Annotated in this window: 50 protein-coding genes and 1 pseudogene (2 of these 51 only partly in view); 31 read left to right on the forward strand and 20 right to left on the reverse strand. The window is 43.7% G+C overall.

What is annotated here, in order from left to right; translation table 11 throughout:
* From IPL34_RS05945 to IPL34_RS05985, 9 genes are all read left to right on the forward strand, one after another.
* Window positions 1-656 carry the final stretch of a sigma-54 dependent transcriptional regulator gene (locus IPL34_RS05945; RefSeq protein ID WP_296839131.1) on the forward strand. The gene continues 724 nt to the left of window position 1, outside the view, so 656 of the gene's 1,380 nt are visible here — the last part of the coding sequence; the start codon falls outside the window, past its left edge; its stop codon occupies window positions 654-656.
* 18 nt (window positions 657-674) lie between these two features.
* On the forward strand, window positions 675-2,045 hold the full coding sequence (trkA, locus tag IPL34_RS05950; protein WP_296839133.1) for a Trk system potassium transporter TrkA: 1,371 nt from the start codon (window positions 675-677) through the stop codon (window positions 2,043-2,045).
* Between the two features lie 47 nt (window positions 2,046-2,092).
* Entirely contained in the window at window positions 2,093-2,701 is a 609-nt protein-coding gene (locus IPL34_RS05955; protein ID WP_296839138.1) for a GspH/FimT family pseudopilin, read from the forward strand.
* Window positions 2,702-2,805: 104 nt separating this feature from the next.
* On the forward strand, window positions 2,806-4,521 hold the full coding sequence (locus IPL34_RS05960; protein ID WP_296843041.1) for a glycoside hydrolase family 57 protein: 1,716 nt from the start codon (window positions 2,806-2,808) through the stop codon (window positions 4,519-4,521).
* A 15-nt stretch (window positions 4,522-4,536) separates the two neighbouring features.
* A complete protein-coding gene (gene malQ, locus IPL34_RS05965) occupies window positions 4,537-5,880 on the forward strand; it encodes a 4-alpha-glucanotransferase (protein ID WP_296839143.1) in 1,344 nt (447 codons plus the stop codon).
* A gap of 31 nt (window positions 5,881-5,911) precedes the next feature.
* Window positions 5,912-8,071, forward strand: a complete 2,160-nt coding sequence (gene glgB, locus IPL34_RS05970) for a 1,4-alpha-glucan branching protein GlgB (protein ID WP_296839148.1) — start codon at window positions 5,912-5,914, stop codon at window positions 8,069-8,071.
* Window positions 8,068-9,519, forward strand: coding sequence for a glycogen synthase GlgA (gene glgA, locus IPL34_RS05975; RefSeq protein WP_296839152.1), 1,452 nt, complete (start codon window positions 8,068-8,070; stop codon window positions 9,517-9,519). Before glgB ends, glgA begins: the two co-directional genes overlap by 4 nt.
* A 21-nt stretch (window positions 9,520-9,540) precedes the next feature.
* On the forward strand, window positions 9,541-12,045 hold the full coding sequence (locus IPL34_RS05980; protein ID WP_296839157.1) for a glycogen/starch/alpha-glucan phosphorylase: 2,505 nt from the start codon (window positions 9,541-9,543) through the stop codon (window positions 12,043-12,045).
* Window positions 12,046-12,310: 265 nt separating this feature from the next.
* Window positions 12,311-14,035: a hypothetical protein gene (locus tag IPL34_RS05985; protein ID WP_296839161.1), complete on the forward strand. Its 1,725-nt coding sequence runs from the start codon at window positions 12,311-12,313 to the stop codon at window positions 14,033-14,035.
* 21 nt (window positions 14,036-14,056) lie between these two features.
* Here IPL34_RS05985 and IPL34_RS05990 read toward each other — a convergent pair whose 3' ends face one another.
* Window positions 14,057-15,046 carry a DNA cytosine methyltransferase gene (locus IPL34_RS05990; RefSeq protein WP_296839164.1) on the reverse strand — a complete coding sequence of 330 codons (990 nt, stop codon included), beginning with the start codon at window positions 15,044-15,046 and terminating at the stop codon, window positions 14,057-14,059.
* 5 nt (window positions 15,047-15,051) lie between these two features.
* Entirely contained in the window at window positions 15,052-15,894 is an 843-nt protein-coding gene (locus IPL34_RS05995; protein ID WP_296839167.1) for an NgoPII family restriction endonuclease, read from the reverse strand.
* Window positions 15,895-16,249: 355 nt separating this feature from the next.
* Between IPL34_RS05995 and IPL34_RS06000 the strand changes: the two genes are divergently transcribed.
* Window positions 16,250-16,444 carry a type II toxin-antitoxin system VapB family antitoxin gene (locus tag IPL34_RS06000; RefSeq protein WP_296839171.1) on the forward strand — a complete coding sequence of 65 codons (195 nt, stop codon included), beginning with the start codon at window positions 16,250-16,252 and terminating at the stop codon, window positions 16,442-16,444.
* Complete coding sequence (locus IPL34_RS06005) at window positions 16,441-16,842, forward strand: PIN domain nuclease (RefSeq protein ID WP_296839174.1); 402 nt, start codon at window positions 16,441-16,443, stop codon at window positions 16,840-16,842. The genes IPL34_RS06000 and IPL34_RS06005 overlap by 4 nt, the downstream gene beginning before the upstream one ends.
* Window positions 16,843-16,875: 33 nt before the next feature.
* On the opposite strand, the gene ispH is transcribed toward IPL34_RS06005, so the two are convergent.
* Both ispH and IPL34_RS06015 read right to left on the reverse strand, forming a co-directional pair.
* Window positions 16,876-17,817 (reverse strand): 4-hydroxy-3-methylbut-2-enyl diphosphate reductase, encoded by a 942-nt coding sequence (ispH, locus tag IPL34_RS06010; RefSeq protein ID WP_296839177.1) that lies wholly within the window; start codon window positions 17,815-17,817, stop codon window positions 16,876-16,878.
* A 75-nt stretch (window positions 17,818-17,892) separates the two neighbouring features.
* Entirely contained in the window at window positions 17,893-18,228 is a 336-nt protein-coding gene (locus IPL34_RS06015) for a hypothetical protein (RefSeq protein ID WP_296839180.1), read from the reverse strand.
* A 281-nt stretch (window positions 18,229-18,509) separates the two neighbouring features.
* On the opposite strand from IPL34_RS06015, the pseudogene purD reads away from it, so the two are divergent.
* A pseudogene (purD, locus tag IPL34_RS06020) lies at window positions 18,510-19,803 on the forward strand (phosphoribosylamine--glycine ligase).
* Window positions 19,804-19,995: 192 nt separating this feature from the next.
* The gene (locus IPL34_RS06025; protein WP_296839183.1) at window positions 19,996-20,571 is read left to right on the forward strand and encodes a hypothetical protein; all 576 of its coding nucleotides are present in this window, start codon (window positions 19,996-19,998) and stop codon (window positions 20,569-20,571) included.
* Between the two features lie 71 nt (window positions 20,572-20,642).
* Here IPL34_RS06025 and typA read toward each other — a convergent pair whose 3' ends face one another.
* Window positions 20,643-22,484 (reverse strand): translational GTPase TypA, encoded by a 1,842-nt coding sequence (gene typA, locus IPL34_RS06030; protein WP_296839185.1) that lies wholly within the window; start codon window positions 22,482-22,484, stop codon window positions 20,643-20,645.
* Window positions 22,485-22,974: 490 nt separating this feature from the next.
* On the opposite strand from typA, the gene IPL34_RS06035 reads away from it, so the two are divergent.
* From IPL34_RS06035 to IPL34_RS06045, 3 genes are all read left to right on the forward strand, one after another.
* Window positions 22,975-26,076 carry a 6-bladed beta-propeller gene (locus IPL34_RS06035; RefSeq protein WP_296839188.1) on the forward strand — a complete coding sequence of 1,034 codons (3,102 nt, stop codon included), beginning with the start codon at window positions 22,975-22,977 and terminating at the stop codon, window positions 26,074-26,076.
* A 138-nt stretch (window positions 26,077-26,214) separates the two neighbouring features.
* The gene (locus IPL34_RS06040; RefSeq protein ID WP_296839190.1) at window positions 26,215-26,604 is read left to right on the forward strand and encodes a group II truncated hemoglobin; all 390 of its coding nucleotides are present in this window, start codon (window positions 26,215-26,217) and stop codon (window positions 26,602-26,604) included.
* Window positions 26,605-26,630: 26 nt separating this feature from the next.
* Window positions 26,631-27,518: an AEC family transporter gene (locus tag IPL34_RS06045; protein ID WP_296839191.1), complete on the forward strand. Its 888-nt coding sequence runs from the start codon at window positions 26,631-26,633 to the stop codon at window positions 27,516-27,518.
* Between the two features lies 1 nt (window position 27,519).
* On the opposite strand, the gene IPL34_RS06050 is transcribed toward IPL34_RS06045, so the two are convergent.
* From IPL34_RS06050 to IPL34_RS06060, 3 genes are all read right to left on the reverse strand, one after another.
* Complete coding sequence (locus IPL34_RS06050; RefSeq protein ID WP_296839194.1) at window positions 27,520-28,053, reverse strand: hypothetical protein; 534 nt, start codon at window positions 28,051-28,053, stop codon at window positions 27,520-27,522.
* A gap of 119 nt (window positions 28,054-28,172) precedes the next feature.
* Window positions 28,173-28,976, reverse strand: coding sequence for a methyltransferase domain-containing protein (locus IPL34_RS06055; protein WP_296839197.1), 804 nt, complete (start codon window positions 28,974-28,976; stop codon window positions 28,173-28,175).
* 115 nt (window positions 28,977-29,091) lie between these two features.
* Window positions 29,092-30,264, reverse strand: a complete 1,173-nt coding sequence (locus tag IPL34_RS06060; RefSeq protein ID WP_296839199.1) for an Ig-like domain-containing protein — start codon at window positions 30,262-30,264, stop codon at window positions 29,092-29,094.
* Between the two features lie 298 nt (window positions 30,265-30,562).
* Between IPL34_RS06060 and IPL34_RS06065 the strand changes: the two genes are divergently transcribed.
* Entirely contained in the window at window positions 30,563-30,883 is a 321-nt protein-coding gene (locus IPL34_RS06065; RefSeq protein WP_296839201.1) for a hypothetical protein, read from the forward strand.
* On the opposite strand, the gene IPL34_RS06070 is transcribed toward IPL34_RS06065, so the two are convergent.
* Both IPL34_RS06070 and creD read right to left on the reverse strand, forming a co-directional pair.
* Complete coding sequence (locus IPL34_RS06070; protein ID WP_296839203.1) at window positions 30,840-31,367, reverse strand: M23 family metallopeptidase; 528 nt, start codon at window positions 31,365-31,367, stop codon at window positions 30,840-30,842. The two genes, IPL34_RS06065 and IPL34_RS06070, sit on opposite strands and share 44 nt — an antisense overlap.
* Window positions 31,360-32,772 (reverse strand): cell envelope integrity protein CreD, encoded by a 1,413-nt coding sequence (gene creD, locus IPL34_RS06075; protein WP_296839204.1) that lies wholly within the window; start codon window positions 32,770-32,772, stop codon window positions 31,360-31,362. The genes IPL34_RS06070 and creD overlap by 8 nt, the downstream gene beginning before the upstream one ends.
* Window positions 32,773-32,943: 171 nt before the next feature.
* Between creD and nadA the strand changes: the two genes are divergently transcribed.
* Together nadA and IPL34_RS06085 are read left to right on the forward strand one after the other, a co-directional pair.
* Window positions 32,944-33,996, forward strand: a complete 1,053-nt coding sequence (gene nadA / locus IPL34_RS06080; protein WP_296839205.1) for a quinolinate synthase NadA — start codon at window positions 32,944-32,946, stop codon at window positions 33,994-33,996.
* 172 nt (window positions 33,997-34,168) lie between these two features.
* Window positions 34,169-35,446 (forward strand): transposase, encoded by a 1,278-nt coding sequence (locus IPL34_RS06085; protein WP_296835870.1) that lies wholly within the window; start codon window positions 34,169-34,171, stop codon window positions 35,444-35,446.
* 33 nt (window positions 35,447-35,479) lie between these two features.
* On the opposite strand, the gene IPL34_RS06090 is transcribed toward IPL34_RS06085, so the two are convergent.
* The gene (locus IPL34_RS06090) at window positions 35,480-35,830 is read right to left on the reverse strand and encodes an FUN14 domain-containing protein (RefSeq protein WP_296839206.1); all 351 of its coding nucleotides are present in this window, start codon (window positions 35,828-35,830) and stop codon (window positions 35,480-35,482) included.
* Window positions 35,831-36,331: 501 nt separating this feature from the next.
* On the opposite strand from IPL34_RS06090, the gene IPL34_RS06095 reads away from it, so the two are divergent.
* From IPL34_RS06095 to IPL34_RS06110, 4 genes are all read left to right on the forward strand, one after another.
* On the forward strand, window positions 36,332-36,931 hold the full coding sequence (locus tag IPL34_RS06095) for an ankyrin repeat domain-containing protein (RefSeq protein WP_296839208.1): 600 nt from the start codon (window positions 36,332-36,334) through the stop codon (window positions 36,929-36,931).
* A 160-nt stretch (window positions 36,932-37,091) separates the two neighbouring features.
* Window positions 37,092-38,027 carry a MoxR family ATPase gene (locus IPL34_RS06100; RefSeq protein ID WP_296839210.1) on the forward strand — a complete coding sequence of 312 codons (936 nt, stop codon included), beginning with the start codon at window positions 37,092-37,094 and terminating at the stop codon, window positions 38,025-38,027.
* Complete coding sequence (locus tag IPL34_RS06105) at window positions 38,017-38,988, forward strand: DUF58 domain-containing protein (RefSeq protein WP_296839214.1); 972 nt, start codon at window positions 38,017-38,019, stop codon at window positions 38,986-38,988. The genes IPL34_RS06100 and IPL34_RS06105 overlap by 11 nt, the downstream gene beginning before the upstream one ends.
* Window positions 38,981-41,059, forward strand: coding sequence for a DUF3488 and transglutaminase-like domain-containing protein (locus IPL34_RS06110; RefSeq protein WP_296839216.1), 2,079 nt, complete (start codon window positions 38,981-38,983; stop codon window positions 41,057-41,059). The genes IPL34_RS06105 and IPL34_RS06110 overlap by 8 nt, the downstream gene beginning before the upstream one ends.
* Here IPL34_RS06110 and IPL34_RS06115 read toward each other — a convergent pair.
* Together IPL34_RS06115 and IPL34_RS06120 are read right to left on the reverse strand one after the other, a co-directional pair.
* The gene (locus tag IPL34_RS06115; RefSeq protein ID WP_296839219.1) at window positions 41,005-41,568 is read right to left on the reverse strand and encodes a Sua5/YciO/YrdC/YwlC family protein; all 564 of its coding nucleotides are present in this window, start codon (window positions 41,566-41,568) and stop codon (window positions 41,005-41,007) included. The genes IPL34_RS06110 and IPL34_RS06115 overlap by 55 nt on opposite strands.
* A 3-nt stretch (window positions 41,569-41,571) precedes the next feature.
* The gene (locus tag IPL34_RS06120; protein ID WP_296839221.1) at window positions 41,572-44,163 is read right to left on the reverse strand and encodes a DNA topoisomerase I; all 2,592 of its coding nucleotides are present in this window, start codon (window positions 44,161-44,163) and stop codon (window positions 41,572-41,574) included.
* A gap of 192 nt (window positions 44,164-44,355) precedes the next feature.
* Between IPL34_RS06120 and hslV the strand changes: the two genes are divergently transcribed.
* Both hslV and hslU read left to right on the forward strand, forming a co-directional pair.
* Window positions 44,356-44,895 carry an ATP-dependent protease subunit HslV gene (gene hslV / locus IPL34_RS06125; RefSeq protein ID WP_296839224.1) on the forward strand — a complete coding sequence of 180 codons (540 nt, stop codon included), beginning with the start codon at window positions 44,356-44,358 and terminating at the stop codon, window positions 44,893-44,895.
* On the forward strand, window positions 44,892-46,253 hold the full coding sequence (hslU, locus tag IPL34_RS06130; protein ID WP_296839227.1) for an ATP-dependent protease ATPase subunit HslU: 1,362 nt from the start codon (window positions 44,892-44,894) through the stop codon (window positions 46,251-46,253). Before hslV ends, hslU begins: the two co-directional genes overlap by 4 nt.
* Before the next feature lie 131 nt (window positions 46,254-46,384).
* Here the strand turns inward: hslU and IPL34_RS06135 are convergent, their stop codons facing one another.
* Window positions 46,385-47,215 carry an SGNH hydrolase domain-containing protein gene (locus IPL34_RS06135; RefSeq protein WP_296839230.1) on the reverse strand — a complete coding sequence of 277 codons (831 nt, stop codon included), beginning with the start codon at window positions 47,213-47,215 and terminating at the stop codon, window positions 46,385-46,387.
* Between the two features lie 153 nt (window positions 47,216-47,368).
* On the reverse strand, window positions 47,369-48,805 hold the full coding sequence (locus IPL34_RS06140; RefSeq protein ID WP_296839233.1) for a PLP-dependent aminotransferase family protein: 1,437 nt from the start codon (window positions 48,803-48,805) through the stop codon (window positions 47,369-47,371).
* A gap of 179 nt (window positions 48,806-48,984) precedes the next feature.
* On the opposite strand from IPL34_RS06140, the gene ilvE reads away from it, so the two are divergent.
* Window positions 48,985-49,857: a branched-chain-amino-acid transaminase gene (gene ilvE, locus IPL34_RS06145; RefSeq protein WP_296839236.1), complete on the forward strand. Its 873-nt coding sequence runs from the start codon at window positions 48,985-48,987 to the stop codon at window positions 49,855-49,857.
* A gap of 60 nt (window positions 49,858-49,917) precedes the next feature.
* On the opposite strand, the gene IPL34_RS06150 is transcribed toward ilvE, so the two are convergent.
* Complete coding sequence (locus tag IPL34_RS06150; RefSeq protein WP_296839239.1) at window positions 49,918-50,271, reverse strand: hypothetical protein; 354 nt, start codon at window positions 50,269-50,271, stop codon at window positions 49,918-49,920.
* Window positions 50,272-50,401: 130 nt separating this feature from the next.
* On the opposite strand from IPL34_RS06150, the gene IPL34_RS06155 reads away from it, so the two are divergent.
* The 3 genes from IPL34_RS06155 (at window position 50,402) to IPL34_RS06165 (ending at window position 51,634) form a co-directional block, all read left to right on the forward strand.
* Window positions 50,402-50,644: a type II toxin-antitoxin system ParD family antitoxin gene (locus tag IPL34_RS06155; protein ID WP_296839242.1), complete on the forward strand. Its 243-nt coding sequence runs from the start codon at window positions 50,402-50,404 to the stop codon at window positions 50,642-50,644.
* On the forward strand, window positions 50,645-50,971 hold the full coding sequence (locus tag IPL34_RS06160; protein WP_296839245.1) for a type II toxin-antitoxin system RelE/ParE family toxin: 327 nt from the start codon (window positions 50,645-50,647) through the stop codon (window positions 50,969-50,971).
* Window positions 50,972-51,043: 72 nt separating this feature from the next.
* Window positions 51,044-51,634, forward strand: coding sequence for a HupE/UreJ family protein (locus IPL34_RS06165; RefSeq protein WP_296839248.1), 591 nt, complete (start codon window positions 51,044-51,046; stop codon window positions 51,632-51,634).
* Between the two features lie 106 nt (window positions 51,635-51,740).
* Here the strand turns inward: IPL34_RS06165 and IPL34_RS06170 are convergent, their stop codons facing one another.
* On the reverse strand, window positions 51,741-52,343 hold the full coding sequence (locus tag IPL34_RS06170; protein WP_296839250.1) for a hypothetical protein: 603 nt from the start codon (window positions 52,341-52,343) through the stop codon (window positions 51,741-51,743).
* Window positions 52,344-52,557: 214 nt separating this feature from the next.
* Here IPL34_RS06170 and IPL34_RS06175 point away from each other — a divergent pair, with 214 nt between their 5' ends.
* Window positions 52,558-54,069, forward strand: coding sequence for a YifB family Mg chelatase-like AAA ATPase (locus IPL34_RS06175; RefSeq protein ID WP_296839252.1), 1,512 nt, complete (start codon window positions 52,558-52,560; stop codon window positions 54,067-54,069).
* Between the two features lie 28 nt (window positions 54,070-54,097).
* Here the strand turns inward: IPL34_RS06175 and IPL34_RS06180 are convergent, their stop codons facing one another.
* The 3 genes from IPL34_RS06180 to IPL34_RS06190 form a co-directional block, all read right to left on the reverse strand.
* Complete coding sequence (locus IPL34_RS06180; protein WP_296839255.1) at window positions 54,098-55,213, reverse strand: Fic family protein; 1,116 nt, start codon at window positions 55,211-55,213, stop codon at window positions 54,098-54,100.
* A gap of 93 nt (window positions 55,214-55,306) precedes the next feature.
* Window positions 55,307-56,461: an 8-amino-7-oxononanoate synthase gene (gene bioF, locus IPL34_RS06185; protein ID WP_296839257.1), complete on the reverse strand. Its 1,155-nt coding sequence runs from the start codon at window positions 56,459-56,461 to the stop codon at window positions 55,307-55,309.
* Between the two features lie 60 nt (window positions 56,462-56,521).
* On the reverse strand, window positions 56,522-56,752 hold the full coding sequence (locus tag IPL34_RS06190; RefSeq protein WP_296839260.1) for a sulfurtransferase TusA family protein: 231 nt from the start codon (window positions 56,750-56,752) through the stop codon (window positions 56,522-56,524).
* A 125-nt stretch (window positions 56,753-56,877) separates the two neighbouring features.
* On the opposite strand from IPL34_RS06190, the gene dapF reads away from it, so the two are divergent.
* On the forward strand, window positions 56,878-57,671 hold the 5' portion of the coding sequence (gene dapF / locus IPL34_RS06195; protein WP_296839263.1) for a diaminopimelate epimerase. The gene runs 46 nt beyond the window's last position; only the first 794 of its 840 coding nucleotides appear in the window; the start codon lies at window positions 56,878-56,880; the stop codon falls past the right edge of the window.

The raw sequence follows: 57,671 nt of genomic DNA on the forward strand, positions 1-57,671 counted from the left end.
CCCTCAGTTGTCAACAGCGCTTATTGAGTGCGTTGCAAGAAAATCGCTTTTTACGCATGGGTAGTACCACTGATTGGGTGGAACTAGATATTAATCTCATTGTTTCCTCCTCTTATGACCTTGCTGACGATATACAAGCAGGCTTGTTGAGTAGTGATTTATATTATTTACTCAATGCCTTACCGCTAGTGATTCCGCCGCTCCGTGAGCATGCCGAAGATGTACCTGAGCTACTAAATTACTATGTGAATTTATTAACCGCTCAGGATGGTTTGCCCTATCGCCATTTCACCTTGTCGGCTCAGAACTTCCTGCGCAATCATCGTTGGCCGGGCAATATCCGTGAGCTACGTAATTTAGTACAACGCTTATTAATCTTAGGTACTGAGGTGGAAATTACTCAGGATGAAGTGGAAGAGGCCTTGGGTGCTCCCGTTCCCGTCTATTCCCAAGAGTTGAGTGGCACGCCAGAGACACTGTTTGATTTACCGCTTAGGCAAGCACGCGAACAGTTTGAACACGATTATCTGGTGTACCAACTCAAGCAAGCCGATGGCAATGTGAGTAAATTAGCCGAGCAAGTGCGCATGGAGCGGACTCATCTGTATCGTAAGATGCGTGCTTTAGGGGTCGACCCCAAAAAGTATAGCCGTTAAGAGAATCATAAGAGTGCTATGAAAATTCTAATTTTAGGGGCGGGACAAGTCGGTCGGTCAGTAGCTGCCGTACTGACGCATGAAGATAATGACATTACTATTGTTGATACCAATGCAGCGGTAATGCGTGAATTACGCGAAAAGCTAGATGTGCGCACCGAGGTAGGACAAGCGTCCTATCCACGCGTCTTAGAGCGGGCAGGGATTCAAGACGCGGATATGATTATTGCGGTCACGAATAGTGATGAGATTAATATGGTGGCGTGTCAGGTCGCTCAAACCCTATACCGTACCCCCACTAAAATTGCACGTATCCGCTCCTCGCACTATTTAGAGCAACCGCGTTTATTTGGTAGTCATGCCGTACCGATTGATGTGTTAATCAGTCCAGAGCAATTAGTTACTGAGCATATTTTTCGTCTCATTTCTCACCCCGGAGCCTTACAGGTACTCAGTTTTGCGGAAGGCAAAGTACAATTAGTAGCGGTTAAAGCTCTCTCTGGTGGGTCTTTAATTGGTCATCGTCTCTCGGAAATTCATGAACATATGCCCGGTATTAAAGGGCGGGTCGCGGCTTTATTCCGCAAAGGGAAGGTGATTCAAGATTTTGAGCAGACTATCTTAGAAGAAAATGATGAGGTCTTTTTCATTGCAAGCCCTAAGCATATTCGCTCGATTATTAGTGAGTTACGTAAATTAGATAAACCCTATAAACGTATTGTACTCGCGGGGGGCGGGAATATTGGTAATCGTTTGGCACGTTTACTAGAAGGAGCTAAATATCAAGTTAAAATTATTGAAAAAGATCCAGAGCGGGCTTCTAAGTTAGCCGAGCGCTTAGATAAAACGATTGTGCTAGAAGGGGATGTCGCTGATGAGGATCTATTGGTTGAAGAGGGCATTGATAGTACCGATGTCTTTGTAGCGATTACCAATGACGATGAAGCTAATATTCTATCTTCGATGTTGGCTAAGCGTTTAGGTGCACGGCGGGTGATGTGTTTGATTAATCGTTTGAGCTATGCCGATTTAGTGGAAAGTAATATCGATGTAGCCGTTTCTCCCCAGCAAATTACTATTGGTGCGTTACTAGCGCATATTCGCCGTGGCGATATTGTAGCGGTGCATTCCTTGCGGCGCGGTGTTTCAGAGGCGATTGAAGTGGTAGCGCATGGTGATATGAAAACCTCGCGGGTAGTGGGGCGACGCTTAGATGATCTAAAACTGCCTCCAGGGACTACGGTGGGGGTTTTGATCAGGGGCGATGAATTAATGTTTGATAATGAAACCATTATTGAGGATGGTGATCATGTGATTATGTTTGTTGCAGACAAGCGGTATATTGCGACGGTAGAAAAGCTGTTTCAGGTGGGGATACATTTCTTTTAAGCGTGTATAATGCGCCTTAATCATAAATAACAATAATTGAGTGCTATATGCCAAAACAGATGCAAGGGGTGACTCTGGTAGAGCTAATGATTGCTCTAGTGCTACTGAGTATATTAGTTGCTATAGCAGCGCCCAATTTAAAAGAGTTTTCTGAACGCAATCGCGTGACCGCTGCTACTAATCAAATGCTGTCTTATTTAAGCTTAGCGCGAAGTGAAGCGGCTAAGCGTAATTACAATGTGGTGCTATGTATTCGTAACACTGAGGGTACGGGCTGTGATACGGGTGGTACTGACTATTCTCAAGGGGTTTTGATCTTTGTCGATTATGCGGATCGTACCAATACAGCTAACAATACTTATGATGGCACTACCATTAAGTATGATTTGGATTTTGACGATGCTCCTGATAGCTATGAAGAAATTATTTTCCTCTCTGAACCGATCACCTCCACCTATAAAATTGTAAGTAACCGTCCGGGAAATAATCCAACGGTTATTCCCTTTGCTCCTAATGGAGCAGTGGCTTCAGGAACCAAAACATTTGCTCTGCAAACCCTCACGAAAGAGGATAATACCCTGAAAAGACGTATTGTATTTAATATGGCGGGTAGGATGCGGGCGTGTACGGTAGCAGAGGGGCAGACGAGCTGCTAGATAAAAGGTATTTGGGGCGATATAAGTCAATCATAGTTTTCTCGTGCTAACTTCGTTATGCTGATAGGAGCATAATCCCGCACCCAGTATGAGGAAGTTAGATGATGAGTGGTCCATTAAATGTTGTCTTATGTTGGCATATGCATCAGCCTTGGTATCGAGATGGGCTAAAAGGCCCCTATCGTTTACCTTGGGTTTACTTACATGCCATTAAAGATTACAGCGATATGGCTGCTCATTTAGAGCGTTACCCTGCCATGCGAGCTGTGGTGAATTTCGCCCCTGTACTATTAGAGCAATTAGATGACTATGCTCAGCAATTACAAAACTTTTTAAAGCATGGCACACCCTTACAAGACCGCTTATTAAATTTATTAGCGGGTATTGAGCCTATTCCTACTGATGAGGCTGGTAGAGCCGCACTCTTAGCCGATTGCCAGCGCTGTTATGCGCCGCGCATGATCGAGCCTTATCCTGCTTTTGCTGCCTTATTGAAGTGGACCAATAAAAAGTCCGAACCTGATACTAATGTGTGCTCAGTGCCACTGAACTATTTAGGCGAGCAATATTTCGTTGATGTCTTAGTGTGGTATCACCTAGTGTGGCTAGGTTACTCTGAGCGTCAACAGGCTTTAGTCCAAGAGCTAATGGCACAAAAAAATCAGTTCAGTGTGGTGCAGCGTCGTGAATTGCTGAAACTGATGCAAACCTGTATTCAAGGTTTAATCCCACGCTACAAAGCGCTAGCGGATAATGGGCAGATAGAACTCTCTATGACGCCCTATATGCATCCGATTATACCCCTCCTCAATGATTTCACTAATATGCGTGATGCTTTGCCGGATGCTCCTGCGCCCGAAGCTGAGACTTATCCGCAAGGGGTAGCACGTTCACGCTGGCATTTAGAGCAAGGTATCGCGGTATTTGAACGTTATTTTGGGCGCAAGCCGCAAGGGGTGTGGTTATCCGAAGGTGGAGTGAGCGAGGATGCATTAGCCCTATTAGATGAGCTACATATACGCTGGACGGCCTCAGGTGAGGGGGTGTGGGGTAAAAGCTGTGAGTTATCCGGTATTACGGGTGAGGATATTACGTCCAAACGAGCTTTATTCCAAAGCTATCAACAAGTCGATCACCAAGTAAAATTATTTTTCCGTGATGATGGTCTATCGGATTTAATCGGTTTTAAATATGGCACTGTAGAGGCTGAGGTTGCCGCCGATGACTTTGTAGGACATTTAAAAAATATTGCTAAATTCTTAGGTAAATCAGCGGCTAAACAAGTAGTCTCCGTTATTTTAGATGGTGAGAATGCTTGGGAGTATTATCCTGATAATGCATACCACTTCCTTGATGCTTTATATCATCAGCTAACTACTACTCCTGAAATTAAAATCACTACCTTTAGTGCACTAACTAAATTACCCGCACATCCCTTACCACGCTTGAGTGCTGGTAGTTGGGTTTATGGTTCTTTCTCGACTTGGATTGGTTCAGCCGATAAAAATCGTGCATGGGATTATTTAGTTGCCGCCAAACAAGCCTATGATCAGGCTATTCTAAAAGGTGCATTAAGTAGTGAGCGTTTTGAGCAAGCAACCCAGCAATTAGCGGTATGTGAAGGATCGGATTGGTTCTGGTGGTTTGGTGATTATAATCCCTCCGATAGTGTCAGTGACTTTGAAACCCTTTATCGTCATCAGCTCAAAGCCCTGTATCAGTTATTAGGTCAAGTGCCTCCTGCCTATTTAGATTTGCCTTTGTCACAAGGTGGGGGCGGGGCTGAAAATGCGGGAACCATGCGTCGGAATGTCGATTAGTAGGAGTGTCATTACATGAGTTTGGTAACGTTGCCACAGCGTGAGGCAGGAGTTTTATTGCATCCTTCTTCCTTACCATCGGGTTGTCTAGATGCCGATGCCTATCGTTGGTTAGATTGGTTAGCGTCTGCCCACTTTAAGGTGTGGCAAGTACTACCCTTAGGTGTGCCCTTAGCGGGTTTATCACCCTATTTATGTGCCTCTGCTTTTGCTTTAAATCCTACTCTGTTTCCTAAGCAAGCGGTGGATTTAGGAGCTTTTGAGTCATGGTATGCACGGCAAGCGCATTGGATTGATGATTTTGCTTTATTTATGGCGCTTAAGACCGAGTATCCGGCTGCTGATTGGTCGCATTGGCCTGCTGAATATGCACAACGTGATCCACAAGCCCTACTGAAGTTTAAGCAAGCTCACCGAACTGCAATCGATGCTTTGATTCAAGCACAATATAATTATTGGGCGCAGTGGCAAGCGCTGCGGGCTTATGCTAGTCAGCGTGGTATTCGCTTATTTGGCGATATGCCTATTTTTGTCGCCTATGACAGTGCGGATGTATGGGCACACCCCGAACGTTTTCGTTTAGATGAGCAGGGGCGACCTCAAGTTGTGGCAGGTGTGCCGCCTGATTATTTCTCAGAAACGGGGCAGCGTTGGGGTAATCCACATTATGATTGGGATTATATGCAGCAAGAAAACTTTCAATGGTGGCGTGAGCGTCTCAGTTACCATTTTGAGTGTTTTGATTTGGTGCGTATTGATCACTTTAGAGGCTTAGAGGCGGCTTGGGAAATTCCAGTTGAGGAGCCTACCGCGATTAAGGGTGAGTGGGGCAAAGTGCCCGGAGACCAATTACTCAGTGCCTTACAAACCACTATGGGTAATTTACCTTTAGTGGCTGAGGATTTGGGGGTGATTACGCCAGAAGTGATCGCACTGCGCGATGGGTTTAATTTACCCGGTATGGCAATTCTCCAATTCGCCTTTGATCATTTTGCTGATAATCCCCATAAGCCAGAAAATGTGCACGAAAACGTGGTGTATTACAGTGGCACGCATGACAACGATACCTTAGTGGGCTGGTATCAGAGTTTAGAGGCTGAGCAACGAGAAGTTGTAATGCAAGCGCTTTGGCTAGATAATGATGCCCATATCATAGAAGCTTTAATGGCCACACTGTTAGCCAGCCGTGCACAGTTAGCGATGTTGCCTTGGCAGGATTTATTAAAGCTCGATAGCACCGCTCGGATGAATACCCCCGGAACCACTGTTGGCAATTGGACGTGGCAGTTTTCTTGGAGCGATGTCCCGCGCGATTTAGCCACTACTTGGAAAACTAAATTGCAGCAACATAAACGATAAACTTTACAAAAACAGCACTGGGAGGTGGGTGATGGACGACTATTTAAAGCGCTTGCAATTAGGAGTGCTACACGACCCCTTTAATGTACTAGGCTGGCATGAAACCTCTAAGGGTTGGGTACTGCGTACTTTTATGCCTGCTGCCGAACAAGTGAAAGCAGCAGGTCATTTAATGACGCGTGTTCCCGATACCGACTGTTTTGAACTGACTACTTTAGCCTATGAACCTGCTCAAGCTCACCCCTTATTAGAGTGGCAAGATAAAGCCCAACAGGAGTGGCATACCACTTATTGTCCCTATACCTTTATTCCTCACTTGGGTGAGTTAGATCTGCATTTATTTAATGAAGGTCGGCATCAACAGCTCTGGAAAGTATTAGGCTCTAGAGTATTAGAGCGTGATGGCATATTAGGCACTCAATTTGCGGTGTGGGCTCCCTCTGTACAACGTGTGAGTGTGGTAGGTGATTTTAATGAATGGGATGGACGCCGCCACCCCATGCGCTCACGCGGCGAATCAGGGGTATGGGAATTATTCATTCCGCTACTTGAAGCGGGTGCTTCGTATAAGTATGAAATCCTAACCCGCTCTGGCGCTTTATTACGTAAGACCGATCCTTATGCTCAGCAGATGTTTTTGCGCCCAGAAACTACCTCGTGTGTGCCCACCCCAGAGGTATATGAATGGCAAGATCAGGCATGGATTAGTGCACGCGAACAATGGAATTGGCAACAGCAACCCATGAGCATTTATGAGGTGCATGCGGGTTCTTGGAAGCGTCATCCTGATCAACGTTTTTATTTATGGCGCGAGTTAGCCGATACCCTTATTCCTCACGTAAAAGGCTTGGGTTATACCCATATTGAATTGCTGCCCATCTCTGAACATCCGCTCGATGAATCGTGGGGCTATCAGGTATCCGGTTACTATGCGCCTTCGGCGCGTTTTGGTACGCCTGATGATTTTCGTTATTTCGTTGATCAATGCCATCAGCATGATATAGGGGTATTACTGGATTGGGTTCCGGCGCATTTCCCTAAAGATGAATTTGCTCTTGCACGCTTTACTGGCGAGCCTTTATATGAGTATGCCGATGCTCGCAAAGGCGAACATCAAGATTGGGGCACTTTGATTTTTGATTATGGACGCAATGAAGTTAAAAACTTCCTGATTGCCAATGCGTTGTTTTGGATTGAAGAATTTCATATTGATGGACTGCGTGTGGATGCGGTGGCGTCTATGCTTTATCTCGACTATTCGCGCAAACACGGTGAATGGGTTCCTAATCAATACGGCGGGCGCGAGCATTTAGAAGCGATTGCCTTTTTACGTGAATTAAATGTGCTAGTGCACGAAAAATTCCCCGGTACGGTGACAATTGCTGAAGAGTCTACCTCTTGGCCTGCGGTGTCGCGCCCCGTCTATATCGGCGGTTTAGGTTTCTCTATGAAGTGGAATATGGGCTGGATGAATGACAATCTGTCCTATATCAAGTTTGATCCTATTTATCGCAAGCACCATCACAATTATCTGACCTTTGGGCAAATGTATGCTTTTAGCGAAAACTTTGTCCTACCCCTTTCGCATGATGAGGTCGTGCATTTAAAGCGTAGTATGCTGGATAAAATGCCCGGCGATGTGTGGCAAAAGTTTGCGAATTTGCGTCTATTCTATCTCTGGCAATACACGAATCCGGGCAAAAAACTGCTGTTTATGGGCGGTGAGTTTGGGCAGTGGACGGAGTGGTCGGAAAAGCATGAGCTAGATTGGAGCTTATGTGCTTATCCTAATCATGATGGTATTCAAGCCTTAATTGCCGATTTGAATCGTCTGTATCAGGCTGAGCCAGCATTGCATCAATATGATTTTGATGCGCAAGGCTTTAGTTGGTTAGATTGCAATGATGCTGAGCATTCGATGCTGAGCTTTATACGTAAAGCGGATGATCCCAAAGAGAGCGTTATTGTTATTCTCAATTTTACCCCCGTGCCGCGTTATGGGTATCGGGTGGGTGTACCACTAGAGGCGCATTATCAAGAAATTATGAATAGTGATTCGAGTTATTACGCCGGTAGTAATTGTGGTAATGGGGGAGTACTGCCCAGTGAGCATCATTCTTGCATGGGATTAGAGTATTCAGTGGTATTAACTATTCCACCCTTGGGTGGCTTGATCTTAAAAGCAGTATGAACGTTTTATTTGCCAGTAGTGAAGTATTCCCTCTGATTAAAACCGGTGGTTTAGCCGATGTTGCCTATAGCTTGCCGCAAGCATTGCAAGCTCAAGGCGCGGATGTGCATTTAGTGTTACCTGCCTATCGCCAAGTATTGGAAAAGGTCAAAAGTACCTCGATTGCGGGTTGGCTCTATGTGCAAGGCTCGCATGGTTATTACCATATGGTACGTATCTTGAATTGTGAACCAGAAGGGTTTAATTGCAAGGTGCTATTAGTGGATTGCCCAGCCCTGTTTGATCGCGTGGGTAATCCTTATAACCACCCGCATGGTTATGATTGGCCGGATAATGCAGAACGCTTTACCGTATTCGCACGGGTGATCTGTGAGTTAGCTAACGATACGCTGCACACGGGCTGGAAACCGGATGCTATTCATTTAAATGACTGGCAAACGGGTTTAGTGCCTGCACTATTAGAGGGCTATGCGTATAAACCACGCACCTTATTTACCATTCATAATCTTGCGTATATTGGTTATTACTCGCGTGAAACCTTTGATCATTTAGGTTTAGCGTGGCATTGGTGGTCAGCAGAAGGGATGGAATTTCACCAAGGTTTTTCTATGCTCAAAGCGGGCATTGTATATGCCGATACCATCACCACGGTGAGTCCGACCTATGCACGCGAAATCTGTACCCCTGAATTTGGCTATGGTTTAGATGGCTTATTACGCTCACGCCATTATAAATTGCACGGCATTTTAAATGGGGTCGATACCCATGTGTGGAACCCTACTACTGATCCGTATATAGCGAAGAACTATACGGTGGAAACGGTGACTAAAGGCAAACAAGCGAATAAACAAGCGCTGTTAAAACACTTTGGGATCACCGATAAAGCGGCACTCAAACAACCTTTGTTTGGTTTGGTGAGTCGCCTTGTGGAGCAAAAGGGTATTGATCTCGTTATTCAAGCGATTCAAGTGATGTTGCGGGATAGTGATGCGCGTTTTTGCTTAATTGGTAGTGGACAGGGTTATTACGAGGGACGGTTACGGGAGTTAGCAGCGCACTATCCTGAGCGCGTCATGGTTTATATTGGCTATAACGAAGAGCTAGCCCACCAACTAGAAGCGGGGGTCGATATGTTTTTAATGCCCTCACGCTTTGAACCGTGTGGCTTAAATCAAATGTATAGCCTGAATTATGGTACACCTCCGATTGTGTACTTTACCGGAGGCTTGGCTGATACCGTGGTGAATTCAACACCCACTACTTTAGAAGAGCAGCAAGCTACAGGTTTTGTGTTTTATGAAATCAGTTGGTCAGCATTATTAAATACCATGCGTTATGCCTGCGAGTTATATCGCCAGCCTAAAGTATGGTTGGGGATTCAACAGGCGGGTATGCGCCAAGATTTTTCATGGGCCAATAGTGCAGCGCGTTATTTAGCGTTGTATTAATTTTTAATAGGATTGAAGCGTATGGCAGCACCAGCACCTCAGCAAAATTGTGAAATCGAATTACAAATCCCCCAGCTTAAACCTCTTACCAATGATGCCTCTGCGATTGGCAAAGATTTTCAGCGTTATTTGACCTATCACTTAGGACGTTTTAAAGGTTGTACCCCGACTTATATTTATCAAGCACTCTCGCATACCGTGCGTGATCGCCTGATGCCCCATTGGCAACGTACTTGGATTAATCATCTCCAGCCTAATAAGCGCCGTGCGTATTATTTATCGCTAGAATTCCTAATTGGGCGTGCTTTAGGCAATAACTTGCTCAATCTGGATATGGAGCAGGGAACACGCGGTGCATTAAAAAAGTTTGCGGCGGATTTAGAGCGTGTCGAGGATAGTGAACCGGATGCAGGCTTAGGTAATGGCGGCTTAGGGCGCTTAGCGGCGTGCTTTATGGATAGCTGTGCTACCTTAGAGCTTCCAGTCTTAGGCTATGGTATTCGCTATGAATACGGTATGTTCCGCCAACGCATTGAAAATGATGAGCAAATTGAAGAACCCGATCACTGGCTGCGCGAAGGTAATCCTTGGGAAGTAGAACGCGCCGAATATAGCCAACGCATTCAATTTGGTGGCTATAGTGAACTTTATAAAAATGCGGCGGGCGAGGAGCGGGTGCGCTGGGTTGGGACACAAGATGTGTTAGCTATTCCGTTTGACGTGCCGATTGCGGGTTATAAAAATAATACCGTGAATACACTGCGGCTGTGGAAAGCCTCAGCCACCGATGAGTTTAATCTACAAGAATTTAATCAGGGTAGTTATACCGAAGCGGTGCAAGCTAAAAATGAGGCTGAGCATATTTCGATGGTGCTCTACCCCAATGACAGCAGTGAAAACGGCAAAGAATTACGTCTACGTCAGCAGTACTTTTTAGCCTCCGCGAGTCTGAAAGATGCGATTCGTTTATGGAAAAAAAGCGGCGGTGGTGATTTCAAAACCTTTGCGGCCGATAATGTGTTCCAAATGAATGACACGCATCCGACGATTGCGGTAGCGGAATTAATGCGTTTATTAGTCGATGAGCACGGTTTAGGCTGGGATGAGGCTTGGGGCATTACCACACAATGCATGGCCTATACCAATCACACTTTATTGCCTGAAGCACTGGAGCGCTGGCCGGTTTATTTATTCCGGCGTTTATTGCCGCGCCTACTTGATATTATTTATGAAATCAATGCTCGCTTCCTGCGCATTGTGTCGCGGCGTTGGCCCGGCGATACCGAACGCTTACGGCGCATGTCGATTATTGAGGAAGGCTCAGTACAGCAAGTGCGTATGGCATGGCTCGCTATTGTGGGTAGTTTTTCTATTAATGGTGTCGCGGCTTTACATTCGCAACTATTAATTGATGGTCTATTCCATGACTTTTATGAGCTATGGCCGCATAAATTTAATAATAAAACTAATGGTGTAACGCCTAGGCGTTGGATTGCATTAGCTAATCCAGAGCTAACTCAATTAGTCAGTAGTAAAATTGGCGATGGTTGGATTGCTAATTTACAAGAGCTAGAAAAACTTATTCCTTATGCAGCTAAAGAAGAAACCGCCTTTCAACAAGCGTGGCGTGAAGTCAAATATGCGAATAAACAACGCTTAGCCGCTTTAGTTCAGCAAGAATGTGGCGTGGAGTTTAATCCTAATTCACTCTTTGATGTACAGGTAAAACGTATTCACGAATATAAGCGCCAGTTACTCAATATTCTGCATGTGATACATCTCTATATTCGCCTGAAAAGCGGTAAGGCTGATAATGCAGTGAATCGCTGTGTGTTAATCGGTGGTAAAGCAGCCCCCGGCTATTTCATGGCTAAGCGCATTATTAAATTGATTAACCGTGTGGCGGATATTGTTAATCATGATGAAGAAATTGGTGAGCGTTTAAAAGTTGCCTTTATTCCTAATTATCGCGTGTCGAGTATGGAAATTATTGCTCCAGCGGCGGATTTATCTGAGCAAATTTCTACAGCGGGAAAAGAAGCCTCGGGCACGGGTAATATGAAATTCATGATGAATGGTGCACTCACGATTGGTACTTATGACGGTGCGAATATTGAGATTATGGATGCGGTCGGTGAGGAGAATTTCTTCTTATTTGGCTTAAAAGCCGATGAGGTGCAAACGCTGCGTCAAAATTATCGTCCGTGGGAAATAGCTGCACAGGATGCGGATTTAAAAGCAGTGCTCGATTTAATTAAGGCGGGTCATTTTAATGATTGTGCGCCCGGTGAGTTTGAGCCGATTTTAAATGCGGTATTGAGTGCTAATGATCCTTGGATGACTTTGGCGGACTTTAGAAGTTATGTGGAAGCGCAGGAGCAAGTGGCTAAAGCATGGCAAGATAAAGATCATTGGACACGCATGAGTATTTTGAACACGGCGCATAGTGGGTTCTTTTCTACAGATCGAACTATGCTCGAATATAACCGTGATATTTGGAAATTAAAAACGGGTGCTGGGGTTTAATTCAAAACCTCTTTTTGCGCCTTTTTGGAAACCCCTCCCTAGCTCTCCCCTTATCAAGGGAGGGGATTGGAAAGATCATGATTTGTTTGATCTTTCCTTGCTCAAAGCAATGTATCATGATCGATCTAGTACCCTTTAGAAAATAGACTACTGTCCTATTCCTCCCTTGATAAGGGGAGGTTAGGAGGGGTTTTTTAGTTAAAAGTCTTCGTGCTTAGCTTTAATCGCTATTATAATTTAGGCAGTTCCTCGTTGAGAGTGCCTTATGTCTGCTGTTCCCCCTGATTCTGCTACTCAAGTAGTACACCCTATCTCTAACACAAGACTCATAGCAAAACTACGCCTACTTTATGATAAGTACAATTCAGAAACCTGTATTGAAGAAAGATCTCGCCTTGAGTATTTAATTGAAGTAACTCATAAAGATTTAGATGATTTTGAGCAGTTAAGAGTAGTTAAATCTAATAAAGTGCATAATAGCAATAAAGGGTCACGTAGTCGGAAGTGGGTTTGGCACTCTACGGATGATTCGATTGAAAAAGAGCTAATTTCAGTTTTATCAGTTATTGAAACTTTTTTAGTATTAGGTATACATGGTTGGTTAGCATTTCATTTTGAACGTCAGTGGTGGCTTTTGATTACATCAGTAGCAGCACCAATTATCTTATTAAAGTCATCTAAGTCAATAAATTTAGGTTTAAATTGGCTATATAGTTACTCTAAAGGATTAGGCAATGCATGGGATGTTTTAATTTTAAGGCAGAAAATACTATATGGAATAATAAAATTTTTAGCATCTTTTATGGTAGTGAGTGGGGTAGCTTATTATTTATTACCTTATTATTCAGATTGGGGTTTGTTTTGGGTGGCTTTTTTTCTCAGTATGTTTGCATTTGCTTTCACGCTTGCATTTGCTTTTATAGGAACAGGAATGGGAGTAGGAGCCGGAAGAGTTGTTATGGGCGTTGTTGCAAGTACGATTATGTTGGCATTAGCAGTATCATCCGTAAGGCTAGATGTATTAGTTTTAGTGGGTGTGGTTTTAGGTACATTTGCAGGTGCGGTTGCGGTTGCGGTTGCGGTTATGGGAGAAGTAAACTTACTTAAGATTATCTTTTTAATGGTGATTTTTCCTTTTTTGGCTCTAGGTGTTTGGCTTCGTAGTTTGCTGATTCGTATATTTGCTACCTTATTATATCCTATTTATGGCTTGAGACAATTAACTAGTAACTGGAAGGAAAATTTATGGATAGTAGATTGTACACACCTTCCTGAGCTATTACCCGGAGCGCGTAGAGTTGATGATTTTTTTAGTATAAAAGGTTTGTTAAGTGATCTATCCCATCAACAGCTAGATGATAAGCTGATAGCTATCATGGCTACTACTATTTGGTATCCTCCAGCACTATTATGGCGATGGAGTTTAAAAGCCACTCTATGGCTCTGGTGGCCTTTAGCCTTATTATTAAAACCACCTTTTAAAAATAAAGTCTTAGCTGAAATAGATGAAATTGCCGATATAGTTAGTTTGCGGATTGCACGTAATAAATGGCTAGCTTTCGTAGCACTATTAGTTAGCAGTTGGCTAATACTCAGTTACTTTCCTCAATTTAAAGATTGGGTCGATACACTCGGCGATACCATTAGCAAACCCCTGACTAAACTACTAGAAATTACTCCTCCCTCCTTTGGTTTAAGACAACTAGCCCTATGGCTGTGCTGTATAGCGGCTGGAGCATTATGGGTATATGCCACTAAAGTACAACTCTGGCATACTCAAATTCTAGCCGAAGCGGATAATCTGCAAGACTTTCCCAAAGCACGCCTAGAAAAATTCATCCAACGCGCTAAAGTACTAGAACGCATTTACACCTTTGTGGTCGTAAGCTTTATCATTCTAGGCTATTCCATCATCCTATATTTAGCTCAAACCTATTACCCTGAATATGCCAAGCATTTCATCCCCGTATGGCTAGTACCTTATTTGTGAAATGACTCCTTAAAATAGGAATTAGGGGCAATTTAAATCACGATAAATCTGCTCAGCTAATACCTGTGCTAATTTAACAGGTACAGCGTTCCCAATCATTTTGTAGCCACTAGCCAGTTTCTGATAATAAAAAATAAAATCATCAGGAAAAGTTTGAATCCGCGCACACTCTCTAATACTCAACCGTCGATATAAGTGCTCCTGACCCGATATAAATTTACGCTTATCTTGCTCAATAAACTCAAACTTAGGTGCTTGAGGGTGAATAGGCGCATGACGCCCACCCGCTTGTATCGTAAAAGACACCTCATCCCACGCCCGCACTCGATTACGTGACATATAAATACTAGAAAATCCACCCGTCATATACTCATGATTAGCTACTGCACACTGCTGATTAGAGTAGTTTTTGTCTAAAGCAGGTAAGGCATTATCTTTTAAATCACCAATGGCTTCTAATAAGGTTAGGGGATTATTGGCAGTAGTAGGATCAGGAAATACAAAATTTAAATTTAAGTCACGTCGATAACCGATAAAAAACAGACGATTACGGTCTTGTGGCACACCATAGTTTGCAGCATTTAATAACTTAAAACTGAGCTGATAGCCACTTTCAGCAAATAAGGTTTTAATATTTTCTAAGGCTTGTTTATGCCTAGGCAATAACATGCCCGACACATTTTCAGCTAAAAAGAACTTAGGTTTTTTATCACGCAATATTCTAATAAACTCAAAGAATAATTGCCCTCGATGATCTTCAATCCCTCTTAAAGCTCCCGCCTCAGACCAACTTTGGCAAGGCGGTCCGCCAATAATGCCATCACAATCAGGTATATCTTGGCTCGGAATATTCGTAATGCTTCGACGATCTAAAGTAACGGTAGGGTGATTTTTTTCATAGGTTTCCCATATTTCTTTGTCATACTCATTCGCCCAAACTATGTTAAAGCCAGCTTGTGAAAACCCTAGGTCTAAGCCACCCGCACCCGCAAATAAAGCTACTATTTTCATATAATTCAAATCGAAAATTTAATAAGAATGGCGTCAATAAGCTGAGCCGGATTATCTGGATTCTTTATTTTTACTGTATCAATAGATAAAGAAGTATTAAGATCATTGAGAGCGTTTCTATCTGCTTGATCAAAGGATTCAAATTTTTCTTTGCGCATTAGACAGAAAAACTGAAAGTTTTGATGAGATGTACTTAAATTAAGATAAGAAAAAACCTTTCTTGGATTTTCTATATGCCACATCCCTCTTATTCTAAGATCGGTGATGCCAAGAGGATCAACTTTTTTAACTTTCCCTAGTTCATTGGTTTTGGAAAACTCCACATCAGGAATAGAGTTAATCCCATTGGCAATGGTAGTAGTTATTCTTTCATATGTTTCAGGTGAGGCACAGTAAACATCACCATAGATAAACCAAAGATTTTTAATAGTGTCATCGCTAGTTTGACCAATGACATAGATTAGGTCTTTAGCACTCCATGGCTCACAAGTTTTACAACTAGCAGTAATCATAGAGCTATTAGAGTAAAGTTTTGACTTAGGGTAGGAGCTATTTAAGGCTATAGCACTACCAGCACTTTGAATTTTTTTGATTTCTACTGCGTCACCATTTTTAATCATCAAATCAGGTGGGTTATTTTGATTGCCAAGATAAGAAAAAACTTGAGCGTATTTTTCTAGCTTTTGAGCATCAGTATGTTGAGTATTACAATTGGCTAACAGATCTTTAATATATAATTCTAGTGATGCACCAACAGCGTTAATTCTATTTCTACCTGAATCCCTGTCAGTAACCTTCAATATTGGGTTCTGTACTAAATTTTTGATTGCTATAAGTATATTAGACATATTGGAAGTGGCTCTAAATTTTATAAGGCAAATAATGAAAGATAACCCTTAGTAAATAGCGGATATATAGCTTTTAGTAAGTACAGTGGCTCTCTAAATAATTATCTATTTTAAATTAAAATGAGCGATTTAAAAAGCAATTGGCTCAACCGTAGCTTCTATACGCGCCAACTTAAGCTCCTAACCTTATGATTATATAAATATACCTCCATTTCTCTACATGATTTTAACAGGATTAGGGTAGGGCTGAATAAACCTTGGATGCTAGGAACACTGTGGCTATACGCCATTTTAGACTTGCCATCAACCTCCCATAGTCATAGTATGGTGTGTATGATTTCATTGGGTTATACACATGCGAACTAACATAGTGATTGATGAAGTTCTGATTCAAAACGTACTTAAAGAAACAGGCTTAAAAACCAAAAAAGAAGCAGTAGAACAAGGTTTACAGCTACTCCTACGCCTCACACGCCAAGCACGCATTCGTGAGTTTCGAGGCAAATTACCATGGGAAGGTGATCTAGATCAGCAGAGACAAGAACGATGATTTTTGTCGATTCTAGCGTATGGATTGATTACTTTAATGGCAAAGTGACCGCACAAACCGATTGGCTGGATCAGATCTTAGGCGTTCAGCCCGTAGCCACAGGCGAGTTGATTTTAACCGAAGTACTGCAAGGGTTTAAACAAGATGAACACTACGCACAGGCTAAGCAGCTCCTATTATCTTTAGATCAAATACCGATGCTCACTACAGCAATAGCCTTGCAAAGCGCTGAAAATTTTAGAAGTCTACGCAAACAAGGCATTACTATTAGAAAAACTATTGATGTCTTAATTGCCACCTTTTGTATTAACCAACAATTACCACTTTTACATGCTGATAAAGATTTTGAGCCATTTCATCAATATTATGGTTTAAAGCGTGCGCTACCCAGTCACTAGCCACCCTAGTGACTCATTAGATAGCTAAGAGACTCACTCCACCCGCAGTTCCTTAGGCAAAACAAACGAAATATTTTCCGTAATCCCCGAATTTTGAAACTGCACATTCGCCCCGCGCTGACGCAAATGATCAATCACCCCTTGCACCAATACCTCTGGCGCTGACGCCCCCGCCGTCAAACCAATCTGTGATTTACCCGCCAGCCATTCCTCCTGAATATCCTCAGCATCATCAATCAAATACGCCGGAATACCGCGCTTTTCAGCCATTTCACGCAGCCGATTAGAATTAGAACTATTCGGCGACCCCACCACTAACACCAAATCCGAATCTTCCGCCAGCTTTTTCAAAGCATCTTGGCGATTTTGCGTGGCATAACAAATATCATCCTTTTTAGGACCAATAATCGCCGCAAACTTAGTACGTAAGGCATTGATTACAATCTCGGTATCATCCACCGATAAAGTAGTTTGCGTGACATACGCCAACTTACTCGGATCACGCACCTCCAGCGCGTCCACCTCAGCAGGTGAATCCACCCGATAAATCGCCCCGCCAAAACTGGTATCATATTGCCCCATCGTGCCTTCCACTTCTGGGTGATTTTTGTGACCGATTAAAATGGTTTCGCGCCCTTCCTTGCTATAGCGCAGTACTTCCATATGTACCTTAGTCACCAAGGGACAAGTCGCATCAAATACTTTCAAACCTCGGCGCAAGGCTTCATCCTGTACTGCCCGCGATACGCCATGCGCACTAAAAATCACGGTCGCATTATCCGGTACTTCATCTAACTCTTGGACAAAGATCGCGCCTTTATCGCGTAAATCATTGACTACAAAACGATTATGAACCACTTCATGGCGTACATAAATCGGTGCACCGAGTACTTCAAGGGCACGGTTTACAATTTCAATTGCACGATCTACGCCCGCACAAAAGCCGCGTGGGGTAGCTAGGGTGACTTGTCGCATACAGGATTCACTACTTATTAAAACGAAGAGGGCTAGCTTAAAGAATTAATGTGTAGTTTTCGAGAAGCTAGTCGCTTAGCGTGGATTAGGCAGAGGAATTAAGTTGCGCGTATTCATATAGCAGGTAGGGCGATGGCTCAGCGGGGGATAGACTTCTAGCCAGTATTCACCGCCCTCACGTATCAATTTAGTGGTGGTGGAGGCGATGGTTACTATAGCACCGCGTTTAACTTGGGTCATGCGGCTACTTTCAGCGGTAGGACGGCGGTAGCAAGGAGCGGTTGCATTGACGCTTTGGGTTTGATAATAGAGGGCTACCTCACGCCCAACGGGTAAGGGATTAGAGTTGGCTTCTTGATCCAGACATTGACCCAAGGTCAGGATAGTCATCACCAGTCCACAATGTTGCATAGCAGTTCCTTTGCGTCGGTTAGGTGTGGGCGATGAGCAGTTATCAGGCAACCTGTGTACTCGTTTAAAGCATGAAAAGATAATTACAGGACACCTCCTTCTATATCTGTTATGAAAAACGCTTAACGGCAAAAGCTGCCCGCTAAGCGTAGGGTTTTGGAGAGCAACTGGTTTAGCAACCGGTTAAATAAGTTGGGGTTTCAATGCTTGAATATAGCCCTTATTAGGGCTTTAATGAGCGCCTTTCTGGTGAAGGTTGATTTAAAATTTTAGGAGTCGTCATGAAGGTTCTAGTTATAGGTAATGGTGGGCGTGAACATGCTTTAGCTTGGAAGCTAGCGCAATCACCCCAAGTCACTGAAGTACTGGTTGCCCCCGGTAATTCGGGCACTGCCCTAGAGCCAAAAGTGCGTAATGTAGCTATAGCAGCCGATCACATTACTGATCTGGTACAGATGGCGAAAGATGAAGGGGTAGTCTTAACCGTGGGAAAATTTTGAAATTACGCTAGTATTAGGAGTAGTGGATGCGTTTCGGGCAGCAGGTTTACGTTGTTTTGGTCCGACACAACAAGCGGCGCAATTAGAGGGTTCTAAAGCTTTCACTAAAGATTTTCTCGCACGCCATAACATTCCTACGGCGAGCTACGGCAATTTTACCGATATAGCTGAGGCTGAAGCTTATATCCGTAAACAGGGCGCACCCATTGTAATTAAGGCGGATGGCTTAGCCGCAGGGAAAGGAGTGATTCTGGCGCAAACTGAGGATGAAGCTATTACAGCAGTACGCGATATGCTAGCAGGTAATGCCTTTGGTGCTGCGGGGCATAGAGTGGTAGTTGAAGAGTTTTTGCATGGTGAGGAAGCCAGTTTTATCGTGATGGTTGATGGTAAAAATATTCTCCCTATGGCGAGTTCTCAAGATCATAAAGCGCGTAATAATGGTGATACAGGTCCTAACACGGGAGGTATGGGAGCATATTCGCCCGCTCCGGTTGTCACACCAGCGATGCACGAACGTATTATGCGCGAAGTGATTGTCCCTACAGTGGAAGGGATGGCGGCGGATGGTATTCCTTACACAGGCTTTTTATATGCCGGAGTGATGATCGATCAAAACAGTGTACCTAAAGTCTTAGAATTTAATTGTCGTTTTGGTGATCCCGAAACGCAGCCGATTATGATGCGTTTGCAGTCTGATTTAGTGGAGTTAGTCGAGGCTGCTTTGGATGATCGCCTCGATCAAGTCACGGCTCAGTGGGATAGTCGGGCTGCTTTAGGGGTGGTATTAGCGGCGGGTAATTACCCCGAAGGCTCGTCTAAAGGTGAAGTGATTAGTGGCTTAGACCAAGCAGCACAGTTACCCGGTAAGGTGTTCCACGCCGGAGCCAGCTTACAAGACGGCAAGGTACTTACGAATGGCGGGCGGGTCTTATGTGCAGTGGGCTTGGGGCATACGGTGACTGAGGCACAAGGTCAAGCTTATGATTTGGTGAATACGCTGCATTGGAATCAAGTTTATTTCCGTACTGATATTGGTCATCGCGCGATTGCACGCGAAATATCACAATCTTAAGAGCGCTCAAGTGCCAGTCAGGTGCTAGCTTTTAAACTATTTCTAGTTTTTCAAGCGGCTAAACAGTGCAGGGGTAAAAGTCATTTTATCCCTATGATTTCGGTAATAATCTGGATGGACGGTGGGAACTTTGTGGGCTATATAATCAGTCTAAGTGCTGATTAAATATTAATTTATGCAAGGGGTAAATAAATGAAACTAACAACAATAACAATCATGTCTCTTTTAGCGTTTTCTTTAAGTACTGCGTGGGCGAATGAGGATTTAGAGGCTGTGCCTGCCAGTGAGGAGATTCAAATTCTGGCTAGTATTAATGATGCCACTGCTGCTCAAGTAGGTACTCAATTGGCGGCTAATGAAGTCGATACTATTGAGATTCCTGCTGAGGAAACCACTACTGAGGCAGCACCTGCCGATGAGGAAATGGTCGTTTCCGAGGAAGTCATGCAAGTATGCGAAAACGCTGCTCAAGAAGAGGGTGTGACGGAAGAAGCGATGGAAGCGTTTATGCAAAATTGTATCGATGAAAATAGCGGTACTTTAGTAGAAGAGTCTGAGGTTGAAAGTTCAGCGGCTGATACCATGACTGAGGATGAGATGGTGGCTGATGAGGCGGGGGTAGCTGATTTAAGCCAGCCAGAAATGGCAACGGAAGAAGTAATAGAGGACGAAGGCATGCAAACTGTAGCGGATGAAGGTGCGGCGGTTGATGATCCTAATGCTTATGTCATGACAGGTTCGGAAGGGACTGAGGAAGTTGCTCAATAAGCACTAAAACATTGAGCTGGCTATTAAGTAAAAGGGCACTATGCAAGTGCCCTTTTTTTATAAGCAATGCTTTACTCTTGATTAGCTTTAAACGCTCTTTTGCGCTCGTGCTCTAATAAGAAACGCTTACGAATCCGAATACTTTGTGGCGTGACTTCCACTAATTCATCATCATCAATAAATTCCAGCGCTTGCTCTAGTGTGTAGCGAATCGGTGGGGTGAGAATTAAGTTCTCGTCTGTACCCGCAGCACGAATATTGGTGAGTTGCTTAGCCTTGAGCGGATTGACTACTAAGTCATTATCGCGGCTATGAATACCAATGACCATGCCTTCATATACTTCTTCACCGTGACCAATGAATAAGCGTCCGCGATCTTGCAGATTGAATAAGGCATAAGCTAACGCTTTACCGGTGGCATTGGCAATCATCACGCCATTAATACGTTGACCAATACTACCGGATTTGTAAGGACCATAATGAGAGAAGGTGTGATAGAGCAGACCTGTCCCAGACGTTGAAGTCATGAACTCGGTTTGGAAACCAATCAAGCCGCGTGATGGAATCATATATTGTAAGCGCACCCGACCTTTACCATCGGGAACCATATCTTTTAGCTCACCACGACGTAAGCCTAGCGCTTCCATGATAGTACCTTGATGTTGCTCTTCAATATCAACCGATACATCTTCGTAAGGCTCTTGTTTCTCACCATCTACTTCTTTAATGATGACTTCAGGGCGCGATACCGCGAGTTCATACCCCTCACGGCGCATATTCTCGATTAAGATACCGAGATGTAATTCACCACGACCGGAGACACGGAATTTTTCAGGATCATCGGTAGGCTCTACTCGTAGCGCAACGTTATGCAGAAGTTCTTGGGCTAAACGTTCTTGTAGGCGGCGTGATGAAGTTCCGGTCTTGACTTCTTTGCCTGAGAACGGAGACGTATTGACTTGGAAGGTCATAGTCACAGTAGGCTCATCAATGGTGAGCGGTGGTAGAGCGACTACATTGTCTGGATCACAAATGGTGTCCGAAATATACAGCTCATCCATACCAGAGAAAGCAATAATATCGCCCGCTTGTGCTTCAGGTACTTCAATGCGCTCTAAGCCATGAAAGCCGAGTATTTTTAAAATACGTCCACCACGCACTGCGCCATTCACATCAATAGCTTTAATTTGAGTATTAGAGCGAATTTTACCTTGCTTAATACGCCCAATCCCAATAATCCCTAAATAAGGATTGTAATCGAGCGAGCTGATTTGCATTTGGAAAGGAGCATCGACTTCAACATCGGGTGCGGCTACGTGCTTAATAATCGTTTGGAATAATGGGGTCATATCACCACTATTCACATGCTCTTCTAAACCCGCAAAACCATTAAGTGCTGAAGCATAAACCACTGGGAAATCCAATTGCTCATCGGTAGCACCCAAGTTATCAAATAGGCTAAATACCTGATCCATCACTTTGGCAGGATCAGCACCGGGACGGTCAATTTTATTAATCACCACAATTGGTTTTAAGCCGTGTGAGAATGCTTTTTGGGTCACAAAGCGCGTTTGCGGCATAGGGCCATCCACCGCATCGACGAGTAGTAGTACCGAGTCTACCATCGATAATACCCGCTCGACTTCACCACCAAAGTCAGCATGTCCGGGAGTATCGACAATATTGATGCGGTATTCAATGCCATCAGCCGGATTCGTCCAACGGATCGCAGTATTCTTTGCCAAAATGGTAATGCCGCGTTCTTTTTCTAATGCATTAGAGTCCATCATGCGCTCATCTACCTGAGCGCGGGCATCTAAAGTGCCGGATTGTTGTAGTAATTTATCAACTAAAGTGGTCTTGCCATGGTCAACGTGGGCAATGATGGCAATATTACGTAAATTCTGGATCACAGTCAGAGTACTCAAAGAGAGAAAATTAAGGCGCGATTATAGCGGGATGGCGCGGACTATATAAGGGATAACTTGCTTATCTTGCAATAAAGTAGTTCACAGGCTGGAGTACATACCCGATAAATTCTGCTATTGATTAGGGGGGCTCTACTATGGCAGGGTCACTGTTTCTTATTTTATAAAAAACAGCCTTAAAATATTATCTATTATAATTTAAGCCAAAAAATTTATTAAAATATCTAATAAGTAAATATTTTTAATTTATAGTAAAATTTAACTAGAACTATCCAGTGAATAATAATTGTTTAATTAAATTAATTTTAATAAGATGTTTTCAGTGTGTCAGTTGTTTACCTAATAGATATTAGATTGGTTAAATAATTCTACTCATCAGTTTTTATATAAAATTAGTCCTTATTTAATGAGGGTATCATTTATGTTATATAAATTTTTTATGTTAAATAAATATTTTCTTTGGTGTTTAATATTCATGCCTTTGTGGTTGATTCTGATTACACCTGCATATGCTGTAGAGGTTCCTCCCGACTTCATTAGTGGCTATGGGAGTGGTGGCATTATTGGCTATGCACGTAGTGTTGCTGTGGATAGTAATGGAAATGTGTATGTAGCCGATGCTAATAAAAGTCGTATTGCAAAGTTTAATAGTAATGGTGATTTTATCAAAATGTGGGGACACCCAGGGTCGGGGCAGGGAGAGTTTGGCGGTCTAATGGGTTATATTGCTATCGATAGTAGAAATATAATTTATTTGGCTGATAACACTAATCATCGTATTCAGAAGTTTGATGTTGAAGGTAATTTTATTGGGCAAATTGCTACACGAGATACGACGGGTGAATTAAGCCCGTTTGGCATTGCTATTAGTAGTAATGGAACTATATATATATCGGATCAAGTTTATAATCTTATTGCTAAATTCAGTAGCGCCGGTATTTATTTAGGGAAATGGGGTTCAAGTGGATCAGCTAATGGGCAGTTTCAAAATCCGGGCGGTTTAAGAGTTGATGCAGCCGGATATGTTTATGTAGCAGATGACTATAACCATAGAGTGCAAAAGTTTGATGCTAATGGGGTTTATCAGACCAAGTGGGGGACTGAAGGTACAGCCAATGGCCAGTTTACTTATTTAGGTGATTTAACCATCGATAGCGCAGGTTTTATTTATGTAGCTGACTATCTCAATGATCGCATCCAGAAGTTTTCTAATACAGGTATTTTTCAGGCTACTTGGGGACGCTCTGGTAGTGCATTAGGTCAATTGTCTCGTCCTATAGGTATCGCAGCCACTAATAGTGGATATGTTTATGTAGTCGATGGTAATGCAAGAGTTAATAAATTTACTTTAGCGGGTGCTCCAGTTAAGTATTTTGCTGGTATAAATGACTATACTAAAAATGGTACTCTAAATTTTCCACATGACATTGCAGTAGATAGTAGTGGAAATATGTATGTATCTGATACTGACAATCATAGAGTTCAAAAATTTAATGCCAATGGTCAGTTTGTTTCTAATTGGGGTCAGTATGGTGAGGGGCTAGGCGATTTTTGGTATCCCTTAGGTCTGGCTATAGATACTAATAATAATATTTATGTGGCTGATAGTTATAATCACCGTATTCAGAAATTTACTAATACAGGTGTATTTATCGCTAGCTATGGAGAGTATGGCAGTAATAATGGACAGTTTAAATACCCTGAAGATGTTGCTCTAGATAATGTAGGTAATATTTATGTGGTCGATACTGATAATAACCGTATTCAAAAACTGAATAGCAATGGGGTATATATAACAAAATGGGGGAGTAGCGGATCTAATAATAGTCAGTTTTCCTTAGCGCGTCAGGTGGCTTTAGATATTTATAATAATGTATATGTAGTTGAGGAGGGAAATCATAGAGTCCAAAAGTTTACTAGTTCAGGCTCATTTTTAGCGAAATGGGGTATACATGGTGATCGAGACGGACAATTATTTTGGCCTTATGGTATGGCTTTAGATAGACGAAATAATGTTTTTTTAGGGGATTATTACTCAGGCATTCAGAAATTTACTAATCTAGGTAGTTTTCTGATGCGTTGGAGTGACAGCGGTTATAACGATGGTTATACCACTACCATTAGAGGTATGGTTTTAGATAATAAAGGCACTCTCTATGTCACTGATCGAGGCACAGGTGTTCAGTTATTTACTTATCCGCCTACTTTATCGGCTACTATTGCTAGTACTAGCATAAATCTAGTTTGGAATGATCCTTCCTACCAAGAAACAGGTTTTAGAGTAGAGCGTTGCACAGGGGCTACCTGCACTAATTTTGTAGTAGTGAGTTCACCAGCAGCCAATGTTTTAAGCTTTAATAATGCGGGTTTAGCTCCTTCCACTACTTATCTTTATCGTATTAGAGCAGTTTATGGTTCTAAATTGAGTTCTTATTCGTCGATTCTCACTACTACAACACGTGCGGAGCCTGTTGCGCCTAATAGCTTAGTAGCACAAGTATTATCAGGCACTCAAGTTCGCCTTACATGGCGAGATGCCAGCATAGATGAAACTAACTTTTCCTTAGAGCGCTGTGCAGGAGTAAGATGTACCAGTTTTGCTGTGATTGCTAGCCCTGCTGCAAACACTACTACTTATACCAATACAGATTTAAGTTCAGGTATTACCTATCGCTATAGAATTAGAATGTATCGTGATCCAGACTATTCGAGCTATTCTAATATAGTGGATATAACCCCTTTTGATATGAATGCTCCAACAGAGTTAAGTGCCGCTGCCATTTCTAGTACACAAGTGCAACTAGATTGGGTCGACAATAGTTTGGATGAAACTAATTTTAGAGTAGAGCGTTGTGCGGGGGCGACTTGTACTAACTTTGTTGGAGTTGCAACAGTTCCTGCGGATGAGGCAACGACTTTGCAAACAGGTTTGGTGGCGGGGACTACCTATCGTTATCGGGTACGTGCTTATCGTGCTCCCAATTTCTCAGCTTATTCCAATATAGTTCAAGTGACTCCTCAGTTGCCCAATGCTTTAACCAGCGTACAAACCAAGGTTTTATCTAGTACTCAAGTGCGGCTTACTTGGGCATTGACTAATTTAGATGAGTCTGAAGCCAGAATAGAACGTTGTGCGGGAGCAGGTTGTACCAACTTTGCACAAATCGGGGTGGTAAGTGCCTATACTGCTGTTTATATCAATGGCAGTTTGACACCGAATACTCTCTATCGCTATCGCATCCGTGCCTATCGCAATGGTGAGTATTCAGCTTATTCAAGCATCGTCGAAGCTATCCCTAAATTACCTGTTGTACCTACTAATCTAAGAGCTACAGTATCCGCTGGACAAGCGAAACTGAGCTGGGTAGATAACAGCCGCGATGAAACCAATTTTAGAGTAGAGCGCTGCACAGGTGTGGGGTGTACTAACTTTGCTCAGATTGCTACAACCGCAGCTAATAAAGCAACCTATACTCAAGCGGGTTTAGTGGCGGGTACTACTTATCGCTATCGAGTAAGGGCGTATCGTTTGCCTGAGTATTCTGCCTATTCCAATATTATTGATGTGAGACCTTAAGTTAAATCTAGTCTTTAACTAGACCATCCTGCTACTGATAATCAGTGGCAGGATTATTTCAAATTTAGTAATTCTCAATTTAGCCCCCCTATAAATCTCGCTACACTACTCGCCTTTTGAGTTTATAGGAGTCCAGCGATGGATTTAACCCAAACGCATTACGCTCAACTAGGGGGCGAAGCGGCAGTACTTCAACTAGCCACACGCTTTTATGAAATTATGGATACCATTCCAGAAGCATGGGAACTGCGCAAACTGCACCCACAAGATTTAATCATTTCACGCGATAAGTTATTTAAGTTTTTATCCGGTTGGCTTGGTGGTCCGCCGCTCTACGTGCAAGAGTATGGTCATCCTATGCTCAGAGCGCGTCATTTACCTTTTCCGATTAATATGCAAATGCGTGATCAATGGCTACTGTGTATGGATCAGGCACTCGCTGAACAAGTGAGTGATATTCAGCTCAAACAAGCGCTACAATTCGCTTTCCGCCAAACGGCTGACCATATGCGTAATCAGGCGGGATAGGGCGTTTTAATCATTGAGTACTTTATATGCTAGAGCTAGTGCTTCGTATTTTTGGAATTATTTTCCCAGTATTTGCTTGTGCGGGCATGGGTGCAGCGTATGGCTATCGCTTTCGCATTAATCTAGGGGTGATTAATCAAATCAATATGGATGTATTCACCCCCATATTAGTGTTTTGGGTGTTAGTGGATAAGCCATTTGATTGGGGTACTTATAGCACCTTAGCTTTGGCTGGAACAGTGGTAGTGTTGGGTTCTGGGTTGGTACTACTACCGCTGGTGTGGTTGTTTAAGATTAATGCTAAAACCTTTTTGCCACCGATGATGTTTAATAATTCTGGCAATATGGGGCTACCTCTCATGCTGTTTGCCTTTGGTGAGACAGCATTGCAGGCGGGAGTAGTACTATTTTTAATGGAGATGATTCTGCATTTTACTGTGGGCATGTTTATTTTAGATCATCGCACGCGCCCGTGGACGCTGCTCAAAATGCCCATGATCCAAGCCACTATTTTAGGTTTAGTGTTTAGCACCTTTCATATCGCCATCCCTGAGCCGATAGCCAATACCATCAAACTTATGGGGCAGGTTGCCATTCCTTTAATGCTGTTTGCCTTAGGGGTACGCTTATTGGATATTAATTTTCGTGATTGGAAATTAGGCGTGTTAGGTGCGTTTGCAGCGCCCTTATCGGGCATAGTGTGTGCTGTAGCCTTTCAAATGGTGATGCCTTTAGGTCAAGAGCAATTTGCTTGGTTATTGCTATTTGCGGCCTTACCACCCGCAGTATTAAATGTATTAGTATCCGAGCGTTATCGACAAGAGCCAGAAAAAGTAGCTTCGATAGTATTAATGGGTAATTTAGGCAGTTTAATTGCTATTCCCTTGACTTTATATTTTGCTCTTCCTCATTAGTTTATAGCGCTTTAATAATATGTACTTGTAGCGGTATTTTAGAGCCATCTGCTAAGTTTAACTCACCTTCAATATAACGTAAGGCTCCAAAATTGAGATAACGAGCAATAACCTGCCCATTTTCATGATTAACAGGAGTAGTATCACCGCCAATAGTAATACTTACCACCGGTTGCTCATAATCTTGGTCAAGCCCCAAAAAAACTAAATCTTGATTAGGTAATGGATTCCAAGGATCAAACTCACGTGCTAAACGATCAGCCAAACCACTGACTTTTAAACCTGCTAAACCTTGCGGCGTTTTTATCGGTTTAGGGTCATAAGTATTGCGTGGTAATAATTGTGTCATCCATCCTTCAATGAGATTAGTTAAATGCCGATACAGTTTACGTGACCAACCTGCAGGCCCCATTACGGCAGGTTTGGTAAATTGCTCATAGTTATAACTCAATTGTTGTGAGTGTTGCGCTAATTGTTCAGAAGGTAAAGGCGCTGAACTTGGCAACAGTGGACGCCCATTAATTGGTGTTGTCATCTATTCGTCCTTGAAAGCCCTAGTAAATGCAATTGACTTTTGTACCTTTATATCATTATTGATTTTGCTTGGAATACCTATGGGCTAGCAGATAATCGTAAATAAATGACCGATAGGTCTTAAGCTAGCGGATCTAAAGGATCGGGTGTTAATTTTTTTAGAATAAAGTGCTGATAACGAGCCAAAGAACGCCAAGGTTCTAATTGAGAATAATGCCGTTCTAGTTTGAGCACTTTATCTAAAGGCATTTTTTTACGCACGGTATGATAGGCATAATCATAAAAGCAACGCACGCCTGACCATTGTACTAGCTCCAATCCTAAGTCTGGCAGCCAGTGGAGTACTTCACTAGGTAATAGAGGGGAAATGGGGGCTAGACCTTTTTTACCATCACTAGCTAGACGTTGTTCTAATACCGCATCTAAATTACCCGCAATTAAGTGACGAAACTCAGTTGCAGTACGATTAAAAAACATCAACGATAAATAGCCCTCTGGTTTTAGGTAATTGAGCAGAGTCTGCAAAGTCTGTTGCGGCTCAGCGAGCCATTCTAAAACCGCATGACACACAATCAAATCAAACTGTTGTGCATAGTGAGTAGGTAAGGTTTGAATACTATGTTGTAGAAATTCAACACGATGAGCATCAGCGCTATTTTGGATAAGAGCTTGTGCTTGAAGAAGCATTTCTTCCGAGGGTTCAGACAGCGTGACATTCCACCCTTGCTCAGCTAACCATAACGACATTTGTCCTAAACCTGCACCTATATCAAGCACTTGATGAGTGGGGGGGATGCTTTGGAAATGCTGGTTTAAATCATCTTGGGTAATATGCAGGCGAATAGCCCCGCGTGGGTCATTATTAGCATAGATAGTGCGTTGAAAGCGTTGACTTAATCCATCAAATACACGGTCTTGAGACATAAGCTGTTAAGGTAATGGGAAAAGTCTAGCATCATGCTGGATTTAGCCAATAAAAAAAAGCGGGTAGGAGACTACCCGCTTTTGATACTTAGTTTAAGCTAATGCTGCTAAGTTATTACTTAATCCAACCATTTGGATTCCATGGGCTGTCATTGGGCTTTACTGGGCCTGCAACAGTAACGGTAGCAGTAGCAGTAGAAGAACCGCCTTTACCATCACTAATAGTGTATTTGAAGGTATCAGTACCAGAGAAACCAGCCTTTGGTGTGTAAACTAAGTTACCACTGGCATCCTTGGTCACAGTACCACCATTAGCACTAGCAGTATCAAAGCTAGTGATAGTTAAAGCATCACCGTCAGCATCAGTATCATTACCTAATACATTTAAAGAGGCTGCTGTACCGTATGCTGTATTAGTTGAGTCATTAGCTGCTACTGGAGGAGTATTAGGTTTTGCTCCAACAGTTACAGTCACAGTAGTAGTTGATGTGCCACCCTTACCATCGCTTACAGTGTACGAGAAAGTATCAGTACCAGAGAAACCTGCTTTTGGTGTGTAAGTTAATTTACCATCGGCAGTTCTGGTCACAGTACCGCCATTAGCGCTGGTAGGATCAAAAGCACTGATTGTTAAAGCATCACCGTCAGCATCAGTGTCATTACCTAATACGTTAATGGTAGTTGCAGCACCATAATTGGTAGTAGTGGTATCAGCATTGGCTTTAGGAGCGTTGTTCTTTGGAGCATCTACAGTCACAGTAGCAGTAGCAGTAGAGAATCCACCTTTACCATCGCTTACTGTGTATTTGAATGTATCAGTACCAGAGAAGCCAGTTTTCGGTGTATAAACCAGTTTACCGCTTGCATCTTTAGTTACAGTGCCACCATTAGCACTAGCAGTATCAAAGCTGCTGATAGTTAAAGCATCACCATCTGGATCACTATCATTACCTAATACATTTAAGGTAACTGCTGTATTGTTAGCAGTAGTAGCTGCATCGTTTACCGCATTAGGAGCCTGATTTTTAACAGGGGTTGGTGTGGTATTAGGATTAACAGGTGGATTAGGTTTTACAGGTGGGTTAGGGTTAGTGCCACCATTAGGACGATTTGCTAATAATTGTGCTAACAAGCTTTGTAATAAAGCAATCAGACTTTGTAAGGAGTTACCACCCATTTGAAAGTTGGCTCCCCACTGTACACCACTACCACTAGGGCGAGAAGTATGAGGGGCTGGATTCCAATTGGTTGTTCTTGCGCCTGAAGTAGTTGAAACATTGTTTGTCATAATAAGATACTCTCCGTTTTATTCGTTTGCTTTACATTAGATCAATCCATGAAAAGCTAAGGCAAACCCGAGCGCTTCCGTTCTTGATTGACTGATTGAATTGTAGAGTTAGCGTTGAGTATGTATGTATAGTCAAAATACAAACGAAACGGTTTATTTGATAAATGGTTAGTTTAGATCTAATAATCTAAACTTATTAATCACTGGCTGGGTATTTTATACAGAACCTTTAATATATTAGTGCTTCTGTATATAAAAATAACTTATGATAACTAAATATAGTTAACGGAGTGTAAAAATGAAATTGATTTTAATCATTATAGCGATTTTAGCACTGATATTGTTGTATTTTGGAACACGTTTATTGTTAAAACATGACAGTAAAACAATTCGTCGGCTTGCTTATACCATTTCTGCTCTTTGGATTAGCATTCCTTTTTTATTTATATTAGCAACGAAGGGTTTTCGTATTGCGGATATTAATGAGCAGGAATGGATTGTTTGGACAGTCGGCGCTTTAATCCCTAATATTTTAATTTGGTCGATTATCTGGGTTTTAAATGGCCTCTTTGCACCTAATACTTCGTCACAGCGTTTACTAAAAAAGTCTGGGGATTAGTGTAATAGGGCTTTAAATGCCCATCCGGTGCATTATCCGCCAAAGCTAAATCTGGAATAAGATTATTGATTTGATAGTGTAAATGAGGGGTTTTACCTTGAGCATTGCCGGAGTCGCCGACTGAACCGATGCGCTCACCTGCTGTTATCCAACGCCCGCTGCTGATGTCGATGGATGCTAGGTGAGCAAAATAGTGAAAACGCCATTTTGCTCCCACAATTAAAACATAATGACCACCTAAACTATCATAGCCGGTACTCCATACCCAACCATTAGTACTCGCTAACACAGGAGTGCCTTTGGGGGCAAAAATATCAATGCCTTTATGAGTGCGTGAGCGCCCCCACGGGTAGTACCAAAAGGAGTGAGGATTCCAATCCTTGGCAGTAGCACCCGCCACAGGAATGACCCGTGGCGTGGTGTCGGGCAGGTAGTAGCTACCGATGATTAACGCTACTACCAACCCTAAAGCCCATTTAAACATCGTGTTTTTCCACTGAGGGTAGGGGCTTAATTATCTCAGAGGTCTTAGTATCAGCCATCGATGCAGCCAAAGCATACCAATCGAAATGCCGTGTGCTGAGCATTAATACCGCTAGCATAACGAATAGGAGCAAGCTACCCAATAACAAGGCATTGTCCTCTGCTTGTAAAATACCATAGAGCACCGCATACAAAAGTGCCAAACTAGCCCCTAGTATTAATCCTAAGCGCGTACTTTTTAAAATCGCTCCAAAATAAACCGTTAATAGACCGACACTGGCAAGTGCAGCGACTACATAGGCTCTTAAGAAGTCGAAATGTTCTGACAGCGAAATGAGCAGTAAATAGAACATAATCAAGGCTAAACCTACCAAAATATACTGAATCGGATGAATACGCAGTTGCTTGAGTAGTTCAAATAGGACTAGGGCTACGAAGGTTAGAATGATAAATAACACCGCATATTTCACGCTGCGCTCCGCTTGTTGATACACATCGACGGGCTGAAGCAGATCAAAACCCACAGCGCGATTGAGTAGGCTACTGCATTGACCTTGAGCGCAATCATTGAGGCTTTGGGTAACATTGTAAGAAAACGAAGTTGCTTTCCATTGAGCCTCAAAGCCTTGTTCAGTAATCGTGCGCGTTTCGGGCAGCAGCTCTCCTGTGAATTTAGGGTGAGGCCAATTAGCATGCAGTTTCACTTCACTAGCTTCGGCTAAGAGCGCGTAGTTCATACTAGCCATACCGCGTAATTCTAGTTGTAGGCTAAAAGGTATGGAGCTGGGTAGCGCTTGTAGATCTAAGCTATTGAGCTTAGCGTGCATCCCTGCTGAACTACCGGGTAAGTTATTGCTAGGTTTAAAAGCATAAGTATTACCGCCCCAAGTGAAAGCTGAGGGTGCATTAATGCCACGCTGATCAGAGACCAAAATAGCGATTTCACTAATGCCGAGTTTTAGCTCGTTATCTTTATAAAGCTGGGCTAGTTCCTGTAATGCTTCAAAACTAAACGCTCCGCTGAGCTGAAGTTGGTTGCTATAAACAGGCACTTCATAAATACCCCGATAGCGCAGCTCGCTATTCAGCGTACTTGCGACCTGTAAAGTTTTAGGAATAATGCGTAATACATCGCTTTCCACTACGCGCTTACTGATTTCACGTTCTGCGCCGTCTTTGTCTTTAATGGTTTCTTTGACTAAGCGTGTGATTTGATAGGGTATAGACAGAATAGGACCTGCGATGGTTTGTGCTCCGGGCCAGCTTTGTTGAATACTGTCATAGGCGGATTGACGCCAGCCTGCACGCTCACTAATTAAGCCCATGAGCATCGCTTGGGGAATAAAGAGCAAAAACATAATAAAGCCGATTAGTAATAACTTAATCGCAAAGCGGTAGTTTTTCATGAATAGAGTCCTGATAATGACGCTTTAACGGATACTTTGTAGTGTGACCTAGATTTATGCAAAACCCTGTAGGTAAGTGCGGAGATTTCAGGTGTTTTACATGCAGAATTTGTGCATAGGTTATAGTCGATCAGGTATCTATTAGCTCACTGAAGTGAAGGAAGCATAACAATGTCTAAACCGATTATTCCCATGTTTCATACCCCTGTAACGGCGCATATTGAAGCGATGCAGCCGCACTATACGCCCGAACAAAAACAAGCGGTTAAAGCTAAAATTGCGCAAAAGCTTAAAGAGCAAGATGCAGTGATTGTGGCGCATTACTATGTGGATGCTGATATTCAACAATTAGCCGAAGAAACCGGAGGCTATGTTTCTGATTCGCTCGATATGGCACGTTTTGGTAATGAGCATCCGGCTAAAACCTTGATTGTGGCGGGGGTGCGTTTTATGGGTGAAACCGCCAAAATTCTCAATCCTGAAAAGCGCGTACTAATGCCCACTTTAGAAGCCGAATGCTCCTTAGATTTAGGATGTCCGGCAGATGAGTTTTATAAATTCTGTGATCAATACCCTGATCACACCGTCGTGGTGTACTCCAACACCAGTGCTGCCGTGAAAGCGCGTGCGGATTATGTGGTGACTTCGAGCATTGCGGTAGAGCTAGTCAGTTGGTTAGGTGATGAGGGTAAAAAAGTGCTCTGGGCACCTGATCGGCATTTAGGAAGCTATATTGAGCGTGTGACTGGGGTGGAGATGGTACGTTGGCAAGGCTCGTGTATTGTGCATGATGAATTTAAATTTCGCGCTTTAGGTGACTTGATTGAAAAATATCCTGATGCAGCGATTTTAGTTCACCCAGAGTCCCCTGAAGAGGTGGTAAAACTAGCTGATGTAGTAGGTTCTACGACGCAAATTATTAAAGCTGCACAAAATTTGCCTAATAAGCGTTTTATTGTCGCTACCGACCAAGGCATTTTCTACAAAATGCAGCAAGCAGCGCCCGATAAGGAGTTTATTGCAGCCCCTACAGCAGGCGAGGGAGCGACCTGTAAAAGTTGTGCGCATTGCCCTTGGATGGCTATGAATGGGTTGCACAACCTATTGCAAGTATTAGAAAAGGGCAATAATGAGATTCATATTGATGAAGATATTCGCGTGAAAGCTTTACGTTCGACGCAGCGTATGCTCGATTTTGCCCGCGAACGGCGCGGCGGTAAGTAGTTAGCAGAAACGTCTAAGCTATTCTTTCTAGGGGTAGACCTATGTGTCTACCCACTGCTCTCTAATCACAATACTTCGGACAGTTTGGGCATGATTGAAAAATAGGCTGGAAGCCTCCAGTGTGGGAAGATGTCGTCAACCACGATAACAACCCCTCACCCCAGAAGCTTCCATGTCCACAATAGAAACGATTCTGAGCCAAATGTCCAGTGTGGCGAAACCGCAGCGCCAGTTTTTGCTGACCTTGTTCAATGCGCTGATGTACCTGCCCAGCCGTGTCAACTTCCGCAACCTTGGACGTTACAGTGACTGCCATGAAAAGACTTTTTCACGCTGGTTTTCACGTTCCTTTGATTTTCTAGCGTTCAACCTGCTGATCTTACAGGATGTCCTGCATGGCAAGGGGGAACGTATTGCGGCTATTGATGCCAGTTTCGTGCCTAAAAGCGGGCGCAAGAGTTATGGCCTAGACTGGTTTTGGAACGGCTCACAGGGGCAGGCGCAACGCGGACAAGAATTATCCTTGTTAGCGCTGGTGGACGTGACCCACAACACGGCCTACACCTTATCCGCCCGCCAAACGCCTACGTTGCCGCGCTCAACCCGCAAGGGTCAAAGCCAACCCGCCAACACCAAAGACAAAACCAAGGTGAAACACCCACCCTTCGTTGGTGCGCCGCTCCCCACGCGGATGGATAGCTACCTTGGACAGCTTCAACACGCCATCACAGTCCTGCTGGGGTGTGGCATCCGTTATCTCGTCGCGGATAGCTTTTATGCCAAAACTAAGTTTGTCAGTGGCATCAGGGAACTCAACTTGCATTTGATCAGCAAGTTACGTCAGGACGCCGACTTACGGTGGCTGTACACGGGCGCACAAAAACCCAAGGGTCGTCACCGCCAGTACAGCGGCAAAGTCAGTTTTGACGACTTATCACGTTTTGAACGGGTCGGAGAGCTGGACGGGCAGCGTGTTTACACCGCTACTGTTAACAGCCCGACGTTCAAACAGATAGTGCGCATCGTCTATCTGGTGCGCGAAGCAAACGGCAAGACCGCTAGCGCACTGCTGTTCAGTACCGACACGGATTGCCCTGCATTAGACATCCTGCGTTACTACCAAGCGCGTTTCCAGATAGAATTTTTGTTCCGGGATGCCAAGCAACACACCGGGCTGTGTGACTGCCAAACGACCCGCAAAGAAAAGCTGGATTTCCACTTCAATACCTCACTGACGGCACTTAACCTGCTCCGGCTGGAAGATCGCCAGCAGAACTGGGATGCCGGGGGCAACGGGCGCAGTGTCCTCTCCGTTGCCAGTGGGAAGATCCGCCACTTCAATGCCCATCTGCTCGAACGCTTTTCTCGCCACTTAAAACTCGACTTCAGCGCCATAAAATCCAGCCCAGCCTTCGCAGACCTATGTAATTATGGTGCTATCGCCGCGTAAACTGTCCGAAGTGTTATAATCACTAACACCCAACTAACCCCAACGTAAGCCTGCTAAAAAGCCCACACCAGCGCTCACCCCTTTGCTACTAATATGAGAAAGGCGCTCCATTAAAAAATCACCAAAGGTTTTAGCCATTTGTCCTGCTGTACTGGCAGCATTTTGTAAATTCGCATCACTAATATGAGTAAAACCGTAATATTCCGCTACAAAAAGCCCCACAATAATAGCGCCACCTAAAAACAGCGCCGTTCTAAACATTTTTTTCGCAAAATAGCCTACTGCTAGTCCAATCAGAAAGGGCGCACCTACATTGCCTAATAGGAAGTCAGTGGTTAAATAATCTTCGAGTGTACTGGGAGTATTGGTATTTGTTGGCGTCATGACATAGCCCTAGTTCATTAATTATTAGCATGGATAGTTGATCTATTATTCTATTGTATAGCATAACCGCTGCTGAGTGCTTTAGTTAAAAAGAGTAGTTTAAGGGCTTTTATTCGCTATAAGCTTATTAATATTAGGGGTTATTTTGCTATGTTTTATGGCACTGTTGATTAGTTAATATGCGATGGTGCTGGGCTATTAGGCTAATTCAAAGCTTAACGCTGGATTAATATTGCTCAATTCATGCGATTTTTCATACGCTTAGTTATAGATGAACTATTCTTAAGATAGAAAGTAGTTAAAACATTTTTCTATACCTGATTTGATTACGGAGGCAGTCGTAAAAACCGTTCCTTCAGGTAGGGGACAGGGCGAAGTAAGAGAACTAGCATCGTTCTCCCGTTCGGACATGGACGGCTGTACTAAGGAATCCCCTTTCTTTAGCAAGGGGTAGATGTCAATAGCGATATAACATTAATACTCATGGAGGGTATACCTAGCATGGATAGTAAAAAGACTCAGCAACCCATATGGAAATGGTTCTCAACCTTTGCATTAGGAGCAACCTGTGCCTTAACGGTAATAGTGGAGAGTGCGAATGCCGCACCTAATCGTCATCCTCAAGCACGTCCCCAAGCACGCCCGCCAGCCTATCGACCTGCGGCTCGACCTCAAGCACGCCCAGCGCCCGCTCGTCCAGCGGCTCAACGTCCTTCTGGGGAGGTCAATACGATTTTATTTCGAGCAGCGGAGTTGGGTAATTTAAGCCTGATGGAAAATATGTTGGAGCGCGGAGCCAATCCTAATTCTAGCAATGGTTATGGCGAGACCCCTTTACATGCAGCAGCAGCGTATGGGCAGGTGGGGGCGGTACAGATTTTACTACGTGAAGGAGCGAATACTAACGCGCGTACCGTAAAAAATTGGACACCTCTACATAATGCTGCTCGTTTTGGACATTCACAAATTGTGTCACTGCTAATTCGTAATGGCGCACAAGTCAATTCTTGGAATTCAGATGGTAAAACACCGATGGCATTGGCAGAGATTGCGAATAAGCCGCATGTATCACATGTCTTGGCTCGCTCAGGAGGTCGCTGAGCCTAGCGGGATTTAATTTTTATTGGATGCTAGGGGATGAGGTACGGATGGTATTTTTTCCCCTGCTTTATTTTACGAAGCCCAACCATCGCTATTTTTCGTCAAAGCGCTGACAAATTCGTTAACCTTGCCCCTGAGTATCCATTGTTAAAGGTTGCGTATGTCAGTCACTTCACCCCAACTACTCAACGCCACACTTGATGCCTTAAATCAAGTCATCCTAGGCAAGGCACATACCGTGCGCTTAGCCTTAACCTGTTTGGTAGCGGGGGGGCACTTACTCTTAGAAGATTTACCCGGTATGGGGAAGACCACTTTGGCTCATGCTCTCGCTCAAGTGTGTGGCTTAGCCTATAAGCGGGTGCAGTTTACCAGTGATTTACTGCCTGCCGATTTAATAGGAGCGTCCATTTTTGACCCTAAAACAACCACCTTTCATTTCCATCAAGGCCCCCTATTTAGTCAAGTCTTTCTAGCCGATGAACTCAATCGCGCGACTCCCAAAGCGCAAAGTGCCTTATTAGAGGCAATGGAAGAAAAGCAAATTAGTGTGGATGGTAAAACCTATCCTTTACCACAACCATTTTTTGTTATTGCAACGCAAAATCCTCAAGCACAATTGGGTACTTTTAATTTGCCAGAATCCCAGCTCGACCGCTTTTTACTGCGTATTTCATTAGGTTATCCCGATCCAGCGGTAGAACGTGAAATGTTAGCGGGACGTAATGGACGCCAATTGCTGGCTAAGCTCCAACCAGTATTGAATATGGAGCATTTAAGAGCACTGCAACAGCTAGTGCCACAAATCAAAATGACCGATGCTTTACTGGACTATATTCAACGTTTAATTGCTTGTACTAGGCAGCATGAGCGTTGCCAAGTGGGGCTTTCGCCGCGTGGTGCATTGGCTTTAGTGCGAGCTGCGCAAAGCTGGGCATTATTACAAGGACGCAGTTATGTTTTACCCGAAGATGTACAGGCAGTGTTTGTAGCAGTGGCTGGACATCGTTTAATCGGGCGTCATGAGCAGGGTGAACCACTAGCACGTTTACTATTAGCGCAAGTCGATGTAGTAGGAGCGAGCCGTGCTGCTTGATGGGGTACGTAATACGTGGGATCAGCGCTGGCAAACATGGCTAGATGAACGTTTACCTGCCAAGAACCAGCATACCTTTGCTCAGCGTTCTATTTTTATTATTCCTAGCCTTTCTGGTCTAGCGCTATTAGTACTATTGGGTTTATTGATGATTTTAGGGATTAATTTCCAGAACTCATTGATTTACATGGTGTGTTTTTGGCTCTTAGCACTCTTTGTTTTGAATGTGTTATATACCTATCGTAATTTAGCGGGTGTGACGCTTAAAGCACTACGCATCCAGCCTTGTTTTGCCAATAGTAAAGCCGTGCTAGAGCTTGAAATCAGTCGCATGCCATCACGTTCTCATTGGAATCTAGTACTCGAATGGCCTAAACAAGACCAAATACTGATTGAATTAGCCAGTTGCCAAAGTACGCGCATTACCCTATCTCACCTTGCTACCGAGCGCGGTTATTTTGAGCCGCCGCGTATTAAAATTTTTACCACTTACCCAACAGGTTTAGCACGCGCATGGTCCTATTTTACGCCTGAGTTGCAAGGTCTAGTGTATCCCGAACCGATTAAGCAAGAGCCTCAATTAGCCAGTCATGAGGGCGCTGAAACAGAAGGTAAAATAATCGCCGAAGGAGGTAGTGATTTTAATGAAATACGCGCCTATCACGTAGGCGATCCTATCCAACGTATTCATTGGGCTAAATATGCTCAAACGGGTGAGTTGTATACTAAATCATTTGTAGATTATGCCAATGAAGCGTTATGGCTAGAGTGGAGTCAACTAAGGATTGCTAGTACTGAGCGACGCTTAAGCGTGCTCTGTGCTCAGGTATTAGAGTTCAGTGCTAATCAAGTCACTTTTGGCTTGAAAATTCCGGGTAAAACGATTGATCCCGCCACAGGTGATCAGCACCGCGAGCAGTGTTTAAAAGCTTTAGCCCTATATGGATTATCCGATGAATAAGACCATTACTTATAGCGGCATGCTCTGGCTTTTAGCGGCACAATTTGTGGTGATGTTGCCCTTTGTTATGTATTTGCCGTGGTGGTTAATACCTATTATGGTCGCGGCGGTCATATGGCGTTTGCGGGTATTGAAGGGTTATTCCGCTCAACCTAATGCGTTGGTGAAAACCTTGTTGGTGGTTATGGGAGTAGGTGGTTTGGTACTCAGTGGGCTACCTTTCCCCTCATTAGACCTGATGTTGGCAGTGCTATTATTAGGCTTTGCTTTTAAATCATTAGAAGTGTTGCAACTGCGCGATGCCGTGATTGTTATTTTTCTAGGTTATTTATTAGTTGCGCTGCATTTCCTCTATACCCAAGCCATGCTAGCAGGTTTGTATGGTGTATTAGGAATGACCATATTAACGGGGGCGCTGATTGGGATTCAGCCCTCGGTGACAGTCCTCAATCCTCTGCAAACGGTCAGGGCACATTTAAAGCTGGCGGCTTTAATGCTAGTGCAAGCTATCCCTCTCATGCTAATAGTATTTTTCTTAGCTCCGCGTTTGCCGCCTTTGTGGTCATTGCCGATGATGCCGGGACAAACTAAAACGGGCATTTCTGAGCGCATGACTCCGGGGGATATTGCCGATTTAACTCGTTCTACTGAGTTGGCGTTTCGTGCCACTTTTAAAAGTACGCGCCCTCAGCAAGCTCAACTCTACTGGCGTGGCTTAACCCTCAATTATTTTGATGGTAAAACATGGCAGCAATTGCCTGATGACTATGATTTTATTAGCTTTAAAAATCAGGTCAAAGGCGAGTATGCGCTATTTAATAAAAGCTTCGAGTTGCGGGGTGATCCGATTGAGTATGAGGCTTTGTATGCGCCTAGTGGTCAACCTTGGTTATTTACCCTAACACCAGCGCTCAATGTGGAAGGGGATGTAGTACGCGCCGCCGATTACCGTGTGATGGCGAATGCGATTACTCAGTCTCCGGTATTACTCAAAGCGACTAGCTATCCACAAACGCTTAGGGATATAAAACTCACCCATACAATGCGCCGTCTGGCTTTGCAATTACCCCAAGGTTCAGATCCTCGTACCCATGAATTAGCTCAGCGTTGGTGGCGTGAAAGTGACCAAAATGTAGAACGTTATATTCAATTAATTTTGCAATATTTTAGAACGCAAGACTTTTATTACACCTTATCGCCGCCGCTCTTAGGTGATCATCATACTATTGATGCGTTTTTATTCAATTCGCGTAAAGGTTTTTGCTCCCATTATGCGGGCAGTTTTGTGTTTTTAATGCGAGCAGTAGGGATTCCAGCGCGTGTAGTGGTTGGGTATCAAGGAGGGAAATGGAATGAGCAAGGTAATTATTTAGCGGTTTATCAATATGATGCCCATGCATGGGTGGAGATATGGCAACCAGAAACGGGTTGGACAGAATATGATCCGACTACGGCAGTAGCACCTTCGCGTGTCACGGATGGCTTGGATGCATTTTTAGCGCAAGAAGAAGGCTTACTCGGTCAATCCTTTCGTGCAGTGCAGAGCAATTTGCCTTGGATCAATAGCCTGTCTCAACAACTTGATGCGCTTCAATACCAATGGCAGCGTTGGGTAGTGGGCTATGATCATGATACTCAAGCGAATGTGTTACGCAAATGGTTGGGTGATTTTTCCATAACAACGCTTGCTTTGGTCATACTCGGTATTTTTGCCGTATTAGGGTTAATGTGGGGTTTATGGTTAGGGCTGTGGCACAAGCCGCAATTGACTCCAGAACAACGTTTAATTAGTGAACTAGAGCAGTTATTGGCAAAGCAGGGTTTTAAACGCGAGCCTGCTCAAACCGTTAGGGATTTCATTAATCAAGTGAGTAATAAACGGGCAGATTTGCAAGAGCCGTTAAATCAATTTGCCGATTACTTTGAGCAGTTATGCTATGACCCGTTAACTAATAGAGCTGAAATCATACAGCAACTTAGAATAGTACTGAAACAACTAAAAAAAGCTCAAAGGACTCAACTAGGGCGCAAGATTGCCCCACTTAAGCCATCTCGAATCTCCGAGGGCTGATTACGTCCGCCTAAAGGTTGATCGAGCACTAGATCTAAGTGCGGACCTAGTTGCTCATACAATCCTAAAGCCGAGCGAAAAGGCTCCTCGCCTGCAATATTAGCGCTAGTCGATACTAAGGGATGATTAAGAGCATCACATAAGGTTTTCACCGTAGGATGCTTACTCACCCGCACCGCAATAGTGTCATGCTCACCGCGTAGTAAATACGACACCTCCGGTTTGGCTGGTAATACCCATGTAATCGCATCCGGCCAAGTGGGCAGCACTCGATCTAAAATACTTTGCTCTAAGGGTGCTAAGTACTCGCTCAATTGCTCAAAAGTCGAAGCAATTAAGATTAAACCCTTATGCGCAGGGCGCTGTTTAATAGTCAAAATACGCTCGACGGCATCCAAACGTTTAGGATCACAACCTAAACCAAACACCGCTTCGGTGGGATAAGCGATTACACCACCTGCTTGAATGACTTGAAGCGCCTGATCAATAGAGTTAGTGAGTATTGCCATGACTTAAAACGGAACCTCATCATCATTGATAGGTTGAGGCGCTTTTTTCGCAGTGCTTTTGGCACTACTGGCTTTTTTTGCAGGTTTAGCCTCGGTTTTTACTTCTGGTGTTTTTTTAGTTCGGGTAGCTTTAGGTTTAGCTTCACTTTCACTAATGGCGGTTTTCTTCACAGTAGTTTTTTTAGGCTTTGCTTCAACCTCAGTACTGTCCGCTTTCTTAGCACGGGGCTTTTTGGGCTTTTCCTCCGTATCTACAGTGCTTGCAGCAGTATTTGCCTCGGTGCTTTCGGCTTTTTTGCGTGTTTTCTTTTCCGGTGTAGCTGCGGTGATTAAGGCTTGAGCTTCTTCCTCGGTTATATCAGCAACGGTTTCTAGTTTATCCTTAGGAATCCGTGCTTTGATTTTGCCTTTGACTACAAACGGTCCCCAACGCCCTTTAACGATTTGTAAGCCTTTGCCGAAATCTTTAATGAGCTTGGCGGCATCAGACTCTTTTTTCTCAGCAATGAGTGCTAAAGCACGTTCTAGCGTCACCGTGTAAGGGTCATCGTCTTTTTTCAGCGAGGCAAATTGATCTTTACCAAATTTCACATACGGACCAAAACGCCCAATCGCTACTGTTATCTTCTCGCCTTCAGCCGTTTCACCTAGTTCACGCGGTAAGCGGAATAGCTCTAAGGCTTCCTCAAGGGTCAATGTATCAATCTTCATCCCCGGACGTAGGCTAGCAAAGGTAGGTTTGTCCTCATCTTCAGCGCTGCCAATTTGCACCATAGGACCAAAGCGTCCAATGCGAGCAATAACGGGTTTACCAGTGCGAGGATCAACACCTAATTCACGCGGTTTGAGTACATCACTACGATTGACAGTTTCCATTTTCTCATCGACGAGCGTATGGAACGGCTTCCAAAACTCATCCATGACCGGAACCCACTCGGCTTCACCGCGTGAGATAGCATCTAGCTGATCTTCAAGATTAGCGGTAAAGCTGTAATCCACGTATTGAGTAAAATGCTCCGTCAAAAAGCGATTCACCACCCGTCCAATATCAGTCGGGATAAAGCGGCGTTGGGATAACTCTACATACTCACGCCCTTGTAGGGTGGAAATAATACTGGCATAAGTGGACGGACGCCCAATGCCAAATTCTTCCAAGGCTTTCACCAATGATGCCTCAGAATAGCGAGGGGGCGGCTCGGTAAAATGCTGTTGATTAATAATGTCATGCAAAGGTACTTTTTGCCCTTCCACTAAAGGCGGTAAAGGCGAATCCTTTTCCTGTGCTTGATCGTCTAGGCCTTCTTCATACACCGTCAAAAAGCCCGCATGCCGCACCACCGAACCCGTAGCACGGAAAAAGCTTGCTGGTTCAGCACTGAGATTCACCGACATAGTGTCAATCGTGGCATGAATCATTTGGCAGGCAACCGCGCGTTTCCAAATCAATTCATATAATTTGAATTGATCTTCGGTCAAAAACGCTTTCACTTGCTCCGGTGTGCGTAGTGCAGAAGTTGGGCGGATAGCTTCATGCGCTTCTTGAGCATTTTTAGATTTAGTTTTGTACTGACGCGCAGTATCGGGTAAGTAATCTTTACCATAGCGACTAGCAATTAAAGCGCGTAATTCAGCAATAGCTTCATTAGCTAAATTCACTGAGTCAGTACGCATATAAGTAATTAAACCGACAGTGCCATCTTTGCCTAGATCAATCCCCTCATATAGCTGCTGTGCAGTACGCATAGTGCGTTGGGAGGAGAAATACAGTTTACGTACCGCTTCTTGTTGCAAGGTGGAGGTGGTAAAAGGTGGAGCAGGGGAGCGTCTACGTTCTTTCTTTTCTATTTTAGTGACCAGTAATGCACCCTTTGCCACATTTAATAAGTGGGCTTTAACTTCAGCCGCTTGTTGCTCAGTGGTAATATCAAATTGCTCCACACGCTTGTCTTGTAAAGTATGCAGCCTTGCATTAAAGACAGCTTTATCCTGTGAGCATTGTGCGGTAATAGTCCAGTATTCTTGCGTGACAAAGCGTTCGATTGCTTCTTCACGCTCCACAATTAAACGTAAGGCTGGGCTTTGCACTCGACCAGCGGAGAGGCTGGGTTTAATTTTACGCCAAAGTAGTGGCGATAAGTTAAAACCTACTAAGTAATCTAAGGCACGCCGAGCTTGTTGGGCATCGACCAAGGGAATGGCTAAGTCGCGTGGATGCTGAATAGCCTCTTGAATCGCTTTTTTAGTAATTTCATGAAACACCACGCGCTGTACTTGTTTGCCTTCTAATAGCCCGCGTTCTTTGAGAATCTCATATAAATGCCACGAAATCGCCTCGCCCTCACGATCAGGGTCGGTGGCTAGATAAAGTGTATGAGCCTTTTTGAGTGCCCTAATAATAGCCTCAACATGCTTTTGATTACGGTCAATAAGTTCGTAGCGCATGGCATAGCGCTGATTGGGGTCAACCGCGCCTTCTTTGGGAATTAAATCACGCACGTGACCGTAGGAGGCTAAGACAGTAAAGCCTTTCCCTAGATATTTTTCGATAGTCTTACCCTTGGCTGGGGACTCAACGATCACTAAATTTTCGCTCATTATTCTATTTTCAGCGCTAGCGCCGGTCTCAATTGCTTAAGGAAGGGCATTGTAAACCTGAATTGAACGCAAAAGTAAAGCCCTGATTGCAAGGAAAGCGCCCGATTAGCCAACAAATTCACGCTGAGGGCTTGATTTTTTACTCTAGCATCACCATAAAACTGTTTTCCCTGACAACAATTGGAGCAGGTTTTGGAACAGTTTCGAGGTACAACCATCCTAAGTGTACGGCGCAATGGACTGGTGGCAATTGGGGGTGATGGGCAAGTCACTATGGGTAATACTGTAATGAAAGGTAATGCTCGTAAAGTACGCCGTTTATACAACAATAATGTCATTGCCGGATTTGCAGGCGGTACTGCGGATGCGTTTACCTTATTTGAGCGCTTTGAAGCTAAGTTGCAAAGTGTCAATGGCAATCTAACCCGTGCAGCAGTAGCTCTAGCGAAAGATTGGCGTACTGATCGCATGTTACGCCGCTTAGAAGCCTTATTAGCGGTCGCGGATAAAGACACCTCGTTAATTATTACCGGAAATGGCGATGTGATTGAGCCGGAAAACAGTTTAATTGCGATTGGTTCGGGCGGTCCTTTTGCTCAATCAGCCGCTCGTGCCTTATTAGAAAATACCGATTTATCAGCCCGTGAAATCGTAGAAAAAGGGCTAAACATTGCAGCGGATATCTGCATTTATAGCAATCATCACATTACCATTGAGGAAATCCGCCCATGAGTACCATGACTCCGCGCGAGATTGTGCAGGAATTAGATAAACACGTCATTGGTCAACACAAAGCCAAACGCTCAGTGGCCATTGCGCTACGTAATCGTTGGCGGCGTCAACAGCTTGACAATACCCTGCGCCATGAAGTGACCCCGAAAAATATTCTCATGATTGGTCCTACGGGTGTGGGTAAGACCGAAATCGCTCGCCGTTTAGCTCGTCTAGCTAATGCGCCCTTTATTAAAGTAGAAGCTACCAAATTTACCGAAGTGGGCTATGTCGGTAAGGAGGTCGATAGCATTATTCGTGATCTGGCGGATGTCGCGGTCAAAATGATGCGTGAACAAGAAGTAGCTAAGGTACGTTATCGCGCTGAAGAGGCGGCAGAAGAGCGTATTTTAGATATTTTATTACCACCTGCTCGTAAAGATAGCAGCAATAATGACTGGTTAGGTTTAAATGATGAAACCGCCAAACCCACCGCTGAAGAAAGCACTGCTCGGCAAAAATTCCGTAAAAAATTACGTGAAGGCGAATTAAACGATAAAGAAATTGAGCTAGAGGTCGCAGTTGCTGGAGCCTCGGTGGAGATTATGACCCCTCCGGGCATGGAGGAAATGGCGAGTCAATTAAGTGGCCTATTCCAAAATTTAGGCTCGCAACGTAAACGTAAGCGCAAAATGCGTATTAAAGACGCGCTGAAACAGCTTGCCGATGAAGAAGCACATAAAATGGTGAATGAAGAAGAGCTCAAGCAACGTGCGGTGCAAGCGGTAGAACAAAATGGCATTGTGTTCTTAGACGAAATTGACAAAATTGCGCGTGGTGAAGGTAAGGTGAGTGGTGCGGATGTATCGCGTGAAGGGGTACAACGTGACTTATTACCTTTGATCGAAGGCTGTACGGTCAATACTAAATACGGCATGATCAAAACCGATCATATTTTATTTATCACCTCCGGCGCGTTCCATGTGGCTAAGCCCTCGGATCTGATTCCAGAGCTGCAAGGTCGTTTGCCGATTCGGGTGGAAATGACCGCGCTAAGTGCCGATGATTTTGAAAAGATTTTAACTGAGCCAAAAGCATCCTTGACTGAGCAATATATTGGTCTGCTCAAAACGGAAGGGGTGGATTTAAGTTTTACTAAAGACGCTATCCGTCGTATTGCTGAAATTGCCTTTGAGGTGAATGAGCGTACTGAAAATATTGGCGCACGACGTTTGCATACAGTCATGGAGCGTTTATTGGAAAATCTATTATTCGATGCGCCCGATTGTGCAAGTACTTTTGAAGTGACGGCGGCGGATGTAGGTAAGGCATTAGATGAGTTGGTACAGGATGAGGATTTGAGTCGGTATATTCTGTAGTGCGTTTTGATGCTAAGTCGTATTGTTAAAAACCGGAGGCTATTTTTTGAAATAGCCTCTAGTTTTTTTAAGCGGGTAAATAGATATTGTTCACTAGCCAGATCAATTTAAATACCCTTAGTGCGATAACCTCATAATTGATTCAAGGGAGCATTTTGTAATAGCACTTGACCCATATAACGTGCACCCGCTTGAGTTAAATGACCTCCATCAAAACTAATCAAGCGTGCTTGTGGCGTAAAGAGTGGACACTCCGTATCACTTTTACAAAGTAAGGCTTGTACATCAACCAAACTCCCTTTAGGCACAACTCGACGTAGAGTCGTGGTGATTTCCTGCTGAGTCCCTTCAACTGGATTGCGCAATAATTTGAGTTCGGATTCAGACATAGTTAAATAGTGTCTTAAATTCAGTTTTCCAAAACTTTTGCGACCTACTACCAATAGCTTTTGTGGCGCTTGGATATTTAGATTTTGTATAGTAGTTTGAAGACGCTGTACCGACCATAATTTCCAATTAGCCGCTAAAATAACTACATCGGCTTGCTTAATCTGCGCTAAGGCAGCAGCTAAGGTGTCAGATTGTTGGCAGTTAGGCACATGTTTTTTGTCAATTAAACGACTAATATCTTCAGTACCCAAATAAACCCCACATATAGCAGGAATACGCCGCGTGCTAATTTGATAACGTTGATCCATATTATTTTCTACCAATGCATTATAGAAATCCTGAGCATGGCTATCACCAATAACCAACATTTTTTTGCGCGGATTTGCCATATCAAACGGTTTATTTAATTGAGCTAGAAAACCTTGACGCAGGTATTCACCACTTTGGGTAGGATTAGAAGCCATCATAATATCGTTACGAGCGTTAGAGGCTTGTGCAACACTTAAACTAATTAATGTCATTAATACTAAAAGTATTAGTCTTATTAACGAAGCAATGAATTTTGGTAGCATCACGTACTCCCTAGAGCTTTAGAGATTTACTCAACTATTAGAGGTGCAAGTGCGCAAAATGTTGCAAAGATTTTCCCATTCAGTATTTACTAAGTAGTCATGCAAAAGTTACCGAGCATTCCTTATCAAATAGGAGTGGTTGCAGCTAGAGGTCTACAAAGCTACCAAGTGTAGCGGATTCAACATCTTAAACACCAACTGCCCTAAATATTCCAATACTTGCTCTAAATAGGGCGTCCACGGATGCGCACAATTCAGGCGAATGAAATTCTGATATTTTTGTGAGGCAGAGAAAATTTGTCCGGGCACAATACTAATTTTAGCTTGTAGCGCTTGTTGGCATAGCACTAGCGCATCAACCTTAGGATCGAGTTCAACCCATAACACAAACCCACCTTTAGGTTGAGTCACGCGGGTATTGGGTGGGAAGTATTTGCTAATCGCATGGGTAAATAAGCTGACTTGGCGCTGATAAGTGCTTTGCGCTTGGCGTAGATAGCGCTCATAGCCACTTTGCTCTAAATAATGCGCCACTGCCAATTGTTGTAAAGTCGGTGTAGCTAAATTGGCAATGTATTTTAAGTATTCGACTTGCTGAAAATAAGCGCCTGCCACCATCCAACCTAAGCGTAATCCGGGGGAAATGGTTTTAGAAAACGAGGAGCAATAAATCACTTTGCCCAAGGGGTCGAAACTATGCAAACTGCGCGGACGCTCACCACTAAAGCCCAAATCACCGTAAATATCATCCTCAATTAACACCAGATTATGCCGATGAGCCAGTTGCACCAGTTGACGCTTTTTCTCATCAGCGAGTAAGCAGCCTAATGGATTACTAAAGTTTGGAATAATCACGCAAGCTTTAACATTCCATTGTTCCACTGCCAAGGTGAGCGCTGGAATACTAATGCCTTCTTGGGGATCGGTGGGAATTTCGAGCGCTTTCATACCCAATGCATCAATGACTTGTAATAGCCCATAAAAAGTGGGTGATTCAATAGCGATGGTATCGCCCGGCTGAGCCACCGCGCGTAGTGCTAGAGTGATAGCCTCTTGGCAGCCATTAGTGATCAGAATTTCACTCGCCTCTACGCTACTGCCATATAGATACATGCGTTTAGCAATTTGATGCTGCAATTCTGGCAAGCCGGGCGGAAAAATATAATTCGCGGCACGGCGCGAGTGTTGGCGCACCACATAACTCAGACTACGTTGATAGGCGGCTAAGGGTAAAAAACTTGCATCAGGTACGGCAGCGCCTAAATGTGCAATGGCGTCATGATTAGCGGCTTGGGCTAATTGCAATACCAAATCCTGTCCCGTTACCACAATAGGTTTGAGTTCAGGGCGTGAGGGATGGGGTGTTTTTAGCCTTAAAGGGACTTGATGGCTCACGTAATAGCCCGAACGCGGACGTGCCTCTAATAAGCCGCTGTTTTCTAATTGGCGTTGGGCTTGCACAATAGTGGATATGCTCACGCCAAATTGAGTGCTTAAATGGCGCACACCGGGGAGACGCATGCCGGGGTGATAGATTCCCTTATGAATGCGTTGAGTAAGTTGATGAGCAATATCATGATAGAGCGTCATAGCAATACAGTTTCTCGTTATTAGAGTCAGTACAGGTACAGTAGCAGCTAAGCTGTACTGAGGAAATATACATTACTCTGAATCTGTACTGGTAGAGGATTACTGGTAAGATAGGATTTATGAGTAGCACGGGCTGTTAAGCAGTCGATGTTTAATTTAGTAATAGGTTTGAAAGCATAATGAGTGACATAGCACAGTGTTGGATCAATGGCGAGGTCATACCCGCACAACAAGCGAGCGTTTCCGTTTTTGATCATGGCTTTTTATACGGAGATGGTATTTTTGAAGGCATTCGTTTTTACAATAAGCGCGTGTTTCGCTTACCGCTACATATGGCTCGCCTTAAGCGTTCAGCGCGTGCTTTACAGTTAGATATTCCTCTGGATGATGCAGCTTTTGAGGCGGCAATCTATGCCACTATTAATGCTTTCTCCTTAGCCGATGGCTATTTACGGGTATTGGTAACGCGGGGGGTAGGAGCATTAGGCATTAATCCCGCCAATTGTGCTAAGCCAGCGGTCATTATTATTGCTGATAAATTAGTAATGGTCGGGGATGAAGAACGCAATCGCGGTATTCGTGCGATTATTGCCGCCACGCGCCGTATGACTCCAGACCGCCTCGATCCGCGTATTAAAAGCCTCAATTACCTCAATGCGATTCAAGCCAAAATGGAGGCTAATTACGCAGGCGTAGAAGAAGCGATTTTATTAAATGAGCGCGGTTTTGTGACCGAAGGCTCAGCCATGAATATCTTTGTGGTGCGTGAGGGGGTAATTCATACTCCCCCTGCTACCGAGGGCGCACTACAGGGGGTTACGCGCGGAACAGTATTAGAAGTAGCTAAGGAGTTAGGTATTCCCGCGTTTGAAACAGTACTCACTTCATATGATTTATTCACAGCCGATGAGTGCTTTTTCACGGGTACGGGAGCCAAACTCATCCCCATCCGTGAAATTGATGGACGTAAAATGGCGACCTGTCCGGGTGATATTTATCTAAAACTATTGGCAGGCTTCAATGCTTTGGTAGCGCGTGAAACCGCAGGCTGATTGATTTTTAGAAATGAATAGGGGAGTACCCATGAGTTGAGTACTCCTTTCTCGCTTGGGCTAGCTCACGTAAGACTGAATCTGTTTCCAATCTTTTTTATCACCTTGGATGGTAAATTCTTCGCCAGATTTGGTTCTGACCTTGATCTTGAACTGTAATTCTTTGCCGAATAGATATAAGGGAATAGCCACAATTAGCCCCACAATCGTAATGGCTAATACCAGCATAATCAAATAGTTAAAGAATGAGTGAGATTCGGTCTTTTCAATTAATTGCATCGAGCGCATATCATCCATGAGCTTAAACCCACGCTCGGTGAGTAATCGCGCTCGAATTTCTAATACTGCTCCGTGTGCTCGTGAGGTAATAATGACAGCTTGGCTGCCTTTAAAATTTCCATCAATAACTTTCATGTGCTGTCCGTTGTGAATAGCGAATAAAGCTCAGTATAAAGGGTTGTGTAGGGGTAGCGTACTAAATTAATTTGACAATCTTTGCCAATACATCATACTTAAACTGTATTCATTAGTAGGATAAAGTAGTATGGCAACTATGAATATTTCTTTGCCGGATAGCTTAAAGTTGTTTGTACAAGAGCGTATTGAGCATTCGGATTTTAGTAATCCTAGTGATTACATTCGTGCCTTGATTCGCGCAGATAAAGAGCGTTATTTAGAACAACAATTAGAGCAAGCTCTGTTACAAGGAATTAACTCTGGACAATCCAAGCCAATTAATGAGCAGTTTTGGCAACGTTTGGAGGCTAAGGCTCAAGGAGGCTCATAAGTGTTAAACTTATTGATTACTCCACAAGCAGAGCTGGATATAGATGCAGTAATCACCTACTTGTTGGAAGTCAATCCTAAGGCGGCTACTCAGTTTGTAGGGGAGTTAAGAGCCACCTTTGAATTATTGGCTGACAATCCACAATTAGGTACAAAGCGTCACTATCGCAATAAAGCTTTAGCCAATATTCGTATGTTTCCGGTGAAAAAGTACCAAACCTATTTAGTTTTTTACTTGAGCAGTGATGTAACACTAGAGATTATTCGTGTACTACATGGACGACGAGATTTAGAAGGGCTACTTAACGATGCTGATGATAGTCATTAAATTTCAGTAGGTATTTTGCTAAAACCCGTCTTAAAATTCAAAGATTCTTTAGTGTCATAACAAGGATTGATTATGCTTCAGTTTCAGCGCTTCAGTTTAGTATTACTAACTTTGATGTTACCTTCACTAGCTTTAGCTCATTCAGGGGCAGGTGATGGCTCTGGTTTTGTATCGGGTTTCTTGCATCCTTTGGGCGGACTTGATCATGTGGCTGCTATGGTTGCGGTAGGTATCTTAGGGGCATTTATGGGAAAACCCGCAATTTGGGTCCTACCGATAACTTTCCCGATTGTGATGGCGTTTGGGGGCGTATTAGGGGTATTAGGGGTTCCCGTGCCCGGTATTGAAATCGGTATCGCGGTGTCCTCTATTGTATTGGGCATTATGATTATTATGGGCACTAAGCCGCCTCTACCTATTGCTATTACCATTGTAGCCGCTTTTGCTATTTTTCACGGCTATGCTCACGGTGCTGAGCTACCCCAAGCGGCTAATCCGCTGGCGTATAGTGCAGGCTTTGTGATTTCAACAGGCTTATTGCATTTAGCAGGTATTGCCTTTGGTGAACTCATCCGTATGCCACATGGGGTCAAAATTGTGCGTGCTGCGGGGGGTATTATTGCGCTAGCAGGTGGCTACTTTTTAATGAATGTGTTTGCCTAACCTAAAATGCTGGTGAAAGTCTAAGAGATATTAAGAGTAGCTACCTTAGGGGCTACTCTTATAGAGCTAAGCCTATGCTATATAGGCTCTAAAAATGAATGTCTCATCAGCTATTGGGGTAAGACACACCTATCACATCTGCATATTGGATCTTAGGGCTATTAGCCATGTATTGAGCGATTTTATCCATAGTGTTTTGATCCAGTGTTTGTCCTATACCCTTGATTTGAATAATTTTCCAACCATCTTCAGCATCCCTCAAAAAGGAAGACTCTACATTGAGTTCCTGAGCGAGCTTTTGCAGCTCTGCCTCCATATCATCCGTTAAGCCTCTTTGATCGAGGCTGCTATTTTCAAATTTTATTAAAATTTGTTGCTGAGAAAGCTGATATTCCTCATGTGTTATGGGTTGTTCAGCGTACTTGCCCTGCATAGCTATTTGCTCAGGTGTTAATACCTCTAGCTGAGTTTTTTGTGGAGTTGGAGGAGCTAGGGGTGGAACATTATAAGCTTGTGATAGGCTGAGTAGTTGTTTAATAAGATTATAGAGTAATGAGCTAGTATCACGGTTATTCCATAACGGATTACGAGCAAACGGGTGAGCTAATAACGTCTTGTTCTGAGCGGATGCTAAGTTACTAGGATCAGCAAGTGTTCTAGCTCTACTTTTCATTGGATAGGACACAAGGCTTAAGGGGGAAATCATCATAAAACCCTTTAGGTTGTTACTTTATTAATTTTTAGTTTTTATCATAGGATAATGACTATTAAAAATGTGTAACAGGTAGAGGAGAAAAGATAAAAGGCTAAGATAGTAACTAAGGAATTGATTAGCCCATTTGTCCCCTCTCTTTTGCCTCAGCTTCAACCTTTCCGCCAAAATGCTTAGTACTTCACCTCAATAATAGAAAAGTACTAAGCCTATGAGTCTCGCTATTACCTACAGTCGTACTAATGATGGTTTGAATGCTCCTTTAGTGAGTGTGGAAGTACATTTAGCGAATGGTTTGCCCGGATTTTCCATCGTGGGATTGCCAGAGGCCGCAGTACGAGAAAGCCGAGATCGAGTGCGTGCCGCCATTACCAATTCCGGTTATGAATTTCCGCTCAAACGTATCACGGTCAATTTAGCCCCCGCCGATATTCCTAAAGATGGTGGGCGCTTTGATTTACCCATTGCCCTAGGTGTACTGGCGGCTAGCTATCAACTACCAAGCGAAGGCTTAAATCAGTATGAGTTTATTGGTGAATTATCCTTAGGTGGACAATTGCGGGGCGTGCGTGGAGTCTTGCCGACAGCATTTGCCTCGCGTGAATCAGGACGACAGCTCATAGTACCGACTCAAAATGCCGATGAAGCTGCTTTGATTCGTAGCCTTGCTGTGTATCCGGCGAGTGATTTAAAAGCAGTAGTCGATCATTTACAAAACACTAAAGCCATTGCCCGTTATCAATTAGAAATTGCTTTTAAAGAAACGACTTACCCCTTTGATATGGCGGATGTAAAGGGGCAGTTTGTTGCACGGCGAGCCTTAGAGGTCGCCGCAGCAGGTGGACATAATTTAATGATGATAGGACCACCCGGAACCGGTAAAACCATGCTAGCCAATCGGCTGGTAACGATTTTACCTCCTTTGACCGAAACCGAGGCGCTAGAGTCAGCCACCGTAGCCTCGATTAGTCAACAAGGGTTTAGTGCTGAACGCTGGGGTTTGCGTCCGGTGCGTGAGCCGCATCATACCTCATCAGGTATCGCATTAGTGGGTGGTGGCTCGAATGTGCAGCCGGGCGAGATTTCATTGGCGCATCATGGTGTATTGTTTTTAGATGAGTTGACCGAGTTTGACCGTAAAGTACTAGATGTATTGCGTGAGCCTTTAGAAACCGGACAAATTACGTTATCCCGTGCCGCACGACAGGCGACCTATCCCGCTAATTTTCAACTGATTACTGCGATGAATCCGTGTCCGCGTGGGCGTGCTTGTGATCTAAGGGATAATTGCGAATGTTCCCATGAACAGCAAAAACGCCATCGAAGTCGGATTTCCGCCCCGTTTTTAGATCGGATTGATATTCAAATTGAAGTGCCAAGGGTCAAACAAGAGGACTTGCAAACGGTGCAAACCGGAGAGTCAAGTACCGTCATTCGAGGTCGAGTAGAGGCTGCAAGACAGCGCCAATATGAGCGCCAACAAGTATTGAATCATCAGTTAGCAGGCAAAGCATTAGATAATTATTGCGCTTTGAGCGATAAGGATAAACAGCTCTTAAGTAGTGCTATGGAGCGTTTTAAATTATCCGCCCGCGCTTATCACCGTATTTTAAAAGTCGCTCGCACCATCGCCGATTTAGCACAAAGTGAAGGGATCAAAACGACGCATTTGTCCGAGGCTTTATCGTATCGAGTGATGGATCGGCTGATGTCGGGTGGATAACTTTACCATCAAATCAGGTCTTCAATTTTTACTCTAATTCTGATTCTGCTACTAACCGATAACTGGTACTACGTCCACCACTGGCATTGGGGATAAAAAGACCAGAGGCTACCAGTTCTCGAATATCACGCAAGGCTGTATCGGTGGAGCATTTGGCTAAGGTGGCATATTTTGAGGTATTCATAAAACCCTCAAAGTCTTCTAGCATACGATTTAAAATCAGGCGTTGACGGGCATTGAGTGTCTCAAGATTGGCTTTTTTCCATATTTTATCTTTGTAATATACTGCTTGAAGGATGGAGTGGGCATGGTCTAAGGCACGACCTAAACATTTTAAAAACCAGATTAACCAAGAGGTTATATCAAGGTCACTACGTTGTTGAGTTTCTAATTGTTGGTAATATGCTTTTTTATCCAATTCGATTTGAGTGGACATACTATAAAAGCGTTGCGGAAGTTGATCGGCACGCGCTAGACACAGATCACTGATAGCTCGTGCCAAACGTCCATTACCATCCTCAAAAGGATGCAGGGTAATAAACCAAAAATGGGCTATCCCTGCTTTTAAAATAGGGTCTAGCGATGTAGAGCTTTCCAGCCAACTCAGAAATACCGCCATTTCACTCTCTAAGCGCTGTGCAGAAGGGGCTTGGAAATGAATATGCTCTCGACCTTTATAGTGAGAGATCACTTGCATAGGATCAGAGGAGGGTAAACGCCACAGTCCCACCATAATAGGATAAATGCCACTATAGCCCGTTGGAAACAATGCAGCATGCCAACCCCATAAACGCTCAGTAGTGATAGGTTGAGCATAGTGCTGGGTCGCGTCCAACATAACTTCTACAATACCTTCTACATTACGCTGCCTCCTGTTTAAACCACCTTGTTCTAAACCTAAATGTCTTGCAATAGAGGAACGTACTGCTTCGGGGTGAAGTATTTCACCTTCAATAGCGGAGCTTTTCACTACATCATGAGTTAGAACCCGTAGGCTAGTTTCTTGTTGTATGGCAAAGCCTAAGCACTCCATTTGTCCTAGTAGTTTGCCTTGCTGATACCGTATCTGACTGAGTAAGGGCTGCAATAGATCGGCATTCCAACGAAAATGTGGCCAGTCAGGGTGTTCATGTATCCAAGGCATAAGCAGATTTTTGGGCAAGTTCAATAGTCTTACAGTATGCAGTAAATCATAATACGATGCTATTCACCGCAGATTTTGCGGCGAATAGCGTTTTTATTCACCGCAAGCTTGGCTTAAACCCATTAATAATTGATCGACTTGCTCCAGCGTATGCGATACAGAAAAGGTAATTCTTAATCTGGCTGTATTAGTAGGTACAGTGGGGGGGCGTATGGCAATGACTAGCAATCCTAGCTCTTGTAAACGTTGGCTGATCTGTAAAGCTTTGGCACTATCCCCAATAAGAATCGGTTGAATCGGCGTATTCGAGTCCATTAATTGCAAACCTAATTGCGTTGCTCCTTGCCGAAAATGTTGGATGAGTTGCTGTAAATGCTCCCGTCGCCAATGTTCTGTTTTAACTAATTCAAGACTGGCTAACGTAGCACCTGCAATCGCAGGAGGCTGAGCAGTGGTATAAATAAAAGGGCGTGCAACTTGAATCAAGTATTCAATTAAATCCTGAGAACCCGCTACAAACGCTCCCGCAGTGCCAAGGGCTTTGCCTAAAGTACCCATTAAAATCGGTACATCTTTCTGGGTAAGCTTTAACTCCTCGACTAAGCCAGCGCCTGTTTTGCCCAATACACCAAATCCATGTGCATCATCCACCATGAGCCATAATTGATGGTGTTGAGCAATCTCAGCTAGTTCCCGCAAAGGAGCTACATCGCCATCCATGCTAAAAACCCCATCCGTCATAATCATAGCATCAGGACTAGGGTTACTTTGGATACGCTGGCTTAGGTGTTTTATATCATTATGGACATAGCGGATGAGTTTAGCCTCAGACATTAATGCACCATCGATCAGTGAGGCGTGATTGAGGCGATCCTGAAAAATAATATCGTCTTTATCCATTAAGGCATTGGCAATAGCAAGGTTTGCCATATACCCCGTAGAAAACATTAGTACACGCTCGCGCCCCGTAAATGCTGCCAGCGCTTCTTCTAATTGTTGATGAAGACGTGAATGACCATTAATTAAGTGCGCTGCTCCACTACCTACTCCATAGTCATTAGCCGCTTGTTGAAAGGCTTTAATGATTTGAGGGTGATTCGCTAAGCCTAAATAATCATTACTACAAAAATTGAGTAGGGTTTTACCATTAATAACCATGACAGGTTGTTGGGGACTGTCACTAATGCGTGGCTGGCGATAGAGGTGTTGAGCTTGACGGTCTTGAATGCGGGCGCGAAGATCTTTCATGGCGAGCGGTCAAAAAGAATGAGCATACCTTTTTGACCACTTCAGTGTAAGAGCGTTGAATTAGCCTTTCTTAATGAAGAAGGTATATTCGCCACCGTTTTCGCCACTGCTAACAATCTGATTGCCAGTTTGTTTAGCAAATGATTCCATATCCTTTACAGAACCCGGATCGGTCGCTACTACTTTTAGGATTTCGCCAGATGCTAACGTATTCATTGCTTTTTTGGTGCGTAAAATAGGGAGTGGGCAGTTTAAGCCACGGGCATCTAGTTCTTGATTAAATTCACTCATTGTCATCCTCTCCTAATCTTGGATTAATTTAGATTGCGGTCTAAAACCTCAGGGCGTTACCATAACATCAAACTTTAGGTGTCGCCATATATTTATTAGACTATTCTAATATTAGAGGATTCTTCATGACTCGACCAGTATTACAGTTTGTTAAAATGCACGGCTTAGGCAATGATTTTATGGTGATTGATGGAGTGCGCCAGCAAGTGCAATTGTCCAATGAGCAAGTGAAGCATCTAGGTGATCGCCATTTTGGAGTAGGGTTTGATCAATTATTGCTAGTGGAGTCTTATGAAGGGGACGATGCTGAGTTTCGCTATCGGATTTTTAATGCGGATGGTTCAGAGGTAGAGCAGTGTGGTAATGGGGCGCGTTGTTTTGCACGTTTTGTTTATGATCAAGGTTTAACACAAAATACCACTATTCCCGTAATGACTGCCAAAGGACGTATAGTATTAGTGCTTCAGCCCGATGGTATGGTAACGGTAGATATGGGTAAGCCCATTTTAACCCCTGCTGAGATACCGTTCATTTTTGATTCGTATCAGAGTGTTTATAATCTATCTTTCAATGAGCATACCGTTGCTATTTCAGCGATTTCGATGGGCAATCCACATGCAGTATTAGTGGTGGATAATGTCGATACGGCTCCAGTACAGCAATGGGGTGAGGTTATTGAACGCCATGCGCAATTCCCACGACGAGTTAATGTGGGATTTATGCAAGTGCTTAATCCAGAGCAAATACGCTTAAGAGTATTTGAGCGTGCGGTAGGTGAAACGCTGGCTTGTGGAACCGGAGCCTGTGCGGCTGTAGTGGCAGGTCAGTTACGGGGCTTGCTTGCTGAGCGCGTTGGGGTGGAGTTACCCGGCGGACGTTTACAAATTGAATGGTTAGGTGAGGGCCATAGCGTTAAAAT

It is taken from the genome of Thiofilum sp., assembly GCF_016711335.1.
Classification (GTDB): domain Bacteria; phylum Pseudomonadota; class Gammaproteobacteria; order Thiotrichales; family Thiotrichaceae; genus Thiofilum.

Excerpts from the sequence above, each read along its gene's own strand:
- glgA (WP_296839152.1), top strand. The coding sequence starts at position 8,068 with ATGAACGTTTTATTTGCCAGTAGTGAAGTATTCCCTCTGATTAAAACC.
- IPL34_RS06040 (WP_296839190.1), top strand. The coding sequence starts at position 26,215 with ATGGATTTAACCCAAACGCATTACGCTCAACTAGGGGGCGAAGCGGCA.
- IPL34_RS06120 (WP_296839221.1), bottom strand. The coding sequence starts at position 44,163 with ATGAGCGAAAATTTAGTGATCGTTGAGTCCCCAGCCAAGGGTAAGACT.
- IPL34_RS06085 (WP_296835870.1), top strand. The coding sequence starts at position 34,169 with ATGTCCACAATAGAAACGATTCTGAGCCAAATGTCCAGTGTGGCGAAA.
- IPL34_RS06045 (WP_296839191.1), top strand. The coding sequence starts at position 26,631 with ATGCTAGAGCTAGTGCTTCGTATTTTTGGAATTATTTTCCCAGTATTT.
- IPL34_RS06115 (WP_296839219.1), bottom strand. The coding sequence starts at position 41,568 with ATGGCAATACTCACTAACTCTATTGATCAGGCGCTTCAAGTCATTCAA.
- IPL34_RS06070 (WP_296839203.1), bottom strand. The coding sequence starts at position 31,367 with ATGTTTAAATGGGCTTTAGGGTTGGTAGTAGCGTTAATCATCGGTAGC.
- IPL34_RS06140 (WP_296839233.1), bottom strand. The coding sequence starts at position 48,805 with ATGACGCTCTATCATGATATTGCTCATCAACTTACTCAACGCATTCAT.
- IPL34_RS06155 (WP_296839242.1), top strand. The coding sequence starts at position 50,402 with ATGGCAACTATGAATATTTCTTTGCCGGATAGCTTAAAGTTGTTTGTA.
- IPL34_RS05955 (WP_296839138.1), top strand. The coding sequence starts at position 2,093 with ATGCCAAAACAGATGCAAGGGGTGACTCTGGTAGAGCTAATGATTGCT.
- IPL34_RS06035 (WP_296839188.1), top strand. The coding sequence starts at position 22,975 with ATGCCTTTGTGGTTGATTCTGATTACACCTGCATATGCTGTAGAGGTT.
- ilvE (WP_296839236.1), top strand. The coding sequence starts at position 48,985 with ATGAGTGACATAGCACAGTGTTGGATCAATGGCGAGGTCATACCCGCA.
- IPL34_RS06025 (WP_296839183.1), top strand. The coding sequence starts at position 19,996 with ATGAAACTAACAACAATAACAATCATGTCTCTTTTAGCGTTTTCTTTA.
- IPL34_RS05990 (WP_296839164.1), bottom strand. The coding sequence starts at position 15,046 with ATGAAAATAGTAGCTTTATTTGCGGGTGCGGGTGGCTTAGACCTAGGG.
- IPL34_RS06180 (WP_296839255.1), bottom strand. The coding sequence starts at position 55,213 with ATGCCTTGGATACATGAACACCCTGACTGGCCACATTTTCGTTGGAAT.
- IPL34_RS06090 (WP_296839206.1), bottom strand. The coding sequence starts at position 35,830 with ATGACGCCAACAAATACCAATACTCCCAGTACACTCGAAGATTATTTA.
- glgB (WP_296839148.1), top strand. The coding sequence starts at position 5,912 with ATGGACGACTATTTAAAGCGCTTGCAATTAGGAGTGCTACACGACCCC.
- IPL34_RS06190 (WP_296839260.1), bottom strand. The coding sequence starts at position 56,752 with ATGAGTGAATTTAATCAAGAACTAGATGCCCGTGGCTTAAACTGCCCA.
- IPL34_RS06065 (WP_296839201.1), top strand. The coding sequence starts at position 30,563 with ATGAAATTGATTTTAATCATTATAGCGATTTTAGCACTGATATTGTTG.
- bioF (WP_296839257.1), bottom strand. The coding sequence starts at position 56,461 with ATGAAAGATCTTCGCGCCCGCATTCAAGACCGTCAAGCTCAACACCTC.
- trkA (WP_296839133.1), top strand. The coding sequence starts at position 675 with ATGAAAATTCTAATTTTAGGGGCGGGACAAGTCGGTCGGTCAGTAGCT.
- hslU (WP_296839227.1), top strand. The coding sequence starts at position 44,892 with ATGAGTACCATGACTCCGCGCGAGATTGTGCAGGAATTAGATAAACAC.
- IPL34_RS06165 (WP_296839248.1), top strand. The coding sequence starts at position 51,044 with ATGCTTCAGTTTCAGCGCTTCAGTTTAGTATTACTAACTTTGATGTTA.
- IPL34_RS06015 (WP_296839180.1), bottom strand. The coding sequence starts at position 18,228 with ATGCAACATTGTGGACTGGTGATGACTATCCTGACCTTGGGTCAATGT.
- IPL34_RS05995 (WP_296839167.1), bottom strand. The coding sequence starts at position 15,894 with ATGTCTAATATACTTATAGCAATCAAAAATTTAGTACAGAACCCAATA.
- IPL34_RS06175 (WP_296839252.1), top strand. The coding sequence starts at position 52,558 with ATGAGTCTCGCTATTACCTACAGTCGTACTAATGATGGTTTGAATGCT.
- IPL34_RS06110 (WP_296839216.1), top strand. The coding sequence starts at position 38,981 with ATGAATAAGACCATTACTTATAGCGGCATGCTCTGGCTTTTAGCGGCA.
- IPL34_RS06135 (WP_296839230.1), bottom strand. The coding sequence starts at position 47,215 with ATGCTACCAAAATTCATTGCTTCGTTAATAAGACTAATACTTTTAGTA.
- IPL34_RS06055 (WP_296839197.1), bottom strand. The coding sequence starts at position 28,976 with ATGTCTCAAGACCGTGTATTTGATGGATTAAGTCAACGCTTTCAACGC.
- IPL34_RS06095 (WP_296839208.1), top strand. The coding sequence starts at position 36,332 with ATGGATAGTAAAAAGACTCAGCAACCCATATGGAAATGGTTCTCAACC.
- IPL34_RS06100 (WP_296839210.1), top strand. The coding sequence starts at position 37,092 with ATGTCAGTCACTTCACCCCAACTACTCAACGCCACACTTGATGCCTTA.
- IPL34_RS06000 (WP_296839171.1), top strand. The coding sequence starts at position 16,250 with ATGCGAACTAACATAGTGATTGATGAAGTTCTGATTCAAAACGTACTT.
- creD (WP_296839204.1), bottom strand. The coding sequence starts at position 32,772 with ATGAAAAACTACCGCTTTGCGATTAAGTTATTACTAATCGGCTTTATT.
- IPL34_RS06150 (WP_296839239.1), bottom strand. The coding sequence starts at position 50,271 with ATGAAAGTTATTGATGGAAATTTTAAAGGCAGCCAAGCTGTCATTATT.
- IPL34_RS06170 (WP_296839250.1), bottom strand. The coding sequence starts at position 52,343 with ATGATGATTTCCCCCTTAAGCCTTGTGTCCTATCCAATGAAAAGTAGA.
- IPL34_RS06050 (WP_296839194.1), bottom strand. The coding sequence starts at position 28,053 with ATGACAACACCAATTAATGGGCGTCCACTGTTGCCAAGTTCAGCGCCT.
- malQ (WP_296839143.1), top strand. The coding sequence starts at position 4,537 with ATGAGTTTGGTAACGTTGCCACAGCGTGAGGCAGGAGTTTTATTGCAT.
- IPL34_RS06005 (WP_296839174.1), top strand. The coding sequence starts at position 16,441 with ATGATTTTTGTCGATTCTAGCGTATGGATTGATTACTTTAATGGCAAA.
- ispH (WP_296839177.1), bottom strand. The coding sequence starts at position 17,817 with ATGCGACAAGTCACCCTAGCTACCCCACGCGGCTTTTGTGCGGGCGTA.
- IPL34_RS05960 (WP_296843041.1), top strand. The coding sequence starts at position 2,806 with ATGAGTGGTCCATTAAATGTTGTCTTATGTTGGCATATGCATCAGCCT.
- IPL34_RS06060 (WP_296839199.1), bottom strand. The coding sequence starts at position 30,264 with ATGACAAACAATGTTTCAACTACTTCAGGCGCAAGAACAACCAATTGG.
- IPL34_RS05980 (WP_296839157.1), top strand. The coding sequence starts at position 9,541 with ATGGCAGCACCAGCACCTCAGCAAAATTGTGAAATCGAATTACAAATC.
- IPL34_RS05985 (WP_296839161.1), top strand. The coding sequence starts at position 12,311 with ATGTCTGCTGTTCCCCCTGATTCTGCTACTCAAGTAGTACACCCTATC.
- nadA (WP_296839205.1), top strand. The coding sequence starts at position 32,944 with ATGTCTAAACCGATTATTCCCATGTTTCATACCCCTGTAACGGCGCAT.